At 62.1% G+C, this 56,818-nt stretch carries 53 protein-coding genes, 1 tRNA gene and 1 pseudogene (2 of these 55 only partly in view); 34 read left to right on the forward strand and 21 right to left on the reverse strand.

Annotation, left to right across the window (positions count from 1 at the left end; translation table 11 throughout):
• Positions 1 to 247 carry the end of a serine--tRNA ligase gene (serS, locus tag BVG79_RS06005; RefSeq protein ID WP_085786088.1) on the forward strand. 1,046 nt of this gene lie to the left of the window's left edge, so 247 of the gene's 1,293 nt are visible here — the last part of the coding sequence; its start codon lies beyond the left edge, outside the window; the stop codon is at positions 245 to 247.
• A gap of 51 nt (positions 248 to 298) precedes the next feature.
• Here serS and der read toward each other — a convergent pair whose 3' ends face one another.
• The 5 genes from der to BVG79_RS06030 form a co-directional block, all read right to left on the reverse strand.
• On the reverse strand, positions 299 to 1,753 hold the full coding sequence (der, locus tag BVG79_RS06010; RefSeq protein WP_085786089.1) for a ribosome biogenesis GTPase Der: 1,455 nt from the start codon (positions 1,751 to 1,753) through the stop codon (positions 299 to 301).
• Positions 1,754 to 1,849: 96 nt separating this feature from the next.
• Entirely contained in the window at positions 1,850 to 3,145 is a 1,296-nt protein-coding gene (locus BVG79_RS06015) for an outer membrane protein assembly factor BamB family protein (protein WP_085786090.1), read from the reverse strand.
• 14 nt (positions 3,146 to 3,159) lie between these two features.
• Positions 3,160 to 3,810: a tetratricopeptide repeat protein gene (locus BVG79_RS06020; protein WP_085786091.1), complete on the reverse strand. Its 651-nt coding sequence runs from the start codon at positions 3,808 to 3,810 to the stop codon at positions 3,160 to 3,162.
• A gap of 116 nt (positions 3,811 to 3,926) precedes the next feature.
• Entirely contained in the window at positions 3,927 to 5,747 is a 1,821-nt protein-coding gene (locus BVG79_RS06025) for an ABCB family ABC transporter ATP-binding protein/permease (RefSeq protein ID WP_085786092.1), read from the reverse strand.
• A 76-nt stretch (positions 5,748 to 5,823) separates the two neighbouring features.
• Complete coding sequence (locus BVG79_RS06030; RefSeq protein WP_157115636.1) at positions 5,824 to 6,927, reverse strand: LysM peptidoglycan-binding domain-containing protein; 1,104 nt, start codon at positions 6,925 to 6,927, stop codon at positions 5,824 to 5,826.
• A gap of 143 nt (positions 6,928 to 7,070) precedes the next feature.
• On the opposite strand from BVG79_RS06030, the gene BVG79_RS06035 reads away from it, so the two are divergent.
• The gene (locus BVG79_RS06035) at positions 7,071 to 7,631 is read left to right on the forward strand and encodes an LOG family protein (protein ID WP_085786094.1); all 561 of its coding nucleotides are present in this window, start codon (positions 7,071 to 7,073) and stop codon (positions 7,629 to 7,631) included.
• Here the strand turns inward: BVG79_RS06035 and rarD are convergent.
• The 4 genes from rarD to gmk form a co-directional block, all read right to left on the reverse strand.
• Complete coding sequence (rarD, locus tag BVG79_RS06040) at positions 7,615 to 8,514, reverse strand: EamA family transporter RarD (protein ID WP_236951435.1); 900 nt, start codon at positions 8,512 to 8,514, stop codon at positions 7,615 to 7,617. The genes BVG79_RS06035 and rarD overlap by 17 nt on opposite strands.
• A 54-nt stretch (positions 8,515 to 8,568) precedes the next feature.
• On the reverse strand, positions 8,569 to 9,168 hold the full coding sequence (locus BVG79_RS06045; RefSeq protein WP_085786095.1) for a superoxide dismutase: 600 nt from the start codon (positions 9,166 to 9,168) through the stop codon (positions 8,569 to 8,571).
• Positions 9,169 to 9,283: 115 nt separating this feature from the next.
• On the reverse strand, positions 9,284 to 10,318 hold the full coding sequence (locus tag BVG79_RS06050; protein ID WP_085786096.1) for a sensor histidine kinase: 1,035 nt from the start codon (positions 10,316 to 10,318) through the stop codon (positions 9,284 to 9,286).
• A 47-nt stretch (positions 10,319 to 10,365) separates the two neighbouring features.
• Positions 10,366 to 11,016, reverse strand: a complete 651-nt coding sequence (gmk, locus tag BVG79_RS06055; RefSeq protein ID WP_085787281.1) for a guanylate kinase — start codon at positions 11,014 to 11,016, stop codon at positions 10,366 to 10,368.
• A 229-nt stretch (positions 11,017 to 11,245) separates the two neighbouring features.
• On the opposite strand from gmk, the gene BVG79_RS06060 reads away from it, so the two are divergent.
• Positions 11,246 to 11,920, forward strand: coding sequence for a PAS domain-containing protein (locus tag BVG79_RS06060; RefSeq protein ID WP_085786097.1), 675 nt, complete (start codon positions 11,246 to 11,248; stop codon positions 11,918 to 11,920).
• On the opposite strand, the gene BVG79_RS06065 is transcribed toward BVG79_RS06060, so the two are convergent.
• A complete protein-coding gene (locus BVG79_RS06065) occupies positions 11,921 to 13,291 on the reverse strand; it encodes a class II 3-deoxy-7-phosphoheptulonate synthase (RefSeq protein WP_085787282.1) in 1,371 nt (456 codons plus the stop codon).
• 226 nt (positions 13,292 to 13,517) lie between these two features.
• On the opposite strand from BVG79_RS06065, the gene BVG79_RS06070 reads away from it, so the two are divergent.
• From BVG79_RS06070 to BVG79_RS06090, 5 genes are all read left to right on the forward strand, one after another.
• A complete protein-coding gene (locus BVG79_RS06070) occupies positions 13,518 to 14,702 on the forward strand; it encodes an ABC transporter substrate-binding protein (RefSeq protein ID WP_085786098.1) in 1,185 nt (394 codons plus the stop codon).
• 110 nt (positions 14,703 to 14,812) lie between these two features.
• Positions 14,813 to 15,592: an ABC transporter ATP-binding protein gene (locus tag BVG79_RS06075; protein WP_085786099.1), complete on the forward strand. Its 780-nt coding sequence runs from the start codon at positions 14,813 to 14,815 to the stop codon at positions 15,590 to 15,592.
• Entirely contained in the window at positions 15,589 to 16,296 is a 708-nt protein-coding gene (locus BVG79_RS06080) for an ABC transporter ATP-binding protein (protein ID WP_085786100.1), read from the forward strand. Before BVG79_RS06075 ends, BVG79_RS06080 begins: the two co-directional genes overlap by 4 nt.
• A 1-nt stretch (position 16,297) precedes the next feature.
• Entirely contained in the window at positions 16,298 to 17,311 is a 1,014-nt protein-coding gene (locus BVG79_RS06085) for a branched-chain amino acid ABC transporter permease (protein WP_085786101.1), read from the forward strand.
• Positions 17,308 to 18,633, forward strand: a complete 1,326-nt coding sequence (locus BVG79_RS06090; RefSeq protein ID WP_157115638.1) for a branched-chain amino acid ABC transporter permease — start codon at positions 17,308 to 17,310, stop codon at positions 18,631 to 18,633. Before BVG79_RS06085 ends, BVG79_RS06090 begins: the two co-directional genes overlap by 4 nt.
• A 31-nt stretch (positions 18,634 to 18,664) precedes the next feature.
• Here BVG79_RS06090 and BVG79_RS06095 read toward each other — a convergent pair whose 3' ends face one another.
• Positions 18,665 to 19,534, reverse strand: a complete 870-nt coding sequence (locus BVG79_RS06095; protein WP_085786102.1) for an NAD(P)-dependent oxidoreductase — start codon at positions 19,532 to 19,534, stop codon at positions 18,665 to 18,667.
• Positions 19,535 to 19,628: 94 nt separating this feature from the next.
• On the opposite strand from BVG79_RS06095, the gene BVG79_RS06100 reads away from it, so the two are divergent.
• From BVG79_RS06100 to BVG79_RS06115, 4 genes are all read left to right on the forward strand, one after another.
• Positions 19,629 to 22,121: a penicillin acylase family protein gene (locus tag BVG79_RS06100; protein ID WP_085786103.1), complete on the forward strand. Its 2,493-nt coding sequence runs from the start codon at positions 19,629 to 19,631 to the stop codon at positions 22,119 to 22,121.
• A gap of 23 nt (positions 22,122 to 22,144) precedes the next feature.
• Positions 22,145 to 22,218: transfer RNA gene (locus tag BVG79_RS06105), tRNA-Gly, on the forward strand.
• A gap of 148 nt (positions 22,219 to 22,366) precedes the next feature.
• Positions 22,367 to 23,134 (forward strand): SDR family NAD(P)-dependent oxidoreductase, encoded by a 768-nt coding sequence (locus BVG79_RS06110; protein WP_085786104.1) that lies wholly within the window; start codon positions 22,367 to 22,369, stop codon positions 23,132 to 23,134.
• Between the two features lie 177 nt (positions 23,135 to 23,311).
• The gene (locus tag BVG79_RS06115; RefSeq protein WP_085786105.1) at positions 23,312 to 23,629 is read left to right on the forward strand and encodes a hypothetical protein; all 318 of its coding nucleotides are present in this window, start codon (positions 23,312 to 23,314) and stop codon (positions 23,627 to 23,629) included.
• Between the two features lie 39 nt (positions 23,630 to 23,668).
• Here BVG79_RS06115 and BVG79_RS06120 read toward each other — a convergent pair whose 3' ends face one another.
• Complete coding sequence (locus BVG79_RS06120; protein WP_085786106.1) at positions 23,669 to 25,183, reverse strand: amidohydrolase family protein; 1,515 nt, start codon at positions 25,181 to 25,183, stop codon at positions 23,669 to 23,671.
• A 136-nt stretch (positions 25,184 to 25,319) separates the two neighbouring features.
• Between BVG79_RS06120 and BVG79_RS06125 the strand changes: the two genes are divergently transcribed.
• Positions 25,320 to 25,646, forward strand: a complete 327-nt coding sequence (locus BVG79_RS06125; protein WP_236951436.1) for a winged helix-turn-helix transcriptional regulator — start codon at positions 25,320 to 25,322, stop codon at positions 25,644 to 25,646.
• Between the two features lie 136 nt (positions 25,647 to 25,782).
• Positions 25,783 to 26,241 (forward strand): DUF3597 domain-containing protein, encoded by a 459-nt coding sequence (locus tag BVG79_RS06130; protein WP_085786107.1) that lies wholly within the window; start codon positions 25,783 to 25,785, stop codon positions 26,239 to 26,241.
• A 37-nt stretch (positions 26,242 to 26,278) separates the two neighbouring features.
• Here BVG79_RS06130 and BVG79_RS06135 read toward each other — a convergent pair whose 3' ends face one another.
• On the reverse strand, positions 26,279 to 27,613 hold the full coding sequence (locus BVG79_RS06135; RefSeq protein ID WP_085786108.1) for a GH1 family beta-glucosidase: 1,335 nt from the start codon (positions 27,611 to 27,613) through the stop codon (positions 26,279 to 26,281).
• A complete protein-coding gene (locus BVG79_RS06140) occupies positions 27,610 to 28,644 on the reverse strand; it encodes a substrate-binding domain-containing protein (protein ID WP_085787285.1) in 1,035 nt (344 codons plus the stop codon). Before BVG79_RS06140 ends, BVG79_RS06135 begins: the two co-directional genes overlap by 4 nt.
• Positions 28,645 to 28,897: 253 nt before the next feature.
• Between BVG79_RS06140 and BVG79_RS06145 the strand changes: the two genes are divergently transcribed.
• The 6 genes from BVG79_RS06145 (at position 28,898) to BVG79_RS06170 (ending at position 38,103) form a co-directional block, all read left to right on the forward strand.
• Positions 28,898 to 30,244: an ABC transporter substrate-binding protein gene (locus BVG79_RS06145; protein ID WP_085786109.1), complete on the forward strand. Its 1,347-nt coding sequence runs from the start codon at positions 28,898 to 28,900 to the stop codon at positions 30,242 to 30,244.
• A gap of 63 nt (positions 30,245 to 30,307) precedes the next feature.
• Positions 30,308 to 31,522: a carbohydrate ABC transporter permease gene (locus BVG79_RS06150; protein ID WP_085786110.1), complete on the forward strand. Its 1,215-nt coding sequence runs from the start codon at positions 30,308 to 30,310 to the stop codon at positions 31,520 to 31,522.
• On the forward strand, positions 31,522 to 32,658 hold the full coding sequence (locus tag BVG79_RS06155; protein ID WP_085786111.1) for a carbohydrate ABC transporter permease: 1,137 nt from the start codon (positions 31,522 to 31,524) through the stop codon (positions 32,656 to 32,658). The genes BVG79_RS06150 and BVG79_RS06155 overlap by 1 nt, the downstream gene beginning before the upstream one ends.
• 7 nt (positions 32,659 to 32,665) lie before the next feature.
• The gene (locus tag BVG79_RS06160) at positions 32,666 to 34,285 is read left to right on the forward strand and encodes an alpha-glucosidase (RefSeq protein WP_085786112.1); all 1,620 of its coding nucleotides are present in this window, start codon (positions 32,666 to 32,668) and stop codon (positions 34,283 to 34,285) included.
• A gap of 3 nt (positions 34,286 to 34,288) precedes the next feature.
• The gene (locus tag BVG79_RS06165) at positions 34,289 to 35,377 is read left to right on the forward strand and encodes an ABC transporter ATP-binding protein (RefSeq protein ID WP_085786113.1); all 1,089 of its coding nucleotides are present in this window, start codon (positions 34,289 to 34,291) and stop codon (positions 35,375 to 35,377) included.
• 218 nt (positions 35,378 to 35,595) lie between these two features.
• Positions 35,596 to 38,103 carry a PIG-L family deacetylase gene (locus BVG79_RS06170; protein ID WP_085786114.1) on the forward strand — a complete coding sequence of 836 codons (2,508 nt, stop codon included), beginning with the start codon at positions 35,596 to 35,598 and terminating at the stop codon, positions 38,101 to 38,103.
• Positions 38,104 to 38,142: 39 nt separating this feature from the next.
• Here BVG79_RS06170 and BVG79_RS06175 read toward each other — a convergent pair whose 3' ends face one another.
• The 5 genes from BVG79_RS06175 to BVG79_RS06185 form a co-directional block, all read right to left on the reverse strand.
• Positions 38,143 to 38,649: an alpha-L-fucosidase gene (locus tag BVG79_RS06175; protein WP_198167899.1), complete on the reverse strand. Its 507-nt coding sequence runs from the start codon at positions 38,647 to 38,649 to the stop codon at positions 38,143 to 38,145.
• Between the two features lie 68 nt (positions 38,650 to 38,717).
• Positions 38,718 to 39,062 (reverse strand): ABC transporter permease, encoded by a 345-nt coding sequence (locus tag BVG79_RS13640; RefSeq protein ID WP_198167900.1) that lies wholly within the window; start codon positions 39,060 to 39,062, stop codon positions 38,718 to 38,720.
• Between the two features lie 7 nt (positions 39,063 to 39,069).
• Positions 39,070 to 39,300: an ABC transporter permease subunit gene (locus BVG79_RS13785; RefSeq protein WP_198167901.1), complete on the reverse strand. Its 231-nt coding sequence runs from the start codon at positions 39,298 to 39,300 to the stop codon at positions 39,070 to 39,072.
• 163 nt (positions 39,301 to 39,463) lie between these two features.
• On the reverse strand, positions 39,464 to 39,631 hold the full coding sequence (locus BVG79_RS13495; RefSeq protein ID WP_157115640.1) for a hypothetical protein: 168 nt from the start codon (positions 39,629 to 39,631) through the stop codon (positions 39,464 to 39,466).
• A 339-nt stretch (positions 39,632 to 39,970) separates the two neighbouring features.
• Positions 39,971 to 40,249, reverse strand: a complete 279-nt coding sequence (locus tag BVG79_RS06185) for a hypothetical protein (RefSeq protein ID WP_085786116.1) — start codon at positions 40,247 to 40,249, stop codon at positions 39,971 to 39,973.
• A gap of 28 nt (positions 40,250 to 40,277) precedes the next feature.
• On the opposite strand from BVG79_RS06185, the gene BVG79_RS13505 reads away from it, so the two are divergent.
• The 6 genes and pseudogenes from BVG79_RS13505 to BVG79_RS13905 all read left to right on the forward strand — a co-directional run.
• Entirely contained in the window at positions 40,278 to 40,574 is a 297-nt protein-coding gene (locus tag BVG79_RS13505) for a hypothetical protein (RefSeq protein WP_157115641.1), read from the forward strand.
• A gap of 472 nt (positions 40,575 to 41,046) precedes the next feature.
• Positions 41,047 to 42,198, forward strand: a complete 1,152-nt coding sequence (locus tag BVG79_RS06190) for an ROK family transcriptional regulator (RefSeq protein WP_085786117.1) — start codon at positions 41,047 to 41,049, stop codon at positions 42,196 to 42,198.
• On the forward strand, positions 42,195 to 43,655 hold the full coding sequence (locus BVG79_RS06195; RefSeq protein WP_085786118.1) for a M81 family metallopeptidase: 1,461 nt from the start codon (positions 42,195 to 42,197) through the stop codon (positions 43,653 to 43,655). Before BVG79_RS06190 ends, BVG79_RS06195 begins: the two co-directional genes overlap by 4 nt.
• Complete coding sequence (locus tag BVG79_RS13650) at positions 43,627 to 43,917, forward strand: ATP-binding cassette domain-containing protein (RefSeq protein ID WP_198167902.1); 291 nt, start codon at positions 43,627 to 43,629, stop codon at positions 43,915 to 43,917. The genes BVG79_RS06195 and BVG79_RS13650 overlap by 29 nt, the downstream gene beginning before the upstream one ends.
• A 69-nt stretch (positions 43,918 to 43,986) precedes the next feature.
• Entirely contained in the window at positions 43,987 to 44,343 is a 357-nt protein-coding gene (locus BVG79_RS13655; protein WP_198167903.1) for an ATP-binding cassette domain-containing protein, read from the forward strand.
• 635 nt (positions 44,344 to 44,978) lie between these two features.
• A pseudogene (locus BVG79_RS13905) lies at positions 44,979 to 45,041 on the forward strand (hypothetical protein); the annotation flags it as partial.
• A gap of 207 nt (positions 45,042 to 45,248) precedes the next feature.
• Here the strand turns inward: BVG79_RS13905 and BVG79_RS06205 are convergent.
• Positions 45,249 to 46,304 (reverse strand): FUSC family protein, encoded by a 1,056-nt coding sequence (locus BVG79_RS06205; protein ID WP_085786119.1) that lies wholly within the window; start codon positions 46,302 to 46,304, stop codon positions 45,249 to 45,251.
• 98 nt (positions 46,305 to 46,402) lie between these two features.
• Complete coding sequence (gene map, locus BVG79_RS06210) at positions 46,403 to 47,152, reverse strand: type I methionyl aminopeptidase (RefSeq protein WP_085786120.1); 750 nt, start codon at positions 47,150 to 47,152, stop codon at positions 46,403 to 46,405.
• A gap of 160 nt (positions 47,153 to 47,312) precedes the next feature.
• Here map and BVG79_RS06215 point away from each other — a divergent pair, with 160 nt between their 5' ends.
• The 8 genes from BVG79_RS06215 to BVG79_RS06250 all read left to right on the forward strand — a co-directional run.
• A complete protein-coding gene (locus BVG79_RS06215; protein ID WP_085786121.1) occupies positions 47,313 to 48,308 on the forward strand; it encodes a LacI family DNA-binding transcriptional regulator in 996 nt (331 codons plus the stop codon).
• A gap of 24 nt (positions 48,309 to 48,332) precedes the next feature.
• Complete coding sequence (locus BVG79_RS06220) at positions 48,333 to 49,622, forward strand: ABC transporter substrate-binding protein (RefSeq protein WP_236951437.1); 1,290 nt, start codon at positions 48,333 to 48,335, stop codon at positions 49,620 to 49,622.
• Between the two features lie 74 nt (positions 49,623 to 49,696).
• A complete protein-coding gene (locus BVG79_RS06225; RefSeq protein WP_236951438.1) occupies positions 49,697 to 50,545 on the forward strand; it encodes a carbohydrate ABC transporter permease in 849 nt (282 codons plus the stop codon).
• On the forward strand, positions 50,542 to 51,396 hold the full coding sequence (locus BVG79_RS06230) for a carbohydrate ABC transporter permease (protein ID WP_236951439.1): 855 nt from the start codon (positions 50,542 to 50,544) through the stop codon (positions 51,394 to 51,396). The genes BVG79_RS06225 and BVG79_RS06230 overlap by 4 nt, the downstream gene beginning before the upstream one ends.
• A 27-nt stretch (positions 51,397 to 51,423) precedes the next feature.
• Positions 51,424 to 52,458 (forward strand): ABC transporter ATP-binding protein, encoded by a 1,035-nt coding sequence (locus tag BVG79_RS06235; protein ID WP_085786123.1) that lies wholly within the window; start codon positions 51,424 to 51,426, stop codon positions 52,456 to 52,458.
• Positions 52,459 to 52,466: 8 nt separating this feature from the next.
• The gene (locus BVG79_RS06240; protein ID WP_085786124.1) at positions 52,467 to 53,741 is read left to right on the forward strand and encodes an MGH1-like glycoside hydrolase domain-containing protein; all 1,275 of its coding nucleotides are present in this window, start codon (positions 52,467 to 52,469) and stop codon (positions 53,739 to 53,741) included.
• An 86-nt stretch (positions 53,742 to 53,827) separates the two neighbouring features.
• Positions 53,828 to 55,015, forward strand: coding sequence for a glycerate kinase type-2 family protein (locus BVG79_RS06245; RefSeq protein WP_157115721.1), 1,188 nt, complete (start codon positions 53,828 to 53,830; stop codon positions 55,013 to 55,015).
• Positions 55,016 to 55,315: 300 nt separating this feature from the next.
• Positions 55,316 to 56,818 carry the 5' portion of an OpgD/OpgG family glucan biosynthesis protein gene (locus tag BVG79_RS06250; protein ID WP_236951440.1) on the forward strand. Its footprint extends 3 nt past the window's final position, so the window shows 1,503 of its 1,506 coding nt (coding positions 1-1,503); it begins with the start codon at positions 55,316 to 55,318; the stop codon falls past the right edge of the window.

The following is a 56,818-nucleotide window of genomic DNA, read 5'->3' on the forward strand; positions in this document are numbered from 1 at the left end:
GATTTCGTCGGTCTCGACCTGCGGCGATTATCAGGCCCGCCGGATGAATGCGCGTTTCCGTCCCGCAGGCGGTGGCAAGCCCGAATTCTTGCATACGCTGAACGGGTCGGGCTTGGCAGTCGGGCGGACGTTGATTGCCGTGCTGGAAAACGGCCAGCACGCCGATGGGTCGGTCACCCTGCCCGCGGTTCTTGGCCATTATCTGGGCGGCAAGACTCACATCACGGCTGAAGGCAAGCTGGCATAAGCCAGCCGCATACGAAAGTAAAAGGCCCAGAGGAAACTCTGGGCCTTTTGTTTATTTTTCTTTCTTGTCCATGTGCTTGCGCAAGGCAGACGGCCCGGGTTTTTTCTTGTCTTTGTAGGGGTTCTTGTCCGACTGGTCGCGCAGAGTCAGGCGAATGGGCGCGCCGGGCAAATTGAATGCCTCACGCAAGCCGTTGACCAGATAGCGCTGATAGCTGTCGGGCACGTGCTCGGGATGGCTGGTCATCACGACAAAGGCCGGCGGGCGGGTCTTCACCTGCGTCGCATAGCGCATTTTGATGCGGCGGCCGCCGGGGGCCGGTGGCGGGTGCGCCTCGGTCATGCCCAGCAGCCAGCGGTTCAGCTGGCCCGTGGTCACGCGGCGGTTCCACACGTCATACGCCTTCATGATCGCTTCGTGCAGACGGTCGAGGCCGCGGCCCGTGCGGGCCGAGACGGTCACCAACGGCGCGCCGCGCAATTGCGGCAGCAGGCGCTCGAACGCCTCAAGCAAACCAGCAAGCTTGGCTTGTTTGTCTTCCTCGACGTCCCATTTGTTCACGGCGACGACGACAGCGCGGCCTTCACGTTCAGCCAAATCGGCGATGCGCAAGTCTTGCTGTTCGAACGGGATCGAGGCGTCAAGCAGCAGCACCACCACCTCGGCGAAGCGCACGGCGCGCAGCCCGTCCGAGACCGAAAGCTTTTCCAGTTTGTCCTGAATTTTCGCGCGCTTACGCATACCGGCGGTATCGAAAATCCGCATCGGGACGCCGTCCCATGTCACCGGCAACGAAATGGCGTCGCGCGTGATGCCAGCCTCGGGGCCGGTCAGCAGGCGTTCTTCGCCGATAATGCGGTTGATCAGGGTTGATTTACCGGCGTTCGGGCGGCCGATGACGGCGATTTGCAGCGGGCGCGCCGTGGTCGGCATGCGCGGTGCGTCAGGGTCGTCATCCGAGACGTCAACGTCGATCTCGGGCTCGGATGCGACTTCGCGCTTGTCTTCCAGCTCATCCACGATCGGGTAGAGGATTTGCAGCAGATCCGACATCCCCTCGCCATGTTCGGCGGACAGGCGGATCGGCTCGCCCAGACCCAGCGAATAGGCCTCGAGGTAGCCACCCTCGCCCGCGCGGCCTTCGGATTTGTTGGCCGCCAAGATCACATGCGCGTTTTTGCGGCGCAGGATGTCGGCAAAGACTTGGTCGGTCGGCGTCACGCCCACGCGCGCGTCGATCAGGAACAGGCAGATGTCGGCCATCTCGACCGCGCGTTCGGTCAAGCGGCGCATCCGGCCTTGCAGGCTGTCGTCGGTCGCTTCCTCGAGCCCCGCCGAGTCGATGACGGTAAAGCGCAGATCGCCCAGACGGGCCTGCCCCTCGCGCAGATCGCGCGTCACGCCAGGTTGGTCGTCAACAAGCGCCAGCTTTTTGCCGACAAGACGATTGAACAGCGTCGATTTGCCCACATTGGGCCGCCCGACAATGGCGAGGGTGAAACTCATGGCCGCTTCCTTTGGTCAGATCGCGGGAATACACAGAAAGCGCTGCAAGCGAAACCCCTTGCAGCGCTTGATTTTAAAATAGCGTCGGCGCTGCGCCTAGCGGAACGCCCGCAAAGTGCCGTCGGCCGTCAGCAGGTAAAGCACGCCGCCCACAACAACCGGCCCCGCCGCTGCGGGCGATGCCAATTCGACCTGCGACAGCAGCGCGCCGGTCGCCGCATCGAACTGACGCAGCATCCCGTCGGAGGAGGCGATGATCGCCCGCCCGCCCGCAATAACCGGCCCGAAGTGGACAAAGCGCCCGCGACGGTTGCCGAACCAGTTGGTTGTGAACGTCGGCATCTGTTGCCGCCAGACAGTCGCGCCGCTGCGCGCATCAAGGCGCACCAGCATGTTCTGGTCGTTCACGAAGAACAGCGCGTCGCCCACCAAAGCCAGCGGGCCGGTCGCGCCTTCGCGCATACCCCAAACCTCGGTGCCGGTGCCGGTTTCGTACGCCGCGACGCGGCCCGAAACATTCGCCGCATATACACGGTTGCCCGCAATAACGGGATCACCTGCGAAATCGGTTAGCAGCGCCGCGCCCGCATCGCCGGGGCGGACGCCCGCGACATAACTGCTCCAACGCGTGGCGCCGCCGTTGGGATAGGTGGCCATCAACTCGCCCGAGGGGAACGGGAAGACGACATTCGTGCCGCTGACCGCAGCGCCAGCCCCGCCGACCATGCCGGCTTCGGTGCTGTTGCCCATAATCGCCCAGCGTTGGCGACCGGTTTCAACGTCGAGCGCGCGCGCGCGTCCATCGCGGCCGACGATGAACAAAAGCGACCCCGCCACTGTCGGCGAAGCGCCTGCGGGTGCGTCGAGGTTTTGTTCCCACAAGATGGCGCCAGTGGTCACATCCAATGCCATCAGCAGGCCAAAGCCGCTGGTCACAAACAGGCGGCTACCCGATACGGCCATACCGCCGCCCGATGCAGCCTCGGCCCGCGCTGCGCCGCGCACCATATCGCGCCGCCATAGCACTTGCCCCGACAACGACAACGCCGTCACCGCCGAGCGGGCATCCATTGTGAAAATGCGGCCGTCTGCCACGACGGGTTGGGCCACGATACGCGTGCGCCGGTCGTTTCCCGCCCCGATCGAGGTGCTGAACAGCGGGTGCAAATCAGCACCCAGCGCGACGTGGCCGATCTGGTGCGCCGCGTTGCCGCCCCGATGTGTCCACGCGCTGTTGGACTGCGCGGCGGGCATCGCCGTAGGCGCGGCGGTTGCCCCGCCCGTCGGCTGGTTCACCGCGACACGCAGGCCGGGTAGAATTTCGTCACTTGTACCGCCGCAGGCCGCCAAAGCCGCCATTGCCGATGTAGCCAGAAAAGTTCGACGCAGCATGGTCTATATCCCGCTTATTGGTCGGCCGGAGAACCCAGCGCTTCAAGCAAAGCTTCGATCCGGCTACGTTGAGCCGAGGTGGTCATCGCGTCATCCAGCACGGCTTGCAGGGCGGTGCGCGATGCTTCGATGTTGCCGGTTTCAAGGTCGATGAGGGCCAGTTGTTCGCGTGCCAGCGGGGCAAAGCTGCCGCCTTGGGCTGTCAGCCCCTCCAGCATGGTGCGGCGCATGTTGGGATCGGTCACGCCGACGCCGACAACGGCCGACTTGAATGTCGCCAGATCGCGGTAAAGCGCGGGGATGCTGCTGTCGCCCGACACGGCATCCAGCGCCGCGATGGCTTCGGCAGTGTCGCCCGATTTTACAAGCGCGTCGGCCAGCAGATAGGCTGCAACGGCCTTGGCCCCGCCTTCGGCGGGCGGCAGCGCGCTGAGGGCAGCGAGGCGGTTTTCCTCGGGGCCATCGAGGGCGGCAATCAGGCTGTCACCCAATTCTTGACGCGCGCTTTCGCGCTGGCCGCGCGAAACTTCGTACCAGATCGCGCCTGCGACCAGCACGACGATAATGACAAGCACGACGCCACCGTAGCGACGGAAGAACTTGAAAAGACGTTCACGCCGGACTTCTTCGGTCACTTCGGCAATGAAAGTATCGGATTGGCTCACGCTGGCACCCTTGTTCTATTTTCCTGCTACGACCCGTAAACCTCAGTGGGCGGCCATGGCTTTGAACCCTTGTAGCGGCAGGATTGCCACAAGCCAAGCCCCGCGCAAGCCCCTGATCACACGGGCGCGATTGCTTGCTGATGCGACCAAAGTTGCGCATAGCGCCCGCCGCGCGCCAGCAAATCGGCGTGGCTACCCTGCTCGATCACCTGTCCTTGATCCAGCACGATGATCTGGTCGGCATCGGCGATGGTCGACAGGCGGTGCGCGATCGAAATGGTGGTGCGGTTCGCGCCCGCGTGTTGCAGCACATCCTGAATTCCCAGCTCGGTGCGGGTATCGAGGGCGGATGTCGCCTCGTCCAACAGCAGCAGCGGGGCGTCTTTCAACAACGTGCGCGCAATGCCGACGCGTTGCTTTTCGCCGCCCGACAGCTTCAGCCCGCGCTCGCCCACTTGGGTCTGGTAACCGTCCGGCAGGCTGGCGATGAAGTCATGAATTTGCGCCGCGCGGGCCGCATCCTCGATCTGGGCCTGCGTGGCGTTGGCGCGGCCGTAACCGATGTTGTAGCCGATAGTGTCGTTGAACAGCACGGTATCTTGCGGCACCACCCCGATGGCACGGTGCACCGAGGCCTGCGTCACATCGCGGATGTCGTGGCCGTCAATGGTGATGCGCCCGCCGGTGACATCGTAGAACCGGAACAGCAGCCGGCCGATGGTGGACTTACCCGACCCCGTCGCGCCAACCAGCGCCAGCGTTTGACCGGCCGGCACAGTGAAGCTGACACCTTTGAGGATTTCGCGCTCGGGCGAGTAATGGAAGCGCACATCCTCGAATCGGATTTCGCCGGCGGTGACGATCAGATCGGGGGCGTTCGGCTTATCCTCGACCTCGGCGCTTTCGCCCATCAGGTCGAACAGCTGGCCCATGTCGACCAGCGCTTGCCGGATCTCGCGGTAGATGGTGCCTAGAAAGTTGAGCGGCTGGGTGACCTGAATCATGTAGGCATTGACCATGACGAAGTCGCCAACGGTCATCGTGCCATTTTGCACGCCCATCGCCGCCAGCACCATAACTACCGTCAGCCCCACCGTGATGATCAGCGACTGGCCGAAGTTCAGCGCCGCCAGCGAGACGCCGGTTTTTACTGCGGCGTCTTCGTATTTCTCCATCGCAGCGTCGTAACGGCCGACCTCGCGCCGTTCGGCATCGAAATACTTGACGGTCTCGAAATTGAGCAGGCTGTCGATGGCCTTCTGGTTGGCGTCATTGTCTTGTTCGTTCATGCGGCGGCGGATTTTCACGCGCCATTCGGTCGCCAGTAGGGTGTAGATCGCATAGGCGACGATGGTGGCCAGCACGACCAGCATGAACCAGATATCAAACAGGAACAGCAGTGTGCCGCACACCAGCACCAGCTCCAGCACTAACGGCCCCAGCGAGAAGACAAACATCCGCAGCAGGAAGTCGACACCCTTGATGCCGCGTTCCATGATGCGGCTCAGCCCGCCGGTTTTACGCGTGATGTGATAGCGCAGCGATAGCTGGTGCATATGGGCAAAGGCCTGCCCCGCGATCAGGCGCAGGCTGCGCTGACCAACGCGCGTGAACACCGCGTCACGCAGCTGTTGGAACGCGACGTTCATCAACCGTGCCATGCCATAGGCGACCGTCAGGCCAACGGCCCCAAGCGCCATCATGGCGGCGGGGCCGCTGACAACGCCCGACAGGCTATCGACAGCCCATTTGTAAAACAGCGGCGTTGCGACGGTGATAACCTTGGCCAGAACCAGAAACACCAGCGCCGCAATCACGCGGACCTTCACCCACGTCTGCCCTGCGGGCCAAAGGTAAGGCAGTACACGGGCCAAAATCCGGCGGCCGTTCACGGGTGTGGCCGAAGCATCGGTAATGGTGATCCGCGCCCTGTGCATGTCTGCCCTCGTCCATATTTCAGCGGCTTAGCCTAGACCGCTTTTGCTGCTAACGCCAGTGCGAAGGAAGGCGCGCTTACGGGATCGCAGGCAGATCGAAGACTTGGCCGGGGTAGATCAGGTCGGGGTTGCGAATACGATCGCGGTTCGCCTCGAACACCTGCACGTAGAGAATCCCGCGCCCATAACGTTCGCGCGCGATGGCCCACAGCGTGTTACCGGGCTGGACGGTGCGGCTGGCGATGCCGCTGACGCTGCCGGTCGCCTCGTCAGCAAGGGCGGCGGCCAGATCTTCGGCGCCTTCGCGCAGGAAGGGGGTCTCGACACGACCCATCACCGTGCCATCGGCGCCCAGCCAGTCGACCCGCAGGGTGTGGCGGCCCGCAGCGATGGTATCGTTTTCGAACGACCAGTCGCCGGTGTCGCCAACCGGCGCGTGGCCGACCAGCGTGTTGTCAATGTAGATAGCGACCTGCCCCACACCCGCCGCACGCCCCGACAACAGCACGCTGCCGCTGCTGCTGTACGAGATTGTCTGCAACAGCTGGGCGGGCGCATCGTCGGCGTTTTCGGGCGCGGGTGCGACCACGCGCACCCCGCCTTCGCCTGCGATCAGGACGGTTGCGGTATCGGGGGCCGCGTCGGGCGCAGCGTCGTCTGCGGCGGGTAGATCATCGGCTTGTGCGGGTGTCTGCGTGGGTGACTGCGCGGGGGCCAGAATGGCTTCGTTCTGCGACATGAGGGTGCCGGACTCATCGCTGCTCGACAGTTCGATCACGCGGGGCGCTTCGCTGGCCCCCAACGCAAGAACAGTGGCAAAGGTGCCGTCATCGCCTGCGACCGCTGTGGCGGTGTCGGCCCCGTCGACCAAAACACTCACCGTGCTGCCCGGCGCGGCCTGCCCTGCAACAACCGCAATTCCGTCGCCCGCAAGGCGGACGACATCAAGACGCGGTCCTGTGGAGGCGGCAATATCTTTGGGGGTGTCTTCATCTTTGGGGGTGTCTTCGGCGATTTCCTCGGGCGCGCTGGTGACCGCCTGATGATCGGCGGCAAGCGGTTGTGCGGCGGCAGTTGCGCCATCTGGCGTAGGCGCGACGCGTAAGCCCCAGATCACAAAGCCGGTCAATACGACCGCAGCCACCCCAAGCCCGCCGACGATTTTCGCTGTATTTGCCACGTGCCAACCCGAATCTGTCAAAAATGTGACCGCCATTTGACACAATCTTGTTGCGTTGACGAGTTCTGCGCAGCGTTGAGCTTGTCTTCGGGGCCAACTAAACCCTGAATGAGACTTACGGGAAACAGTTCAGAGGGGAAATCATGGTTGCGACGACAAAAGCGGTCTGCGTCTATTGCGGATCGCGCAATGGCAAGCTGGACCATTATGCCGAGCTGGCCACCGAAACCGGCGCAATGATCGCCCGCAATCATTGGGCGCTCATCTATGGCGCGGGCGATGTGGGGTTGATGGGGCTGGTCGCACGCGGCACGCAAGAGGCTGGCGGCGCGGCCGTGGGCGTCATCCCCACCCATTTGATGAAGCGCGAGGTCGGCCGCCGCGAGTTGGACCGCCTGATCATCACCGAGACGATGCACGAGCGCAAAAAGGTGATGTTCATGAACGCCGACGCGATCATCGTGCTGCCGGGCGGCGCAGGCACGCTGGACGAATATTTCGAGGTGCTGACATGGCGTCAGATCGGCCTGCACCAAAAGCCGATCTTCCTGCTGAATGTCGACGGCTTCTGGGACCCGCTGCTGCAGTTGCTGCGCAACATCGTCGATCAGGGCTTCGCCGAGCCCTCGCTGCTAGACTACACAACCGCGGTTAGCGATGTCGCCGCGATTGAAGCGGCGCTGCAGGTCAGCTTCGCGCCCTGATTGCGCCCCGCAGGCTGGCCCATGTGTAAATGGCAAGGGCCAGCCAGATCAGCGCAAAGGCGATGCCGTGCCAAATGGTCAACGATTCTCTGAAATATAGCGCAGCAACAACTAGTTGTATCGTGGGGTTCATGTAAGAGATAAGGCCCGTTGTCGCCATGCTGACCCGCTGCGCGCCATAGCCGAACAATATCAGCGGGATGGCGGTGATCGGCCCGCTGAGCATCAGCAACCCCTGCTGTTGCCACCATTCTGGCGATAGCGGCACGTCCCAAAGGGTATGGCCGAAAACGACCAGATAAATCAGGGCCAGCGGCACCAGCGGCACCACCTCGGCAAAGGCGGAAACGAGGGGCGATACATCACGCAGCGCGCGTTTGGCCACGTTATAAAGAACGAATGTCGTTGCCATCCCCAGGCTGACCCACGGCGCGCGCGCCAGCCCCACCGTCAGAACCACGACACCCACAGCAGCAATACCGACAGCCAGAATTTGCCACGGGCTTAAACGCTCGCCAAAAAAGAAATAACCTGCGACAACGGCCATCAGCGGCAAGATATAATAGCCGATCGACGCCTCGGTCGCGTGGCCGTTGCTGACGGCATAGATAAACAGCAGCCAGTTGCCAGCAATCATCACGCCCGCAAAGCCGATGAGCCGTAGGCGGCGGGGGTTGCCTAGCACCATGCCCACCGTGCCAAGGCGGCCCTGCACATCAAGGACTAAGCCGTAAAACACGGCGGCCCAGAAAATCCGGTAACACAGGATTTCCAGTGGCGGGGTGCCGCTGACCAATCCGAAGTAGATCGAGATGAACCCCCAGATCAGGTAGGTGCCCACAAGGGCCGCCACGCCCGAAGATTGGTTCAGTTCACGCATCATCCACCCATGAAAAAACCCGGCGCGCAGACGCCGGGTTTGCCGTAAAACCTTGGCTTAGAGGGCCGAGGCGACCTTTTCCCAGTCGACAAGGTTGTCGAGGAAGTTGGTCAGGTAGGCGGGACGCTTGTTGCGGTAGTCGATGTAGTACGAGTGTTCCCACACGTCGACGCCCAGCAGCGCGGTTTGGCCGAAGCACAGCGGGTTCACGCCGTTTTCGGTCTTGGTGACCTTCAGGCTGCCGTCTTTGTCCTTGACCAGCCAAGCCCAGCCCGAACCGAACTGGCCGGCGCCTGCGGCCGAGAAGTCTTCCTTGAACTTGTCGACCGAGCCGAACGACTCGACCAGCGCTTTTTCAAGCTCGGTCGGGATGGCGACGGTGGCGGGGGTCATCCATTCCCAGAACTTGTTGTGGTTCCAAAGCTGGCTGATGTTGTTGAAGATGCCGCTTTGGGCAACAGCACTGGCGTTGTAGGTGCCGGTGATGATGTCTTCCAGCGACTTGCCTTCCCATTCGGTACCGGCGATCAGCTTGTTGCCGTTATCGACATAGGCCTTGTGGTGAATGTCGTGGTGGAATTCCAACGTCTCGCGCGACATGCCTTTGGCGGCAAGCGCATCGTGGGCGTAGGGAAGTTCCGGAAGGGTGAAAGCCATGGGACTAATCCTTTCAATGCCTTGGTTGGTACGGTATGCGGCCCTTCCCCCCTAAAGGTCAAGGGACCGCGATTGTTCATGGGCGCACAAACCTATGGACGCGCCTGAACAATAATCATTCCTGCGGCAGAAGAACACTAAAAGTGCTGCCCTTTTGTGGTGCGCTGGAAATCGCCAGTCGGCCGCGATGGCGATTGATGATGTGCTTGACGATCGCCAGCCCCAGCCCGCTGCCCCCCACCGCGCGCGAGCGGTGGGCGTCGACGCGGTAGAACCGTTCGGTCAGGCGCGGGATATGGTGGGATTCGATCCCCAGGCCTTGGTCCTGCACATCCAGCCGGACGGCGCAGCCGCGCAGCGCAGCGTCGAACCGCGCGGGGTGCAGCGCGATCGTCACCGGCTTGTCGGGGCCGCCGTACTTCAGCGCGTTCTGCACCAGATTGCGCAGCACCTGCAGCAACTGGCCGCTATCGCCGGGGACAACCCAGTTCCCTTCGGGCACGTCCAGCACTAGGTGGTTGTTTCCTTGGGCGGCCAGCGGCTCTAGCGCGGCGATGGTTTCTTCGGCCAGCGCCTTCAGATCGACGGGCGCGGTCGGACGGACGCGCTCGTCCACCTCGACACGGCTGAGCGAGAGGAGACCGTCGACCAGTTGTACCATGCGACTGGCCTCACGTTCCATTATATCCAGAAAGCGGGTGCGGACGGCAAGGTCGTCACGGGCGGGGCCGCGCAGGGTTTCGATGAATCCCATGATGGCGGTCAGCGGAGTGCGCAATTCGTGGCTGACGTTCGCCACGAAATCGCGCCGCACCTGATTGGCCTCTTCGACCGCAGTCAGGTCAGTGAAGGTGACCAGAATAGCCCGTGTCGCGCCGCCGATGGGGGCCGCGCGCATCTGCCAGACGGAATCGCGGCTGCTGCCGCGCTGGGTGTGGCGGGCCTTGGCCTCGCGCGCGCCGCCCACGACACGTTCGATCGCCGCGCTGACGGCGGGTTGGCGCAACACCGCCGCGTGCTGCAGCCCCACCATATCCAAGCCAATTAGATCGCGCGCCGCGATATTTTGGGCCGCAACGACCCCTTCCGCCCCGATCACCAAAGCGGGGAAATCCATCGCTTCGATCAAGGCCGCGCCATAGTCCGACATAAGCACCTCCGTGGTGCCCCGAGGCCTACGCATTGAATGCGAAAAATTTATGACAGCGCGCCACGCAATGTAAACTCCTGTTGAAGGGCGCGGACGTGGCCGGTCAGCCATGGTTGGCGGCTGCGGCGCAGACGTTCGGCCTGAATGATAGCGATCAGGCGGGATTCGGTGGCATCCAGATCATCATTGACCAGCACGTAATCGTATTCGGCCCAGTGGCTGATCTCGTCGGCGCTTTCGGCCATGCGGCGGGCGATAATCTCGTCGCTGTCTTGGGCGCGGGTGCGCAGGCGCTTTTCGAGCTCGGCGATCGAAGGCGGCAGGATGAAGATCGAGATGACGGCTGCGCCCAGCGGCGAATTGCGGATCTGTTGGCCGCCTTGCCAATCGATGTCGAACAAGGTGTCGCGCCCCTCGGCCATCGCCTGTTCGACCGGGCCGCGCGGGCTGCCGTAGTAGTTTCCGAACACCTCGGCATGTTCCAGCATCTGGTTTTCGGCGATCTGCTGGCCAAAGGTGTCATGCGTCATGAAGTGGTAGTGCTGGCCGTCAACCTCGCCTGCGCGGGGGGCGCGGGTGGTCGCCGACACCGAAAAGCGCAGTGTTTCATCCCACGCCATCAGGCGGCGCGACAGGGTCGATTTCCCCGCGCCTGATGGCGACGACAGGATGATCAGAAGGCCTTGGCGTTGAGGCATGGCGGCGGGCGATATCATGGCGGATTTCCGGACTAAGCAGTTTTCGTCTGACTGCCGAGGATTACCACAGCCTGCAAGAAGAAATGCACCTGCGGTCGGCGGCAATCCACCGCAATCGGGCGATTAACCACTACTTTACTTTACCCGCACCTGTTTTGTGCAACCATGATAGGTAGATTTAAACGATTTAGTAACCAGTTCATTTCCTGTTCATCAGCAGAGTCCCCCCATGCACAACGGCAGCCACGCCAGCCTGTACCGGTGCCAACACAGCGCCGAAATCCGTCATTCGTTTTCCGCGCTCGAGGCATATTGGCAGCGGTTGCGCGGGGATGCGGCCAGCGCGCCGGCGCTGTTCGATTTCGACCCGACGCAGGTCGACGCGGTTCTGCCCTACTCGCTGGTGATCGAGGGGATCGCCCCCGGGATGACGCGGGTGCGCGTGGCGGGCACCGAAATCGACAAGCTGTTTGATGGCGACGTGCGCGGGATGCCGTTTTCGGCGCTGTTCGCTGGCCCTGCCCGCGCCCATTTGCAAGCGTTGACCGAACAAGTCTTTAGCGGCCCTGCCGTTATCGAGGCGGCCGTGCGGATGGGCACTGCCCAGGGTCAGATGATCATGCTGCCGCTGACAAGCCACGAAGGGCGCATCACCCGCGCGATTTGTGCGATCATTTTCGAAGACATCGACCTGCGCAGCGCCCATCGCTGTAGTTTTGCCGAGGGCGAAGGCCGCATTCAACCGCTGCGCGCAGCCTTCAGCACCCCGCCAGTCACCACGGGTATGGCAGTTCAGAAAAAAGCCAGCCTGCGTCTGGTGGCGCAGGCTGGCGATGGTGAAAGTTTGGCCGGCGCGCTGCCCCGCTGCAAGGGTCACCTGCGGCTGGTCAGCGATAACGCCTGATCAAACGGCCGTTTTGCGCTGTTGAACCGCACGGCGGTTCGACAGTTCTTCCGCGACAAGGAACGCCAATTCCAGCGACTGGCTGGCGTTCAGGCGCGGATCGCAAGCGGTGTGGTAGCGGTCGGACAGATCTTCATCTGTCACAGCGCGCACGCCGCCGGTGCATTCGGTCACATCGGACCCCGTCATTTCAAAATGCACACCGCCCGGGATGGTGCCCTCGGCATTGTGAATCGCAAAGAACTCGCGCACTTCGCGCATGACCGATTCAACGGGGCGGGTTTTGTAGCCCGTCGTCGACTTGATCGTGTTGCCGTGCATGGGGTCGCACGTCCAGACCACATTCGCGCCTTCCTCTTGCACGGTGCGGATCAGGCGCGGCAGGTTGTCACCCACTTTACCCGCGCCAAAGCGCGCGATCAGCGTCAGGCGGCCAGCCTCGTTCTGCGGATTCAGGCGCGCCATCAAGCGTTTGAGGTCGTCCGACGTCATCGAGGGGCCGCATTTCAGGCCGATCGGGTTCTGCACGCCTGCGCAGTATTCAACGTGCGCGCCATCAGGCTGTCGTGTGCGGTCGCCAATCCAGACCATGTGCCCCGAACCTGCCAGCCACTTGCCAGTGGTCGAATCCACGCGGGTCAGCGCCTCTTCGTACTCCAGCAGCAAAGCCTCGTGGCTGGTGAAAAACTCGACCGTTTGCAGCGCGTGGGCGGCTTCGTCGCGCACACCGGCGGCTTCGATAAAATCGAGCGCGTCGGAAATGCGGTTCGCCATCTCGCTATATTTACCCGCCTCGGGGGCGCCGGTGAAGCCCAGCGTCCAAGCGTGAACCTTGCGCACGTCGGCATAGCCGCCGGTCGAAAACGCACGCAGCAGGTTGAGCGTGGCAGCCGATTGCAGATAGGCTTGGGCCATCCGCTCGGGGTCGGGTACGCGCGCACCGGGGTTGAAGTCAAACCCGTTGATGATGTCGCCGCGGTAGCTGGGCAGCTCTTGCCCGCCGATCGCCTCAGTCGCGGCGGAACGGGGTTTTGCGAACTGGCCCGCCATGCGGCCAACTTTGACCACCGGCACTTTGGCGCCATAGGTCAGCACCACAGCCATCTGCAACATCACCTTGAATGTGTCGCGGATATTGTCGGCCGAGAACGCCGCAAAGCTTTCGGCGCAATCGCCGCCCTGCAGCAAAAACGCCTCGCCGCGCGAGACCTGCCCCAGCAACGACTTCAGGCGGCGCGCCTCGCCCGCAAAAACCAAGGGGGGATAAGAGGCAAGGCGGCTTTCGACATCTGCCAGCTTTGCGCTGTCAGTATAGTCGGGCATCTGCACGCGGGGTTTGCTGCGCCAGCCGGATTTTTGCCACTCGGTCATCTTGGTCTCCGTCATGAAAGCCGCGCCGGATCACCTGACCCGACGGGACTGCAAGGCCTTATAATACCCCTGAGCCCGTCCGCAATGTCTTTTAAACCTGCCCGCCAATGCGGCATTCCGCTGCGAATTGCTGCATTGGCGCTCATTCCAGGCAGCCGATGCTTTTAATTTGTTGACCCTATGCTAGCTTGACCATCAGGACAAAAGTCCAACAAGGGAGATAATAATGAAAAAGCTGCTATTAGCTTCGAGCGCCGTGGCATTACTTGCCGGCGCTGCCGCCGCCGAAGACGTCAAGCTGGGCGTGTCGATCGGTTATACCGGCCCGTTGGAAAGTATAGCGCCTGCCATGACCGCCGCTGTCGAGCTGGCCAGCGGCGAGGCAAACGCATCGGGGCTGCTGTTGGACGGGTCGACCATCACCGTTGTGACCGGAGATTCCACCTGTATCGACGCCGCAGCCGCGACCGCTACCGCTGAACGCCTGATTACTGTCGAGGGGGTCAAAGGCATCGTCGGCGGGATGTGTTCGGGCGAAACTATCGCGCAACTACAAAACGTCGCGGTGCCCAATGGCGTGGTGATGATCTCGCCATCGGCCACCTCGCCCGCGCTGACGACGGTTGAGGACAACGGCCTGTTCTTCCGCACCTCCCCCTCGGACGCGCGGCAAGGCCAAGTTATGGCCGACATCTTGCAAGATCGTGGCTATGGCACCGTCGCCGTCACCTATACCAACAACGACTACGGCAAGGGTCTGGCGGATTCATTCGAGGCGGCCTTTAATGCTGCGGGCGGCACGGTCACCATCAACGCGCCCCATGACGACGGCAAGGCCGACTATTCCGCCGAAGTTGCGGCGCTTGCATCGGCTGGTGGCGAGGTTCTGGTAATCGTCGGTTATATTGACCAAGGCGGCGGCGGCATATTGCGCAACGCCATCGACACGGCAGCCTTCGACATTTTCGAATTCCCCGACGGCATGGTCTCGGTCGCGCTTGAGGAGCGTTTCGCCAACGAGATCACCGGATCGTTCGGCCAGAACCCCTCGGCGGCGGGCGACGGCCGCGACATGTTCGTCGCCATGGCCGCAGGTGCCGGCTTTGACGGGACCGAGTCTTACGCAGCGGAAAGTTATGACGCTGCGGCGCTGATCATTCTGGCGATGCAGGCGGCGGGATCGTCAGACCCTGCGGTTTACAAAGACTTCATCATGGGTGTCGCCAACGCCCCCGGCGAGCCGATCCTGCCCGGCGAAATCGCCAAAGCGCTAGAGATCATCAAGGCTGGCGGCGATGTCGACTATGTTGGCGCCTCGGCGGTTGAACTGATCGGCCCCGGCGAAAGCGCGGGCACCTATCGCGAGGTCGAGTTCAAAGACGGCAAGATGGACGTCGTGAACTGGCGCTAAGGCGCGACGGCAGCGGGGCGGGCCACTGGCTCGCCCCTTTTTTATACCACGCGGCAGACGGGAAAATCCCGCGCATCCCCAGATGGATGGGCCGCTAAAGGGAGAGATGCATGATCGTCGTCCACGACTTGCACAAGCACTTCGGCGGCTTTCGCGCCGTCAATGGCGCCAGCCTGACTATTGAAACGGGGTCGATCACCGGCCTTATCGGCCCGAATGGCGCGGGCAAAACCACGTTGTTCAACGTCATCGCGGGTCGGTTGCCGCCGACCTCGGGGCGGGTCGAGATGGATGGCGAGGATATCACGGGATTGTCGCCACATGCCTTGTTTCACAAAGGGTTGCTGCGCACCTTTCAGATAGCACATGAATTTGGATCTATGACGGTGCGCGAAAACCTGATGATGGTGCCCGCGCAGCAAACCGGCGAGACGCTGTGGAACACATGGTTCCAGCGCAGCCGCATCCGCGCGGAAGAACGCGCCCTGCGCGCCCGCGCCGACGAAGTGCTGGATTTTTTGACCATCAGCCACCTTGCGGATGAGAAGGCAGCGAATATTTCGGGTGGGCAGAAAAAGCTGCTCGAGCTAGGCCGGACGATGATGGTCGACGCCAAGATCGTCTTTCTGGACGAAGTTGGCGCGGGTGTGAACCGCACCCTTTTGAACACCATCGGCGATGCCATCGTACGCCTGAACCGCGAGCGCGGCTATACGTTCTGCGTAATCGAGCATGACATGGATTTCATCGCCCGCCTGTGCAACCCCGTGATCGTCATGGCCGAGGGGCAAGTGCTGGCCCAAGGCAGCGCAGCAGAAATCCGCGCGAACGACGCCGTGATCGAGGCCTATCTTGGCACTGGACTGAAAAACAAGGCGCTGCCCGCATGAACTTTCTAAACGCAAGCAATATGCGCGGCGGGTATGGCCGCGGCGCGGATATTCTGAATGGCGCGACGATTACCGTCGAAAAAGGCCAGATCGGCGTGATCGTCGGGCCGAACGGCGCGGGAAAATCGACCGCCATGAAGGCAATCTTCGGCATGCTGGCCCTGCGCGAGGGCAGCGTTTTGCTGGATGGCGCGGACATCACCGCCCTGTCCCCCCAAGACCGCGTGGCGCAGGGCATGGGATTTGTGCCGCAAACGAACAACATCTTCACTTCGATGACGGTCGAGGAAAATCTGGAGATGGGGGCGTTTTTGCGCAAGGACGACATCCGCCCCACCATCGCGCAGGTCTACGACCTGTTCCCCATTCTGGCTGACAAACGCCGCCAACCCGCAGGCGAGCTGTCGGGCGGGCAGCGCCAGCAGGTCGCCGTCGGGCGCGCACTGATGACGCGGCCCAGCCTGCTGATGCTGGACGAGCCCACCGCAGGCGTCAGCCCCATCGTCATGGACGAATTGTTCGACCGCATCATCGAGATTGCCCGCACGGGCATCACTATTTTAATGGTGGAACAAAACGCCCGCCAAGCCTTGGAGATCGCCGATATCGGCTATGTTCTGGTGCAAGGCGCCAATGCCTACACCGGCACGGGTGCAGAACTGATGGCCGACCCCGAGGTTCGCCGCACATTCTTGGGGGGCTGAGATGACCGACATTCTGAACGCGCTGGTGGCGCTGCTGAACTTTATTATCATCCCCGCGACGGCTTATGGCGCGCAACTGGCGCTGGGTGCGCTGGGCGCGACGCTGATTTACGGGATTTTGCGCTTTTCGCACTTCGGGCACGGCGACAATATGGCCTTCGGCACCATGGTGACCATAGGCTTCACCAACCTACTGATCGGGCTGGGGGTGACCTTTGGCCCGCTGCCGACGGCGCTGCTGGCCCTGCCCTTTGGCATTATCGCCACCGCCCTGCTGATGCTGGCAATGGACCGTGCGGTGTTTCGGTTCTATCGCCGCAAACGCGCTGCGCCTGTGGTGCTGACGATGGTGTCGCTGGGGGTGATGTTCATTATGAACTTCATCGTCCGCTTTGGCATCGGCGTTGATGACGTGCTGTTTGCCGATGGCCAGCGGTTCATCATCGCCGCGCGCGAGTTCAAGGCGTGGTCCGGCCTTGACGAAGCCCTGTCGCTGCGCACCACACAGGTGATTACCGTGGTAACGGCCGCCATCGCCGTGGCGCTGTTGTTCTGGTTTTTGAACCGCACCCGCACGGGTAAATCCCTGCGGGCGTTTTCGGATAACGAGGATCTGGCGCTGCTGTCAGGCATCAACCCCGAACGTGTGGTGATGGTGACATGGATTATCGTCGCGGCTCTAACGACAACCGCCGGGGTGCTGTACGGGCTGGATAAAAGCTTCAAGGCCTACACCTATTTCCAACTGCTGCTGCCGATGTTCGCGGCGGCGGTGGTGGGCGGCTTGGGCAACCCTTTGGGTGCAATCGTCGGCGGCTTTGTCATCGCCTTTTCCGAGGTCGTCGTGACCAATGCTTGGAAGAAGATCCTGACCTATCTGCTGCCAGACCAGATGGCGCCATCCGGCCTCGTGCAATTGCTGGGGACGGATTACAAATTCGCCGTCAGCTTTGCCATTTTGATTATCGTTCTGCTGTTCCGTCCGACCGGCATCTTCAAGGGGAAGTCAGTATGAGCACCCGCATTGAAACAACGAATAACCAAACCCTGCGCACTGCTGTACTGTTCGTTCTGATGGCCGTGCTGATGGTTTGGACGGCATGGGCCTATACGCCCAATCTGGCCCTGACGATTTTGAACATGGGGCTGATTTCGGCGGTGATGGCGCTGGGCGTCAATATGCAGTGGGGCTACGCGGGGCTGTTCAACATCGGCGTGATGGGTTTTGTCGCGCTGGGGGGCCTTGGGGCGGTGCTGACCGCTATGCCCCCCACATCGGACGCGTGGCAGGCCGGCGGCGTGCGGATTGTGGCGGGTCTGGTGATCGGCGCTGGCACCGTGGTGTTGGCGGTGCAGGTGTACAAACGCATGGCTGCGGGCATGCGGCGGGGCCTTGTGACCGCTGCCATCGTCATCGCGGGTTACGCCCTGTTCCGCTTTGTCTTCGTGCCCGGCACGCAGGCGATCGAGGCGGTGAATTCGTCTTCAACCGGATATTTGGGCGGTTTGGGGCTACCGATTGTGCTGTCATGGCCCGTCGGCGCGCTGATGGCGGCGGGCGTCGCCTGGCTGATTGGAAAGGTCACGCTGGGGCTGCGTTCGGACTACCTTGCCATTGCCACGCTGGGCATTGCCGAGATCATTCTGGCCGTCATGAAGAACGAAGACTGGTTGTCGCGCGGCGTGAAAAACGTGAACGGCCTGCCCCGCCCCGTCCCGTACGAGCTGGACCTACAGCAAAATGCGGACTTCGTCGCGCAGGCGGCCAGCATGGGGTTTGATGCGGTCACCGCCTCGACCCTGTTCGTCAAGCTGAACTACACGCTGATGTTCGCGGCGGTGGTGATTATGCTGCTGTTGCTGGCGCAGATGGCGCTGAAATCGCCATGGGGCCGCATGATGCGCGCGATCCGCGATAACGAGAACGCTGCCGAAGCGATGGGCAAAGACGTCAAGCGCCGCCACCTGCAGATCTTTGTCATCGGCTCGGCGCTGTGTGGCTTGGCAGGCGCGATGATGACCACGCTGGATGGTCAGTTGGTGATGACCACCTATCAGCCGTTGCGGTTCACGTTCCTTATCTGGGTGATGGTCATCGTCGGCGGGTCTGGCAATAACTTCGGCGCAGTACTGGGCGGGCTGCTGGTGTGGTGGCTGTGGGTCATGGTCGAGCCGCTGAGCCAGCAGATGGTCGGCCAGATTACCGCGATCATGCCCGATGGCTGGCTGCGCGGGCGCCTGATCGATGCCGCGCCACATACGCGTCTGTTGTTGATGGGGGTGCTGCTGCTGCTGGTGCTGCGGTTCAGCCCGCGTGGGCTGATCCCCGAAAAATAGGCAAAGGCCGGGGAGACCCCGGCCTTTCTCATTAGAACTGGTTCAGGCGAGCCAGCAGGGCCGACGTATCCCAGCGCCCGCCGCCCATCTTTTGCACGTCTTTGTAGAACTGGTCGACCAGCGCGGTCAGCGGCAGGCTCGCGCCGGTTTCGTCGGCCGCTTGCAGCACGATGCCCAAATCTTTGCGCATCCAGTCGACCGCGAAGCCGAAGTCGTAAGCCCCTTCGGCCATGGTTGCCGAACGGTTGGTCATCTGCCAGCTACCGGCAGCGCCTTGCGAGATAACCTCGACCAGCGCGGCGGTATCCAGCCCAGCTTTTTGGGCGAAGTGCAGCGATTCCGCTAGCCCTTGCACGACCCCCGCAATGGCGATCTGGTTGCACATTTTAGCCAGTTGCCCCGCGCCCGATGGGCCCAGCAGGCGGCAGATGCGGCCGTACGCGGCCATGATGGGGGCTGCAGCATCGAACACGGCGGGGGTGCCGCCACACATGATGGACAGGACGCCGTTTTCCGCGCCCGCCTGCCCGCCCGATACGGGCGCGTCCAGATAGCCAAGGCCCGCGGCATCCGCCATTGCCGCCAGTTCGCGGCTGACGCTGGCCGATACCGTCGTGTGGTCGACAAAGATCGCGCCAGCGGCCATTCCCGCGAACGCGCCATCTGGCCCCGTGCAAACCTGCCGCAGGTCGTCATCATTGCCGACGCAGGCCATGACGAAGTCTTGCCCGCGCGCGGCCTCGGCCGGGGTGGCGGCAAAGTGATGGCCGTTTTCCGCCACCCACGCCTTGGCTTTTGCCGTCGTGCGGTTATAGACCGTCACCACATGGCCTGCCGTTGCAAGGTGGCGCGCCATCGGCCCGCCCATTACGCCCAATCCCAAAAATGCGACCTTCGCCATTTCTTGTCCCTCTCGCCTAGACTTGTAAAAGACGATAGCGATAGCCAACGGGGCTGCAAGGCACCGTGCCACCCAATCTTCGACAGGTTTGCCTATGACGTTCGTTTTCCGCTGGCTGTTGCGCGTTGCAACCGGGCTTATTGTGTTGGGGGCACTGGTGGTGGGCCTGATGTGGTTCTTCTTGGCGCGATCACTGCCCGATTATGATGCAACTGCCCGCGTCAGCGGCATCACCGCACCGGTCGAGGTGGTGCGCGATATGGCCGATGTGCCGCATATTTTTGCGCAAAACGACCCCGACGCCTATTTCGCGTTGGGTTACGCCCATGCGCAAGACAGGCTGTGGCAAATGATCGTCGCGCGGCGCACGGTGCAAGGCACCTTGTCCGAGCTGTTCGGCGCGCGCACTTATGAAAGCGACGCCCTGCTGCGGCGGTTAGATCTGTATGGTGCGGCGCATGACTCGCTGGCTGCGCAGGACCCCTATGCTATGGCCGCGCTGGAGGCCTATGCCGATGGCGTGAATGCGTGGCTGGCGCAGGTAAACCGCGGCGCGTTGGGCCGTGGCGCCCCCGAAATGTGGCTATTCAACCACGCCATCGCGCCGTGGCAGCCCGCCGACAGCTTGGCGATATTGAAGCTGATGGCCCTGCAAATGGAAGCACAGATCCCGGCCGAGGTTTTGCGGGCCCAAACCTCGCTGCTGTTGCCGCCCGACCGTGTCGCCGACATTCTGCCAGACGACCCCGGCCCCGCGCTGGCGACGCTGCCGCGCTATGCCGAAATCGTGCGCGATGTGCCGACATCGTTCGCGCTGAACGACACCCCGCGTGACCCGCTGGCCGCCGTGCCGCTGCCGGGTTTTCAGGGCGCATCGAACGCGTTTGCCGCCGGCCCCGCACGGGTCGCCAGCGGCGGCACACTGCTGGCGAACGACCCGCACACCCAATTGACCGCCCCGTCGCTGTGGTATCTGGCGCGGCTGAAACTGGCGTCGGGCGATGTAATCGGGGCGACCATTCCGGGCATGCCGATCATCCTATCGGGGCGCAGCAACGCGCTGGGTTGGGGGATCACCGCCAGCTATCTGGACGATCTGGATGTTTATATCGAGGAAGTGAATCCCGCGAATGTCGCCCAATACCGCACGCCCGATGGCTGGAAGGCCTTCGAGACGCGGGATTCCATCATCCAAATCAAGAACGCCCCCGCAGTCACGCTGCGCCTGCAATGGACGGACAACGGCCCCGTCCTGCCGCCCGACCAGTTTGATCTGGGCACGATCCGCCCGCAGGGGCATGTGACGACGATTGCATGGTCGGCGCTGTCGCGCACCGATGCCTCGATGAGTGCCGCGTTGCGAGTGATGCGCGCCAAGACCGTCACCAGCGCGATTGATGCCGCCGAAGGCTTTGTCGCCCCCGCCATTAACCTGACGCTGGCGGACCGCGTTGATATCGGGATGAAATCGCTGGGCGCATTCCCCATCCGCGACCCGCAGCACGACAGCCAAGGTCGCATGCCGAGCTATGGCTATTTGCCGCAAAACCGCTGGCAAGGGTTCAAACCCTACGCCGAAAACCCGCAGTTCATCGACCCCGCGTTCGGCATTATCGGCACCACCAACAACAAGATTGTCGACGCACCCTTCCCCGACCACATGAGCTTTGTCTGGGGTGACACCCAGCGCATTGGTCGGTGGGAACACCTGATGCAGCAGCGGCAGGTGCACACACGGCAAAGCTTCATCGAAACTCAATTGGACACCGTCAGCCCCACGGCGCGCAGCCTGCTGCCGCTGGTTGCCGCCGACCTATGGTTTACCGGCGAGGCTGCCGCCGATGGCACGCCCGAACGCCTGCGCCAGCGCGCGCTGGCCCTGCTGTCGGCCTGGAATGGCGAGATGAACGAACACTTGCCCGAGCCGCTGATCTACGCCGCTTGGATGCGCGCCCTGCAAGACCGGCTGATCCGCGACGATCTTGGCCCGCTGGCCGACCGCTTCACCCATGTCGACCCGGTTTTCATCGAGCGCGTGTTCCGCAACACCGACGGCGCGGGCGCGTGGTGCGACATCATCCAATCGGCCCCGATTGAGGATTGTGACACCATTGCCCGCCTGTCGCTGGATGACGCGCTGGTGTGGATCACCGACCATTACGGCAATGCGATCGAAACGCTGCGCTGGGGCGACGCACATACCGCCACCAGCGACCATCCGGTGCTGGGCGATGTGCCCCTGCTGGGGTGGATTGTGAATATCCGCCAATCCAGCAGCGGCGGTGACAATACGCTGATGCGCGGGTTGACCTTGGGCACGGGGAATGACCCGTTCCTGAACGTCCACGCCGCAGCCTATCGTGGGGTGTACGATTTTTCCGACCCTGACAATTCGGTTTATGTGATCTCTACTGGTCAATCGGGCCACCCACTGTCGCCGCATTACGATGACTTGGGCGAGCGTTGGCGGCGCGGCGAGTACATTCCGATGTCGCTTGACCCGCAAATCGCCCGCGCCAGTGCCGTAGGGGTAACGCATTTGTTCCCCCTTGACCTGCCGCCTTCTGCAGATATAGCTAGGCCCTAGCTTCGGGGCTTTTGCCCCGACACGCGGGTATGGTGAAATGGTATCACACGAGCTTCCCAAGCTCTTGGCGCGGGTTCGATTCCCGCTACCCGCTCCAATCACTCTCATTTAGCTTTTGTTTTTGCGGCTGTGTTCGTATCTGCACGCGTGTGGCGGCAGTTGTGCACAATAGTACACCTTTGAAATTGGCGCGGGTTGGCCTAACCTAAGCGCAATGTCCATATTTGCCATGAAAGGCCAAAGCCATGCAATTCAAGGATAAAGTCGTTCTGATCACCGGTGCCGCCGGTGGGATCGGCGCAGCCGCCGCGCGTAAATTCGCGGCCGAAGGTGCAAAGTTGGCGTTGGTTGACCTGTCGCTGGCCGCACTTGAAAAGACCACTGGCGACATCACTGGCGACGTTTTGCGCCTCTCGGCCGATGTCAGCAAAGAGGATGATGTTGCCGCCTATGTGAAGGCTACCGTCGACCACTTCGGCACGATTGACGTGTTCGTCAACAACGCTGGCATCAACGGCGATTTCAAACCGATCCCCGAACAGACTGTGGCAAACTATGAAAAGGTGCTGGGCATCAACGTGATTGGGGCGTTTCTGGGCCTGAAATACGTGCTGCCTGTCATGTATGCGCATAAATCTGGCGCGGTGGTGAACACAGCATCGAACGGCGGCCTGCTGGGCGCGCCGGGGATGAGCGCTTACGTCGCATCGAAGCACGCCGTGATGGGGCTGAACAAATCAGCTGCCCTCGAGGCCGCGCCCTATGGCGTGCGCGTGAACGCGGTTGCGCCATCGGGCGTTGATACGCAGATGATGCGGTCGATCGAGACGAACGCCGCCAAGGGCCACGAGGCCGAGGCGCGCAAGGCATTTGAAGATGCCGTGCCGCTGAAGCGCTATGCCACCGCAGATGAAATTGCCGACCTGATGCTGTTTCTGGCATCGGACAAAGCCAGCTTCGTCACGGGTGCTTACTACCGTATTGACGGCGGCGGCGCAGCCACTTCTGCCTGAGCGGGCGGCGACAAGTTCTGGGGGCGCGCGAAATTCTGCGCGCCCTTATTTGTGCGCGTCACCAAGATATTACAAGGTTGGACAAGTCCCACAGCGATTGTGTAGCATTGCGCTGACGATCTGGCCCAGCCACTCGGCCCAAGCCCACGGAATACGTCCCAAAGCAGGAGTTTTGTCATGATCCGCTCTTTCCTTGTCGCAGCCGCCATTACCGCCGCCGTGCCCGTCGCCGCGCAGGCCGCCCTGTCGGGGTTCCATGACCGCGCCGAGCAGATTACCACTATTTTGCAAAGCACCGATGTGGCCAATACCGCGCGTCAAGCCCCGATTGAATCGCTGGAATTCGATGGTCAGCGCAACGACAGGCTGCTGAAATGGGAAGCCGATTTCGGCGAATGTGATCTGGATATCTATCTGCAGGCGCACGCCCCGCAGGGCGTCGGCAAGACCACCTACACGGTCGCGCGGATTCAAGCGGACGATGATTGCCGCTAAACAAGGTTGGCCGCCCCGCACAAGGGGCGGCCACTTTATCTAGTCGAACAGCGGGATTTCGACGCCCGCAGCTTCGAACAGGTAGTCGCGCGACGCGGTGATTTGGTCGCGCAGGGTCGCGATGTCCTGCCCCACCAAAGCCCCTTGCCATTTCTTGATCTGACCGGCGACCAGGACGGTTTCGACGTTGGTGCGATCCATCAGCGTCACGACGGCACCCGGCGCGTTGTTCAGCGGGGCCACGTTCAGCGCTGTCGCATCCAGCAAGATGATGTCGGCCTCTTTTCCAGGGGTGAGCGAGCCGGTCTTGTGATCCAGCTTCAGGCCCTTGGCACCGTTGATGGTCGCAAATTCGATCACATCGCGCGCGGAAAGCAGCGCCGGTGCGTTTTCGGGGCCGTTTTCCAGCGCGGCTTCGTTCGCCAGCGCGCGCTGCCACGTGATCGCGCCGCGCATCTGCGTAAAGAAATCGGCAGTCATCGTGCATTCGACGTCCACCGACAGCGACGGGGCAAGACCCATGTCGATCGCCTTCTGGATCGGCGGCTGGCCGTGGCGCATCTGCATCTCGATCGGCACCGAGAGCGAGATATGCGCGCCGACTTCTTTCGCGCGGTTCCACGCCTCGTCCGACATGCCGGTCATGTGGATGAACAGGTGCTTGTCGGTGTAATGCGGGATCAGCCGGTCCATCGTCTCGCGCATGCCAAGGCTGCCGACCACGTGCAGACCGACCATCAGGTCGAGCTCTTTACCGAGGTTCCACAGATCCAGCGGGTCGATGCCCGGCAGATAGGCCTCGCCGCCCATCAGCATGGTTAGCAGCTGATCGTCCGAGGCGAAGTATTCGCTGCGGATGCGGCGGGCGTCTTGCGGGTATTGAAGGTAGGGGCCGTAGCCTTCGAAGTAGCCGAACACACCGCGACGGCCAACAGCTTGCATCCCCTCGATGACCGCGTTCGAGTGTTCGGGCGAGTGGTGAATTTGCGAGACGTCAAGAACGGTCGTCACGCCCGCGTCCAGTTGGCTGAGGCCGCCGAAGACCTGCGCGATGTAGACATCCTCGGGGCGGTAGACCTTCGAGAATTTACCAAGGATGTCGTCGAGGTAGTTCGGCTCGCCCTCGCGCGTGGGGTCGGCGAACATGATGCCGTTGGGCAGGTAAGACCGCAGCGCGGTTTCGAACTGGTGGTGGTGGGTATCGACGAAGCCGGGCATGACCACGCGGCCAGCCGCGTCGATGACTTCGGCGTCGGCTGCGTCGATGCTGGGGGCGACTTGCAGGATCTTGCTGCCCTCGATCAGAACGTCACCGATGAAATCGCCGACGGTTGCGTCTTGGCTGAGGATGTAGCCGCCCTTGATCAGGGTGCGGCGGCCGGCCTCGCCCACGCCGGCGGGCATCGCTTGCGCCATTGCGGGGCGCGTCATAAAGGTCGGCAGAAATGCCGCGCCCGCTGCCGATGCCACGGCTCCGCGCAGAAACTGGCGGCGCGACGGGCCCTTGGCCGTGTGGCGGCGCGGCGCGAGGCCGGCCTTGCAAAGTTCGCACATTGCGTTATCTCCTTAACATACTTTTTGTGCCTTGATTACATAAAGGATGCGAAAATATGCTCAAGGAGGCACTTTTTTGAAGCTAGGGAACATGGTTGTGCCCGGGGATTGCGAAGAAATTTCCCCGATTTTGTCGATGGTTGGCAACAAATGGACCGTTTTGGCCATTTTGATCCTGTCGGAAGGGCCTAAACGCTACAATCAGATGCGCCGCGAAATTGAAACGATTTCCCAGCGCATGCTGACCGTGACGCTGAGGGGGTTGGAACGCGACGGGTTTATTGTGCGCCGCGTCATCACCGACCGCGCGCCGCCGCAGGTGGAATACAGCCTGAGCCCGATGGGCGAAGCGGTGGTGCCGCTGCTGTTTTCGCTGTGCGACTGGTCGGCCCGCCATGTCGCAAAGATTGCCGAAAACCGCCGTGTTTTTGACAGTCAGCGCGCCAGCGACCCGTGCGTTTAGTGGGGCCTGCGGCCAAGGCGGAAGGCTGCCGAATTCGCGGCTCCTCGTCGTCGGGCTAGGCAGGGCGCGGCCTGCACTTTAACGTAGGTGCCAGCGAGCACCCCCAGATTCGGGGGTTTGCATGAGGAGAGAAATCATGGGAATTTTCGACGGTATTCGCGACGCCATTTTTGGCAAAGCCCAAGCCGCAACCGTCGCGCCGACGCCCGAGGTTGTGCCGCCCACCGCCCCTGACGTCGTCCCGCCGACCGCCCCGGTCGAAGCCCCCGCACCGACCCCGACACCCGCTGCGCCCCCCGCGCAGCCGACAACTGTGCCGCCAGCAGCACCGACGCCTGCTGCAACTACAGTGGACATTGCAAAGGTGCTGGACGAATCCGTCGCCGCAAGCGGCCAACAGCTGGACTGGCGCAAGTCGATTGTCGACCTGATGAAGACCCTTGGCTTTGACAGCAGCCTTGCGCACCGCAAGGCGCTGGCGACCGAGCTGGGCTACGCCGGCGATATGGCCGATTCTGCCACGATGAACACATGGCTGCACAAGCAAGTCATGGACAAGCTGGTCGCCAGCGGCGGTCGCCTCAGCGGCCTTTAAGCCTGCGTCGGGGCCGCGTTTGGTGGCCCCGCACCCTCTAGCCGCGCGGGCTTTGGGCCAAAGCCGCAAGCGCGTGGAACGAATCTTTCGGTGTGCGTTTTTGGGTCGCGTAATCGACATGCACCATGCCGAAGCGTTTGGCATAGCCCTGCGCCCATTCATAATTATCCAGCAGTGACCAATAGAAATAGCCTTTGACATTGGCCCCCGCCGCAATGGCATCGCGAGTCGCGTTCAGGTGGGCTGTCAGATAGGCCGTGCGGGCGTCATCGTGGACCGCGCCATCGACAACGCTATCGTCATGCGCCATGCCGTTTTCCGTCACGAAGATCGGCAAATCGCCGACATAGTCGCGCGCCATGCGCGTCAGGAACCCGCTGAGGCCTTGGGGGAAGATCTCCCATCCCATATCGGTTTTGGGCAGCGGGCCGGCCACGGTTTCGGTCGCAGGCCATGGCGCGCCCTCCAGCCCTTTTTGCAAGGTGCGGGTGTAGTAGTTGACGCCCAACCAATCCAGCTTTTGCCCGATCAGGGGCATGTCGTCCTGCCAGTTGGCGGGCAGATGGGGCGCCATCCCCTCCAGCGCCAGATCGGGGTAGCTCTGGCGGGTGATCGCCTCGATGAACCAGCGGTTGTAGATGGCATCTTGGCGGGCTGCGGCGGCGATGTCGGCGGGGCTGTTACTGGCCGGATCGGCGTGTTCGAAGTTCAGAACGATGCCGAGCGGTGCTTTGGTATTCATCTGTCGCAACCGTTCCACCGCCATGCCGTGGGCGACCAGCGTATGGTGCATCGCGCGCGAGGCGGCACGAATATCGCGCAGGCCTGGGGCGTGGATGCCCAAGAAATGCGACAGCCACGCCACACACCACGGCTCGTTCAGGGTGGCGATGCTGGCCACGCGGTCGCCGATGACGCGGGTGATCGCCTCGGCATAATCGGCGAAATGCTGTGCCGTGTCGCGGTTCGCCCAGCCGCCTTTATCGGCCAGCGCCGACGGCAGATCCCAGTGGTAGAGGGTCTGGAACGGTTGCAGGCCGCGCGCCAGCATGCCATCGACCAGCTTGTCGTAGAAGGCCAGCCCCGCGGGGTTCACCGTTTTGCCGTCTGGCATCACGCGCACCCATGAGGTGGAAAACCGATACGCGTCCAGCCCTGCCCCTGCCATCAGGTCAAGGTCGGCGGGCCAGCGGTGGTAGTGGTCGCACGCAACCGCGCCATCTTGCGCGCCGACCACATTGCCCGGTGTCGCGGCAAAGCTGTCCCAATGGCTGGGGCCGCATCCGCCGGCGGCCATGCCCTCGATCTGGTAAGCAGCGGTTGCGGCGCCAAAGATGAAGTCAGCCGGAAAGTCTTTACGTGTCAGTGTCATGCAGGTCTGCCAAGCAAGGGGCCGGTCGACTGGCCGATGATCAATTCGGCCTCGAGCAGCCGGTTCGGAAGTGGGTCGGCGGGGCTGGCGATCTGCTGCAGCAGCAGCTCGGCTGCGGCGCGACCTGCCGCGCGGACGGATGACCGCGTCGCCGTAAAGATCGGCACATCATCGCCGTTGGTCAGGTAAGACAGGTCGTCATCGTGGACGATTACCGATACGTCGCGGCCCATTTTCAGCCCGCAATCATCCAGCGCGCGACGGATGCCGAAGCCGAGGATGATGGACGAGGCCAAAAACGCGGTGGGCGGCAGCGGCAACGCCAGCATTTGCATGGCGGCGCGATAGCCTGCAGCCTCGGTCATCTCGTGCGATGACATCAGGCTAGGATCGGGCACTATGCCGCGCGCGGCCAGCGCCTCGGTATAACCACGACGGCGGCGCATGGCGAAATCCATGAATTCGAGACCGTTCAGCAGCGCGATGCGCCGGTGCCCCAGATCCAGCAAAAAGCCCGTCGCCCGCTGGAAAGCCCGCCGGTTGTTCACATCCACCCATGCGTAAGGCTGCGCGATATCCGACGCGCGCCCATGCACCACAAACGGCATCGCCAGTTCCCGCAGCAGCGGGATGCGTCGGTCGTCGACGCTGGGCCCATGGACGATGACGCCGTCGACACTGCCGCGCGATTTCAGGGCGCGGTAGCTGATTTCCTCGTCCGCATCCGAGACGACGGAAAGGATCATTTCATAGTCCTGCGCGCTATAAATTTCGCCCGCGCCTGCGATGAAATCGGCAAAGACGGGGTTCATGATCTCGTGCCGTGGCGCGATGGGAATGACGTGCCCCACCGCCATCGCACGCCCCGTCGCCAGCCGCAGCGCGCGCGCATTCGCGCGGTAGTTCAGGCGCTTAGCCTCGGCGGCGATGCGACTACGGGTCGCTTCGTTCACCTCGGGATAGCCGTTAAGGGCGCGTGAAACCGTGGTCGGAGACAGACCAAGTATCGCAGAAAATTCCTTTAGCGTCATGAAGTTTCCCAAAGCGCTTTCAATCGCCATCGACATTAAACCGGATCGTCTCGTTGTCAAAGAGAAAGGCAATTATCTTAATTATAGCTGTCGTTTTTCAAATCTTCCCTAACGGTCCGGTTTAGGTTTGACAGATGGGGTAGGATGCGAGAACGTAAAGTCATCCAAAGCGGTTTGGTCGATTCTGCGCAATGCGGACCGGCGACATGTACAGGATTCGCCCCGGGAGAGGGTGATTGGGAGGAGAACCAATATGAGAACGAATCTGACGATTTGCGTCGGGGTTTTATCCCTGATCGCTGGAGGCGCATTGGCGCAGGATTTGAAATTTCCGGTCGGCGAAGGCGCCTTCAACTGGGACAGCTATACCGCGTTCGAGGAAGCGCAGGATCTGCAAGGGCAATCGTTGACGATTTTCGGGCCCTGGCGCGGCGAGGATCAGGTTCTGTTTGAATCGATCTTGGCCTATTTCAGCGCGGCGACCGGCGCGACAGTGAATTATTCGTCCTCGGAAAACTACGAACAGCAGATAGTCATCGACACGCAGGCTGGTAGTCCGCCCGACATCGCCATCCTGCCGCAACCCGGATTGATTGCCGAACTGGTTCGCCAAGGCCATGTCACCGCATTGGGCGACGAGACGCAAAACTGGCTGGCCGAAAACTACGCCGCGGGCGACAGCTGGGTCAGCCTCGGTTCCTTCGAGGGGCAGGACGGTAGCACCGGCCTTTACGCCCTGCCCTATAAAATCGACGTGAAATCGCTGGTGTGGTATGTTCCCGAAAACTTCGAGGACGCCGGCTACGAAATTCCCGAGACCATGGAAGACCTGAAGGCGTTGACCGAACAGATTGTCGCTGACGGCGGCACGCCGTGGTGTATCGGCCTAGCATCGGGTGGCGCCACGGGTTGGCCCGCGACCGACTGGGTCGAAGATTTGATGCTGCGCCTGAATCCGCCCGAAGTTTACGACCAGTGGGTCACCCACGAAGTGCCCTTCAGCGACTCGCGCGTTTTGGCCGCGATTGACGAATTCGGCTGGTTCGCCAAGAACGACGCGTTCGTTGCAGGCGGGTCGGCGGCTGTCGCGTCGACCGACTTCCGCGACAGCCCCAAGGGCCTCTTTACCTCGCCGCCGCAGTGCTACCTGCACCACCAAGCGAACTTCATCCCGTCGTTCTTCCCCGAAGGGGTTGAACTGGGCACTGACGCCGACTTCTTCTACATGCCCGCCCCGGCGGAGCTTGACCTTGGCACCCCCGTTCTGGGCGCTGGCACGCTGGTCATGATGATGAAAGACACCGACGCCAGCCGCGCGTTCATCGAGTTTTTGAAAACCCCTATCGCACACGAGCTGTGGATGGCACAGTCGAGCTTCTTGACGCCGCTGCGTTCGGTGAACCCCGAAACCTACGCCAATGCGGCGATGCAAAAGCAAGGCGAAATCCTGCTGAATGCCACGACCTTCCGCTTTGACGCGTCCGACCTGATGCCGGGCGCCGTTGGCGCTGGCAGTTTCTGGACGGGGATGATCGATTTCGTCGGCGGCAAGTCGGCAGCCGATATCGCCGCCGCGATTGACGCCAGCTGGCCGCAATAAACCGCACAACCGGTCTTCGGTCTTACAAGGCCGAAGACCACAGACGGCTACGCGGAGGACCGCATGAATCCCGCTTTGTACGCTCTGATCGTGATCCTGCTGGGGATCGGGGGCTGTATCGGCTATTTTTGGACGGCGAATTTCCTACTCGACAAAGTGCTTTTTCCGGCGCGCGGGGCGAATATCGGCCGAAACATCAACCGCGCCAATATGGTCAGGCCGTGGGTATTTCTGTTCCCGGCCTTGTTCTTTCTGGGCATTTATCTGGCTTACCCCGTTTTTGCGACGCTATCGCTGTCGCTGAACGACCGTAACGGCGCATTTATCGGCTTGGGCAATTACAGCCGCATGATAGCCGAGCCGAAGTTCGGTGAATCCCTGCGTAACAATATGTTGTGGCTGGTGGTCGTGCCTGCGGCATCAACCGTCTTCGGGCTGCTTGCCGCGCAACTGACCGACCGTATCCGCTGGGGCAATTTGGCCAAGTCGCTGATTTTTATGCCGATGGCGATTTCTTTTGTGGGCGCGTCAGTCATCTGGAAACTGGTTTATGACGCGCGCGACGCCAGCCTGCCGCAGGTGGGTCTGCTGAACGCCGTCTGGATGCAGTTTGGGGGCGGCTTCTGGTCGTTATTATTGCTGCGCATTTTGCCTGCCGCCATTTTGGTGGCGCTGATTGTCGCCGGGGCGCTTGCGGCATGGGCGATGGTACGTGCGACGCCGGGCGGCAAGCTGAGCGCCAATGTGCTCCGCGGCATCGGCGTCGTGATCATCGCCGCTTTGGCGTATGTGCTGGGCGGCTGGGGCCTCGGGTTACTGACGGCAGCCCTGCCCTACGGCCGCCCGCAACTTTGGCTGCAAACCCCGTTCTGGAACAACTTTTTCCTCATGATGGTGCTGGTCTGGATTCAAACCGGCTTTGCGATGGTGATCTTGTCTGCCGCGCTGCGCGGTGTGCCCGAAGACACTATCGAAGCCGCGGTGCTGGACGGCGCAAACCCCTTTCAGATCTTTTTCCGCATCAAAGTTCCGCAGATCCGCGGCACAATCGTGGTCGTCTGGACCACAATTACAATTGTGGTGCTCAAGGTCTTTGACATCGTTTTGGCGATGACCAACGGACAATGGGAAACGCAGGTCTTGGCCAACTACATGTATGACAAATTCTTCCGTTCCTTTGACACCGGCATGGGGTCGGCGGCAGCCATGGTCATCATGGCGCTGGTCACGCCTATTCTGATTTGGAACGTGTGGAACGCCCGCAAGGAAATGCGCTGATGGACAATATTGCCGGACAAAAATCGGCGCTGGCTTGGGCAGTGAACCTTTCGGTGGCGGTTCTGGTCATCCTTTGGATCATCCCGACGGCAGGCCTCCTCGTCTCCAGCTTCCGCTCGGGCGATCAGATCGATTCATCAGGGTGGTGGCAGGCCTTCGCGACGCAAGAAGCACAGCAAGCCCCCATCCGTATCACCGGCGCGGAAACGACCGAGGGCGAAACCCATGTGATCGCAGGACATCTGTTTACCACAGGCGCCACCGTCAGCGCATGGGGCATCTCCTCGCGCGAGCCGGCGGCCTTTGCCCCTGATGAGACTGCCGATCTGGGGGGCGGCAGCAGCCTAACCGTCGCCCAAGACGGCAGCTTCACCCTATCCTCGCCCACAAGTTTCGAGGGGGCGCGCCTGCCACGCGTCTTTACCACCGCCGCAACTCCGCCCGAATTCACCATCGACAACTATCGCAACGTGATCTTTTCGCCCATGGCGGGGCAGTCGATTGGGCAGGCGTTTTTGAACACGCTGACGGTCTCTATCCCCGCGACGGTGATCCCCATTCTGGTCGCCGCCTTTGCCGCTTACGCATTGGCGTGGATGGATTTTCCGGGACGCGCGCTGTTGATTGCCACCATTGTCGGCCTGCTGGTCGTGCCGCTGCAACTGGCCCTGATCCCGCTGCTGCAACTGCATAATACCATAGGAATCGGCAAAGGCTATTTGGGCATTTGGCTAGCGCATACGGGGTTTGGCCTGCCCATGGCGATCTACCTGCTGCGCAATTACATGGTCGGCCTGCCCAAAGACATCATCGAAAACGCGCGCGTCGATGGCGCGACCGAGTTTCAAATTTTCGTCAAAATCATCCTGCCCTTGTCGTTCCCCGCGCTGGCTAGCTTTGCCATCTTTCAGTTCCTGTGGACATGGAACGATCTGCTGGTCGCGCTGGTGTTCCTTGGCACGGGGAATGACCAACAGGTGCTGACCGGCAACCTCGTGAACCTGATGGGGTCGCGCGGGGGTGACTGGGAAATCCTTTCTGCTTCGGCCTTCGTCTCGATCGCTGTGCCTCTGCTCGTGTTCTTCTCGATGCAGCGGTTCTTGGTGCGCGGGCTGCTGGCCGGTTCCGTTAAATGAGAGCAACATGACACTTTCGAAAAACCCCGATTGGTGGCGCGGCGCCGTCATCTACCAGATCTACCCCCGCAGCTATCAGGACACGAACGGCGACGGGATCGGCGATTTGCCGGGCATCACGCAGCGGCTGGATCACATCGCTGCGTTGGGGGCCGATGCCATCTGGATCAGTCCGTTCTTCACCTCGCCCATGAAGGATTTCGGCTACGACGTGTCGGATTATTGCGATGTCGACCCGATGTTCGGCGCTCTGGCCGATTTTGACGCGCTGGTGGCCCGCGCGCACAAGCTGGGCCTGCGGGTGATGATTGATCTGGTGCTGTCGCATACGTCAGATAAACACCCATGGTTCCGCGAAAGCCGCCAGAACCGCACCAACCCGCGGTCAGACTGGTACGTCTGGGCCGACCCCAAACCCGACGGCACCCCGCCCACGAACTGGCTGTCGATCTTTGGCGGCAGCGGCTGGCAGTGGGATAGCCGGCGCGAGCAGTATTACCTGCACAACTTCCTGACCAGCCAACCCGACCTGAACTTCCATAACCACGCCGTGCAAGAGGCGCTGCTGGACGTCACCCGTTTCTGGCTGGAACGCGGCGTCGACGGCTTCCGGCTGGATACGATCAATTTCTATTTCCACGACCAGCACCTGCGCGACAACCCCGCCTTGCCAATCGAGGAACGCAACGACCGCACCGCCCCCAAGGTGAACCCCTATAACCACCAGATGCACCTGTTCGACAAAAGCCGCCCCGAAAATCTGGGGTTCCTGCGCCGATTTCGGGCTCTGCTGGATATTCACGGCGGCGTCGCCGTGGGCGAGGTCGGCGATTCCGAGCGCGGCCTGCAAATCATGGCGCAATACACATCGGGCGGCGACAAGGTACAGATGTGCTATCCCTTTGAACTGCTGCAGCCTGCCCGTGTCACGGCAACCGCGCTGCAGGCGACGTTCGACCAACTGGCAGAAGACGCGCCCGATGCATGGCCCTGCTGGTCATATTCGAACCATGATGTCGTGCGCCACATCACCCGCTGGAACCTGAATGAAACGGCCGTCCGCAGCTACCTGATGCTGCTTCTTAGCCTGCGCGGGTCGGTCTGCCTTTATCAGGGCGAGGAACTGGGCCTGCCCGAGGCCGAGCTGGAATTCAACGACATCCAAGATCCGTATGGCATTGAATTCTGGCCGGAATTCAAGGGACGCGACGGTGCGCGCACCCCGATGGTGTGGGAAAGTGACAATCGCCAAGGCGGCTTTACCGAGGCGACGAAGGGCTGGCTGCCCGTCACCGCGCCGCACCTGCCGCTGGCCGTTTCGGCGCAAAACGCCAATCCCGACAGCCTGCTGGCATACTATCGCGCGGCCCTTGCCTTCCGGCGCAGCCATCCCGAGCTGATCTCGGGCGCGATGTCGGCCGTCACGGCCAAAGGCGATCTGGCGTTCTTTACGCGTAGCGGTAAGGCCACATATTTCTGCGCCTTTAATCTGGGCCGCGACGATGCAACTGTTGCTCTACCCGCAGGCAACTGGGTCAACGCGGCCGCAGATTTGGGCGGGGTATCGGCTGATGGCGAATGGCTCAGCCTGCCCGCTTGGGGCTTTGCCCTGCTGCAAAAGGAATAGCCCATGTCCGAGGTGAAGCTGACGGCTGTCGAAAAAACCTACGGCCCCGTCAAAGTGCTGCAAGACATCAACCTGCATATTCAACCCGGCGAACTGGTGGTGTTCGTCGGCCCGTCGGGGTGCGGAAAATCAACCCTACTGCGGATGATCGCGGGGCTGGAAAAAATCACGGGCGGCACGCTGGAAATCGACGGGCAGCGCATGAACGATGTGCCGCCCGCGCAGCGCGGCATCGCGATGGTATTCCAATCCTACGCCCTCTACCCCCATCTGACCGTGCGCGAGAACATGGCCTTCGCCCTTAAGATCGCGCACAAACCCAAGGCCGAGATTGAGGCAGCCATCACAAAAGCCGCCAATATTCTACAACTAGAACCCTATCTGGATCGGCTTCCCAAGGCGCTGTCGGGTGGCCAGCGCCAACGTGTCGCCATCGGCCGCGCCATCGTGCGCGACCCCAAGGTTTACCTGTTTGACGAGCCGCTCTCGAACCTCGATGCCGCGCTGCGCGTGGCGACGCGGATCGAGATTGCCCAGTTGAAAGAACAGATGCCGGATTCGACCATGATCTATGTCACGCATGATCAGGTCGAGGCGATGACGCTAGCCTCGCGTATCGTGGTGCTGGCCAAAGGGGGGATCGCGCAGGTTGGCACCCCGCTGGATCTGTACCAACGCCCGCAAAATGAATTTGTCGCGCAGTTCATCGGATCGCCCGCCATGAACCTGACCCCCGGTCGCATCAGCCAAACCGGCGCGCAAACCTTAGTTGACCTAGACAATGGCGGCACTGCCATCGCCGACATCCCGACGACGGCAGCCGATATGGGCATGGCCGTCAACGTCGGCATCCGCCCCGAGGATCTGACTGAAATCGCCGATGGCCCCGCTATCTTTGATGGCCGCGTCGATTTCACCGAAGCCTTGGGCGAAGTAACCCTGATCTACCTAGAGCGCACGCACGAAGGTCCGAAAGTCGTGGCAAAACTGCCTGGCATGCGCGCCAACCTGCGCGGCCAAGCGGTGCTTTTGGGGGCCCAGCCCGACAAAGTGCATCTGTTTTCCGGGGGGCATTCGCTGCTCTACCGATAGATGAAAATCGCCCCGCGCATGCAAAACCAGCAGGCCTAAATCGTTCCAAATCGTCAAAATTATCAGCGGGTCGGCTATATGTCGGCCCGCTGTCTTTTGCGCGTCAAATAAGCTGCCCTAGTTTTTGCTTCCGTTTAATTAATTAAAGTTAGTTATTTTAAAAGAAGCCATTAAGCTTCCCCTTGTCCGTCGATTCGCCGGACCAAGAGGAGGTATAGATGTCGATAAAAATGACACGTCGCCTATTCATGGCGACCGTGCCGGCAGCCCTTGCCAGCACAGCAATCCCCGCCTTTGCAGTGCCGCTAAGCGACCTGCAGCTGATTGCACAGCAAAAATCGGAACCCTCGATCGTCCAGCTGGCCCGCGCGCTGGAACGGCTGACATCGACGGTCACCTTTATGACCACAGGCGCTCACCCCGATGACGAACCGTCGGGCATGCTGGCCGCGCTGCGGTTCAACTACGGCATCCACCCCGTCATGTACTGCATGACGCGCGGCGAAGGCGGCCAGAACTCGATCGGGCCGGAACGCGGTATTGCGCTGGGTGTCTTGCGCACGCGTGAAATGCAGGCCGCCTCGCGCGCACTGGACGCGGCGCTGGCGTTCGGCGGCATGGGCACGACCGACCCCGTACATGACTTTGGCTTCAGCAAAGACCCTGACGATACCATTGAACGCTGGGGCGAGGATCGTGTGCTGGAACGCATGGTCTGGGCCTTCCGCGCGTATCGTCCGGATGCGATTTTCAACTGCTTCCTTGATGTGCCCGGCCAACATGGCCAGCACCGCGCCGCGACGGTCGCAACCAAAAAGGCGATCGAACTTTCGGGCCGTGATGACGTCTACACCCACCACTTTACCGAACTGGGCCTGACGCCGTGGGAAGTGCCGAAAATGTACGACCCCGCATGGGGCGGCGGCGGCGGCGTCTATGACGACGAAACCCCTCCACCCCCGCAAACACTGCTGCTGACCGCCCCCGAGCGTGACAAGATTTCGGGCGCAACATGGCCGCAGATGGGCGAATGGTCACGGTCGTGCCACTTGACCCAAGGCATGGGCCGCTGGCGTCCCGAACCACAGACCGAATGGCCCCTTCACTTGGCCCGCGTCACCGGCGGCGCGGCTGGTGGCGAAGAATCCGACATCCGCGACGGCCTGATCGCCACCGTGGGGCAAATTGCCGATCTGCAAGGCATGAGCGATGATTGCGCCGCCGCCCTGCGCCAAGCGCAAGCGCTGATTGATGCCGCGCATTCCGACTACGCCGATCCTGCATCCGTGCTGGAAAAGGCTTTGGAGCTATCGGCCACCCTGAATACTGCCGTAGCCGCCCTGCCCGCAGACCTTGCGCCGATCGCAGCCCACCGCTTGAGCCGCAAACAACGCGAAGTGGCCGAAGTCATCCGCATCGCGTCTGGCGTGACGATCCGTTCGTTCGTGGATGGCAACGACGTGCCTGCAGGCCAATCGGTAGACATCCGCACTCTGGTCGATGCCCCCGCCGCGGTCGAGGTGAACGCCGTCGAGGTTCTGACCCGCGCTGGCCTGACCACCGGCCCCGGCCCCGATGGCAAGGTCACCGTCGACGTCCCCGCCGACGCGGCCCTGACCAACCCGATGGAGCCGCAGTTCGACCCGCTTGGCGGCAACGGCGATGCGTGGACGAAGGTGACCTTCACCGTGGACGGGCAGACCGTGTCGGTCATCGTCGATCTGGAAGATGCCCTGCGCATCGTGCCGGAAAACGCACTGACCCTGCGCCCCGAGGCCCTTGTCTTCAACATCGAAAACGGTGCGGTTCCCGCGAATATCGAGGCCGTCGTCACGAACGCGACGATTGGAGATCTGGATATTCCGGTTCCCGAGACTTGGGTTCTATCGGGCGATGTCGACCCCGTCGGCACGGCCGCCACCTTCCAACTGGCGCCGCCTGCCGACCTGAAAGTCGAGCGGATCGTGCTGAACCCGACACTGAAAGGCAAAACGGCTTACAAGGTCGAAACCTTCCAGTATCCGCACACCGGCAAAGCCGTTGTGCCCAGCGAGGTCGCCTTCCAAGTCCAAGTCGTGGATGCGAAAATCCCCGATGCGCGCGTGGCTTACATCGGGTCGAACAACGACAACGTGGCCATCTGGATGCGCCGCTTGGGTGTCGACGTGACCGAATTGACCCCCGCCGACATGGCATCGGGCGCGTACAAAGACTTCGATACGATCGTGGTCGGCGTTTTCGCCTTGGGCCGCCGCACGGACATGACATCGCGCATGGCCGAGGTGCATGAATGGGTCAACGCAGGGGGCCATCTTGTCACCCTGTACCACCGCCCATCGGACGGCTGGAACCCCGACACGGTGCCGCCCGCCTACCTGAAGATCGGCAGCCCCTCGATCCGCTATCGCGTGACCGACCCGAATGCGGCAGTGACGGTGCTTGCGCCCGATCACCCGCTGCTGACCCAGCCGAACGTCATCAGCGCCGACGATTGGGCAGGCTGGGACAAGGAACGCGGCCTATACTTCGCGTCGGAATGGGCCGAAGTCTACACGCCCTTGCTGGCGATGAACGACCGCGGTGAAGACCCGCTGGAGGGCTCGCTCCTCAGCGCGCAAATCGGCGCGGGGCGTCACACGCACACCGCATTGGTGCTGCACCACCAACTGGACAAGCTAACGCCGGGCGCGTTCCGCATTCTGGCGAACCTGTTGCAGAAAGCCTGATACAAGAAGGGGCGCCGATCACATCGGCGCCCCTTCCTTTTAGATCAGCGCCAGCACGATGACCGGTATTGCAACAGGCGGTTTTTCCACCGGCAGCCCAAATGTCAGGTCATTGGGATCAACCGGCACCAGCATAGTATCGTTGGGATTTGGCGGTTGCGGCTGCAAAATCTTGATCTCGCTACCATAATTCATCAGCCGCGCACGCCACACCTTCGTGCCGAGGCTGGGCAAATGCAAATGGCGGAACGGCCATACCAAAACATGGACATATACCGCGCTGCCTTTACGGGTAAGACGGCAGTCCTGCAAGGGCGGCAAGTCGGCCGCCCTTGCCCCATATATGGCCGCGCGGTGATAACGCATCCAGTCGGCGTAAACCTGCAGGGCCGCAGTCGATTTGGCATCCAACCTCCCGCGCGCGGTCGGGCTGACATGCATCAACAAATTGCCCCCCTTCGATACAGTGTCGATCAGCAGCCCCAGCAGATTTGCCCTGAAGCTCGTCACGGGTAGTAGCCCCATGAGCCTGCCAGCGTCTGTCATGCCTCCCACGTGGCGCGTTGGCCTACCACCTCGGGCCAGGCGCGGGGTTGAATCAGGCTTTTTTGGGGTTACCAACGGCTGAAGGTCGTCCATTTCCTCGCCATTTTCGGGCACGCGCGCTGGTCGAGCAAGTCACGCAGCTCGTCACCCAGCAGATTGAAAGCCAACACCATCACCGACACCGCCAAGCCCGGAAACAGCGGTAGGTGGAAATTGACGCCTATGAAATTTCGGCCCCCGCTCATCATCGCGCCCCATTCGGGCATGGGCGACTGCCCGCCTAGCCCTAGGAACGATAGCGATGCGACAGACAAGACGGTCGTGCCTGCGGTCAGCGTCGATTGCACAATTAAAGTCGACAGCGCATTTCGAAACATGTGGTCGAACATGACGCGCACGCGCGGCCTCGGCATAGTCCATTTAGCGTAGCCCCAGCGTGACGTTGCGCGTCGGGCGCGCATAGCTGGCAATTGAGAAAACTGCATTAGCAATCAGAAGGTTGGTCAGGTTGAGGCCCGGAATAGACGTGATCAGCATTGCCAGAACAACTGCAGGAAACGCAAAAATGATGTCCACCACCCACATCAGCGCGCTGTCGATGCGCCCGCCAAATCTACCCGCAACCAGCCCAATGGGAATACCGACAAGCAATGCCAGACCGACCCCGACCAGAACCTCGAGGAAGGATATTCTTGCGCTGTAAGCCGCATGGGCGAAAATATCCCCTCGTATTGATCTGTACCAAAGAAATGCTGCCCCGATAGCGGCAGCAACGCAGCCATCAGGTTCTGCGCATAGGGATCAGCGCGGGCGATCAGCGGGGCGAAAAAACGATAACTGCCATCAAAAGCGCGCCAATCCCCAGAACGACAGCCAGCGCATGGCTAACCAACGCCAGTTTCAGAGTGTTCGGAAAGCGGGTCGACAGTTCTTTAACCACCGGCGGCTTGGAATACAGCGACGTGCCCAGATCACCCTGCAAACGCCTTTGCCAGAAATATGCCGTATAGCGCTATAATCGGCATATCCAATCCAAGGCGCGCTCGCATATCCAGCAGCAGGGCTTCGGGTGCATCTGGCCCGCCATCAGCCGCGCGGGGTCGCCCGGAAGCGCGCGCAATGCGATAAAAACTAGAAAGGATGTTCCTAGTAGGACAAGCGGCAGCGCCGCCGCCTTTCTGATCGGATAAGACTTCACAGGCGGCCCTTTGTGCAAAAGGGGGCTTTTGGGGTTGGACATAAAGTTGGGCAGCCGCGCCGTCGGGGAATCCCGCTACGGCAAGCAAAGCCTTGGCTTTCTCGACGTCGAAGGGATGGGGATTCAAGGGGTCGTTGTAGCCAAACACAGCCTCCCCCAGCGGCGAGTTTGCGGTACTGTCGTAGCCAATAGCAGCGTCTGCACAAATGCATCACGGTTAGTCGCATAGTTAATCACCTGCCGCACAAGGCGGTTGTCAAGCGGGGGTTGCACATGGCCAGCGCTGCCCAGAAAGCGCGGCTTGGCTTCGTGCAGGGTCAGGTCGGGGTTCGCGGCAATTTGGTGGGCGAAAATCGCCGAGGGTGCGTTAATCACATCGGCATCGCCCGCCTTCAGCGTCATCGCAGCAACCGAGAGTCAGGCCGACCAAATGAACGATCTTCGCGAGGTCGCTCCAGTCATCGTCAACGCGCGACAGCAGGACATATTCGCCGGTATTCCATTCGGCCACACTAAAGGGGCCCGTGCCGCCGCCGAGGGTTTCCATTATTCCAGCCTTAGTCGCGGCGAGACTAACGATGCCCGCTTACATTACTGCGACCAACGCGGGAAATGCCGGATGGACGGCGTTCAACTTGAACGCCACGGTGCGGTCATCAATGGCGTTCACCGCACCAATGATCGGACGCCCGAGGGAAGGCCTATGCCTCGTCCAGCAACCGCGTGAAGGTAAAGACGACGGCATCCGCATTAAGCGGGCGGCCATCGTGAAATGTTACCCGTCGCGCAACTTTAAAGTCCAAGTCAAGCCGTCGTCGCTGACCGTCTATTCGATCGCTAGAGCAGGATTTTGGTTCAAATCCTGTTCCAGCGCGACAAGGTTTTCATAGATCGCCGTCAGGACAGACGTGTTGTAAGAACCAACCATGGTTCGTGGCCCCATCAAGGCGGGGGATCGCCCTGAAGAATCGTAACCGTTTGTGCGAAGGCGCCCCGCTGAGGGCCGTACCGGCCAGCAAAGACGCCGCAAATAGCGTACGACGACGTTGCTTGAGCATGGATTTCCCTGTTGGCGATTCTAAGGCCGAAGCCGGTTTTTGCGATAACTTATGTCATTCTGTATTAAAACATACTTGAGTAATTTTATTTACTGAATTAATTGTCAAGCAAGACGACCACTGCCCCGAACCGGAAGACGCATGGCTACGTTAACATATGCCCATCGCCAGCTTTTGCGCGCCGTCAGCGCCTCAGCGGGGCTGACACGTACGGAAATTGCGGAAAAAACGGGCTATTCGCGCCCTGCGATCACGGCCCTTTCGCGCGACCTGATTGATTGCGGCCTGCTGGCCGAGGGCGACAGCATTCGAGGCCAAGGGCGGCCATCGATCATCCTCGATATCGCGGCGCAAGGCGGCTTCGTGGTCGGCGTGGCCGCTGTCGCGGGGCGCGCGCGGATTTTGCTGGCAGACTTGGCCGGTCATGTTCATGGCAGCGACGAGGCTGACTGGCCCTTGGACGCCCCCGATCTGGCTCGCATGTTAGCCGAGCGTTTGCCGCAGCTGGCGCGCAAGGCTGCAATCGGTTTCGACCGCGTTGTCGGTATTGGTGTCGCTGTGCCGGGCTTGGTCGACGACACCCAGCAAGTCTGCCTGCAGTCGAACAACCTTGGTTGGCGCGACGCCCCTGTTGCTGCGCTGATCCGCGCGGCGACCGGCATTCCCACCTATGTCGAAAACGATGCGAACGCCGTCGCCGTCGGCGAGAAGCTGTTCGGCCGCGCGCGCGAATGCGGCGATTTCGTCGTTATCACGTTGGGGCGCGGCATCGGGGGGGCGATCTTTGTCGGGGGGCAGCTGTACCGTGGCCATTCCGGCGCGGCTGGCGAGATATCGCATGCGGCGATTCAGCTCGACGGCCCGCCCTGTCGCTGTGGCAAGCGCGGGTGCCTGACAACCATCGCATCCGGACGGGCCATTTTGCACGCTGCCGTAGCCGACGGCCTGCCCTGCGCCGTGATGGAGGACGTCGAGCCGCTGGCCGAGAGTGGCGATGCCGCAGCCATCGCCATTTTGCACCGCGCAGGCGGGGCGCTGGGTTTGGCGATCGCCCAGGCGATCCAAATGCTCAATCCCGCGCTGGTTGTCATCGCGATGGAATTCGGCAGCGAGGACGGCCTGATGCAGCGCGTTATCCGGCAAAGCATCGACGCCGCCATCATGCCGCGTTTAAGGGCAGCCACGCAAATCACCTTCGACTTTGTCACCCCCGCTTTCACCGCCAGCGGCGCCGCAGCCGTCGCGGCCGAACGGTTCCTACTCAACCCCCTAATAACTGCCGAGGGCGCATGACCTACAAAATCGCCGTTGCTGGCCTGCATATCGAAAGCTCCAGCTTTAACCCGGGTCTGACGCGCACGGCAGACTTCCGTATTTTGCGCGGGGCCGACCTGTTCAATGCCCCCGATTTTGCAATGCTGGCCGATTACGATGCCGACTGGCAGCCCGTCTTTTGGGCTCGCGCGGTGCCCGGCGCGCCGATCTGCCCCGAGACCTATGCCGCCTTCAAAGCCGAGATTTTGGCCGGCATCCGCGCGGCTATGCCCTTGGACGGCGTTTATATGGCGCTGCATGGCGCAGCAGTCGTTGCGGGGATGCATGACTGTGAGGGCGATCTGCTAGCCGCGGTTCGCGATATCGTCGGGCCCGATGTGTTGATTACGACCAGCTACGACCTGCACGGCAACGTGTCAGACCGTGTGGTGGATTCCATCGACATGTTCAGCGCCTATCGCACAGCGCCCCATATTGATGTCCCCCAAACCATGCGGCGCGCCATCGCTTTGCTGATGCGCGCGTTGGACAGCGGCCAGCGCCCTTCCGTCTGCTGGGTGAAGGTTCCGGTCTTGCTTCCGGGCGAGCGGACATCGACCGAGGACGAACCCGCCGCCAGCCTCTATGCCGTCATTCCCGCCCTCGAAGATGTGGACGGCATATGGGACGTCTCTTTGATGGTCGGCTATGTCTGGGTGGACGAGCCGCGGGCGACAGCCGCCGTGTTGGTCACCGGCACCGACCATGCTACGATGCAGCGGGCTGCCATCGAATTGGCCAGCGCGTACTGGGACGCCCGCGAGTCCTTTGTTTTTGGCACGGTTACCGGCAGCCTGTCTGATTGCTTGTCCATGGCGCGCGATGCGACTGCCCTGCCCGTCGTCTTGGCCGATTCCGGTGACAATCCGACAGGCGGCGGCGCGGGTGACCGCGCCGATACGCTGGCTGCCCTGTTGGAAAACGCCGAAGCAGACGTCATTTTGGCCGGGATTGCCGATCTGCCGCTGGTCGATGCAGCCTATGGCGCCGGCGTGGGCGCAAGCGTGCACGGCACGATTGGCGCGACGCACGACCCGATCAATAGCGCACCGCTGCCGATCACCGCGCAGGTCATCGCACTGTCCGATGCGCCGCGCGCAGCCGAACGTCAGGCGGTTTTGCGCTGCGATGGGGTGACTTTTGTCGTTACAGCGCGCCGACGCCCGTTCCACAACTTGGTAGATTTCACTTCATTGGGGTTGGACCCCGCCAAGGCGCGCATGGTGGTGGTCAAATCCGGCTACCTCTCGCCCGATATGAAGGCGCTAGCGGCAACTTCACTGATGGCACTGACCCCCGGCATCGTAGACCAAGACGTGACCCGCCGCCCGCGCCAGCATATCGCCCGCCCGACTTTTCCGTTCGACACAGGGTTCGACTGGGCCCCGCACGTTCTGTGGTCAGCACGTGACCCAGCCGGTTCTGTTCATCCGTGATCTGCGCGCGTATTTCACGACCGAACGCGGCATAGTGGAATCGATCGATGGCGTGACGTTCGACATCCATCGCGGCGAAACCTTGGCCATCGTGGGCGACTCCGGATCGGGCAAAAGCGTCACCAGCCTCTCGATTATGGAGTTGCTGCCACGGCGGCTAGGGCGCGTTGCGGGCTGCGAGATCACCTTCACCGGACGCGACACCTTGTTCGGGCGTAACCCGCCCATCTGCGGTCGCTGCGCGGCAACCAGATGGCTATGATCTTCCAAGAGCCGATGAACTCGCTGAACCCGTTTTTTTAGCGTCGGACGCCAGATTGCAGAAGTGATCATGCTGCACGAAAGCAACACACGGCCCGAGGTCAAGGAAGCCGCAGTTGCGATGTTGCAAATGTTGGGCATATCGGCCTCTCAGGCGCGGACAAAGAACTACTCTCATCAGATGTCCGGCGGGATGCGCCAGCGTATCATGATCGCCATGGCGCTGTCTTGCTGCGGCGCCCTGTTAATTGCAGACGAACCGACCACGGCTTTGGTCGTCGCGGTGCAAGCCCAGATCTTGCGCCTGATCTGGGACTTGAAGACCCAGACCCATACCGCCGTCATCTTCATAACCCACAATCGTGCTGTCGTGGCCATGATCGCCAACCGCGTCGCCATTATGTATGGCGGCCACGTGGTCGAGTAAGGCCGCGTTCACCAGGTTTTTGAGGATACCCAGCACCCTCACACGCGCAGGCTGCTGGCATCGACGACCAGTCGCGGGCCTGACGGCAAAAGGCAACCGCTGCGCGCCATCGGCGGCACTTTGCCCAGCCCGCCAAACCTGCCGCCGGGTTGAGTCTTTGGGCCGCACCGCGGCACTGCCATCAGCATGGCAGTGCCTGCGCAAACGCCCGTGGGTGCGCAGCAGGCGGTGCGCTGCATCCGCCCCCAGCGCACCCGTATGCGCGGTCCAGAGCCCATCTTGGACGTGCGCGATGACCGTGCCCTTTCCAATCCAAGGCGGCTCGCTTGGCCGCTTGCAGGGGCATGTCCATCCTGCCGAAAATGTCATCCTTTTCTACGCAGGGGAGAAGCTTTCGGAGTGGTCGGCGAATTCGGGTCGCGCAAGACCGCTGTGGGGCGTGCGATCATACGCCTGCACCAGCCGGCAATTGGCAAAATCCGCTTTCGTAGTCAAAATATATTTAATCTGACTGCGGCACTATTTGTACCGTTTCGCCGGTATATACAGCTCGTATTTCAATACCCATTCGCCACTTTAAACCCGCGCAAAACCGTCGCAGCGATCATCGGCAAGGCACAGGCCGTGCCGCACGTATCGCTGAGTTACTTGATTGGGTCGGCCTTCCCCTTGATGCCGGCCGCCCGCTACCACACGAGTTTTCCAGCGGCCAACGCCAACGCATCGGCATCGCCCGCGCGCTGGCCGTCAACATACAGTTATCGCGGCGAAATCCCCAGTGCAATCAACCTGCCGTCAGGTTGTGTCTTCCGAACCCGCCGCTCGCAAGCGGTGGCAAAATGCGTCGCTACGCTGCCCACGCTGCTGCCCAAAGCACCCGCACATTACGCAGCGTGCCCGTACAACTAGGCTGCCGCCGCATCACGCTGAACGGCTTGACGCAGACCAACCAACCGCTGCAGGCGGGATTCCATTTGGCACAGGTGCTCGTCAGCCTCGGCCCATGGGCCGGTAACCTGCGGGGCCTCGGGCAAAGGGCCAGCGGCGCCGGCCTGTTGCAGCAGGGTGCGACAGTGCTGCGCCGCCGCGCGGATTCGGGCGGGTAGATCCTCGGGCGCGGGCTGCCCGCTGCGCAGTGCCATCGACAATGCTTCGGTCATCATTAGGGCGTTTGCGAACAGATGAACGGCGTGGCGGTTTTGCCGCGCGATTGTCTTTAGAAGCGGGTTCGCCACCATACGTCCGCGCACCGACCAGCGCGCCGACAGGCGAGCGTTGTCCAGCGTATCCAGCAGAATTCGCAGGCTTCCCCAACTATCGGCAACCTTGCGTTCAGCGTGCGATGCGTTGGTCAGATCACCTTTTTCTACAGCATCGGCCGCTTGATCTAGCCCCGCAGCAAGCTGAGTCAGAAAGTTCTGCATCGCGGTATTCAGGCTTCGGATCGGGTCGGGCGTCAGCAGAAACTGGCTGCACAGCAGGCCCACCACGACGCCGATGCCGCCATCTACCAACCGGTGCAGGCCCGCGCTCTGCGGCCCCATCGCCAGCACCAGCGTCACAGATACCCCGGCCTGAATACCCAACACGGCCGATCGTCCAAGCGCAGCAGCGATGCTCATTGCCATCAAAATCGCAACGATCAGCTCGACCAGCAATACAAGCCCTGAGACCCCGCCAGGGTTGATCGCCCAGACCAGCTCGCCCACAACGATGCCTAGCGTCATGCCGATGATCAGATCAACCGCCTGACGCCCGTGGTTCGGCAACCCGGGCGCAAGCGACACGATAGCACAGATCGCCGCAAAAACCGGTGCCTGATGGCCCAGCAGCTCGACGGCGATCAGCCACGACGCGCCAGCCGCGAACGCCGCGATCAGCAAATCGCGCCGCGCGGCCCGCAGGCGGTTTGGCATAGGCGTAAAGGTTTTCGTGATCCATTGCTGGGGCGTCTGGGGCATGATGATAATCCGGCATTTTTGTCTATATTTGCCGGAATTTAAGGCCAGCGCAAAGCCTTCCTGCACGATAACGCCGTCTTGCCAGCCGTGGCAGCAGCTTAGGCGGGCAGCGTCACGATGATCGGCGCGCCATCGGTCGCGATCACAGTATGCTCAAACTGCACCACGGGCGCGTTCGGGTGGCTATAAAGGGTCCAGTCATCATCTCCGCGGTCGGCCCAGAACGCGCCCGTCGACAAGAAGGGCTCGACCGTCAGCACAAGGCCCTTTCCGATGCGGCGCTTCTCGCCGCGTTCGGGCCATGTCGGGATCTCTTCGGGGTATTCATGCAGGCTGCGACCGACGCCGTGGCTGGCCAAGTTGCGCACCAGCGTATAGCCGCGATCGGCGGCAAAGCGCCCGATCGCCCGCCCGATCCCGCCCAAAGGCCGGTCAGTGCCAACTTGCGCCACGCCGATATCGGTGGCGCGCTGGCCGTCTTGGCACAGCTTTACAAGGCGCGGATGTGCGGTGCCAAAGCAGAAGCTGGCGCCTGTATCGGCGAAAAACCCGTTTTTTTCGGCAGATACGTCGATGTTAACCAGATCGCCACGCTTGAAGCGGCGATTACCGGGGATGCCGTGGGCAATCGCTTCGTTGACGCTGATGCAGGTTGCACCCGGGAAATCATAGGTCATTCGCGGGGCGGATTGGGCCCCCTCGCGTTGCAGCAGCGCATCGCCAATAATGTCCAACTCGGCCGTGGTCATGCCTGGCTCGATGGCGTCTTTCATGGCGCGGACGGTGTTTGCAACGATCCGGCCGATCTCCATCATGCCGTCCAGTTCATCTTGATGCGTGATCGTCATTGGTCCCTCGCCTGCGCTAATTTGCATCATATTACCACCTTCTTTGCCCCATGTCCCGCTCGTCTCTGGCGCTTCTGGCGCTGAAATTCGCCGATCTCGCGCGCCCCCTTGCGAATCCAAAACGTTTTTGATTACCCTTGCGTCCGGAGGAGTGAGGACGATGGCGGGTTTGAAAGAACTGGCCGAAAGCCTCGGGTTATCGATTACGACGGTGTCCCGTGCGCTTGACGGCTATTCGGACGTTTCAGAAAAAACACGTTTGCGCGTAGTCGCAGCAGCGAACGCGGCGGGTTACCGCCCGAATGCGGCTGCACGCCGTTTGCGCCGCCAGCGTACCGATATTGTCATGATGCCGCTTCCCTCGACCGATGGTGAAATAGCAACGTCCCACCTAACGCGCGTGGTGGCTAGCTGTGCGCGCGACCTGCTGGCGCATCGCATCAACCTGATGATCGCGCCCGTCCCGTCCGAAGAAACCGAGCTGGAGCTGTGCCGCAATCTGGTCGACGGCCAGCGGATCGATGCCATGCTGCTGGTGCGGACACGGCGTAACGATCCGCGCGTCGACTTTCTGCTGGACCGCGGCATTCCCTTTGTCACCGACGGGCGCACCGAAAGCGCGCGCCCCCACCCGTGGCTGGACGGCGATGGCTTTTCCGCCTTCAAAACCGCGACGCAGCGATTCATTGCCGATGGCCATCTGCACATCGGCATGATTGGCGCGGACGAGAGCTTTTATTTCGCCCATGACCGCGCCGAAGGGTATCGCGCCGCGATGCGCGCGGCGGGCCGGCCCGAACTGATGGTGCAAGGTACGCTGAACGAGGCTGGCGGTTATGCCGCCGCCCGCCAGATCATGACCGGCCACGTGCCCCCCACCGCCATTTTGTGCGCGACGGATTCGATGGCTTTGGGGGCACTGGCCGCGTTGCACGAAATGGACAGCAACGTCGCCATCGTCGGCCACGACGATCTGGCCATGGGCGCCTTCAGTCAGCCCCGCCTGTCGTCGATGCGCATCGATACCGAGGATCAGGGCGCACGGCTGGCCGGGCTGCTGCTGCGTACCCTTGCGGGCGAGCCTGTGGCGGATCTGAACGAATTGCTTCCCGTCACCGCAGTTGACCGCGACAGTCATCTGCGACGGGCCATTTAATTTCACTTGAGGGAGGAAATCACTGTGAAAATCACCAAAACCACGAGCCGCCTTCTGGGCGGCGCTGCACTGGCCGGGCTGATGCTGGCGGGCGCTGCCGCCAGCGCCGAAACCATCTTCCTGTCGACGCAGCTGCGCCCGCTGGAAGAAGCGCAGGCCATGCGCGGCGACATTCTGAAGGGCGTGCCCGATGTGAACTACGTGGTGGAGGAGCCGCCGCAGTTCCCCATCCGCATGACCGCCGAAAGCCAAACCGGTCGCCACACGATCAGCCTTGTCGGCGCGCTGCACGGCGAGCTGGCCCCGCTGGCCGAACGCGATATATTCATGCCTTTGAACGATCTGGCCGCCGAACTGGCCGCCGCTGGGATGCCCCAATCGGTGCTGGATCTGGGCAAACTGGGCACCGATGATCAGGAATATATCCCGTGGATGCAGGCGACCTATGTGATGGCCGCCAAGAAAGAAGCGCTGGAATACCTGCCCGAAGGCGCCGACATCAATGCGCTGACTTACGAGCAGCTGATCGCTTGGGGTCAGGCCATGAAGGACGCAACCGGCGCCGAACGCATCGGCTTCCCCGCTGGCCCGAACGGCCTGATGGCCCGCTTCTTCGAGGGGTATTTCTACCCGTCCTACACCGGCGGCGTCGTGCGCAGCTTCCGATCAGCCGATGCTGTCGCCGGCTGGGAGGAATTCAAGGAGTTGTGGTCGGTCGTCACGCCGAACTCGACCAACTATGCCTTCATGCAAGAGCCGTTGCTGGCGGACGAGGTCTGGGTCGCGTGGGATCACGTTGCCCGCCTGAAAGAAGCGCTGAACGTCTTCCCCGAAGACTTCGTAACCTTCCCCGCCCCCGCAGGCCCCCACGGTCGCGGCTATATGCCGGTGATCGCGGGCCTTGCGATCCCCCAAGGCGCGCCCGATGTGGATGGCGCAACCGCCATCATCCGCCACCTGACCCAGACCGATACGCAACTGCTGACGGCTGAACTGGTGGCCTTCTTCCCGACCATGGAAGTCGACCTGCCCGAGGGCGGTGAAGATGGCGTTTCGCTGCTGGCCAGCGCCGTCAGCGCCACCCAAAGCGCGCCCGACGCACTGATTTCGCTGCTGCCCATCGGGCTTGGTGACAAGGGTGGGGAGTTCAACAAGGTTTACATGGACACCTTCCAACGCATCGTGCTGAACGGCGAAGACATCGCCGCCACACTGGCCGCCGAGGGTGACGTGCTGAACGCGCTGATGCAAGACACCGGCGCGCCCTGCTGGGCCCCCGACGCATCCAGCGAAGGCGCCTGCCCGGTCGAATAACACCTGAAAACCAAATGGCCCGGCCGCGTAAGGCCGGGCCGCTTCTTCCTTCCTCAACAGGGATAACCCCTCACGTGCAAACCAAACGGCTGACACCTTACCTGCTGATCTTGCCAGCCACGGCTTTTCTGGCCGTGCTGTTCTTGGTCCCGCTGGTTCAGACGATCTGGCTGGCTTTTTCGCAAGGGAACGCGCCGTCGATGGCGAATTTCCAGCGCATGGTCAGTGACCTGAACTTCAACACCGCCCTGCGCAACACGTTCTTGCTGACGTTGTTCGTTGTCCCCGTGCAAATCGCGCTATCGCTGGCGATGGGTTCGCTGGCGATGCATATCGGCAAGGGCCGCGAAACCATTTTGTGGATCTGGACCATCCCGCTGGGGATCTCGGATCTGGCGGCAGGCTTGGTTTGGCTGTCGATTTTGCAAAACTCGGGCTATCTGAACAGCTTCCTCTATGGCCTCGGCCTGATCGAGCGGCAGCAGGCGTGGTTGACCTACCAAACGCCGATCGCGCTGTTCTTCGGCATCGCTATGGCCGAGATCTGGCGCTCGACCGCGATTGTGATGATCGTCATCGTTGCCGGCATGAATCAGGTGCCCAAAGATTTCAACGAAGCCGCGCAGGTCTTCGGGGCCAGCCGCTGGACGCGCTTCACCAAGATCACGCTGCCGCTAATCCGCCCCGCGCTGCAGTCGGCGCTGATCTTGCGCACTGTCTTGGCATTCGAGGTTTTTGCCGTGGTCTACACCTTGGGCGGGCGTAACTTCCCCGTGCTGATGGGTGAGGCATACACTTGGCAAAACACAAACCAGAACTACGGGGTCGCGGCGGCCTATGCCGTGCTGATCATGGTGATCTCGCTGGTTGCAACCTTCGTTTACCTCAAGGCCATCAAGGTCGATCCGGAGCGTCTGCCGTGAGTGATATCCACCCCCTCAAACGCGCCCCGAAGTCACCGGCGTCGTTCCAAGGCGCGCGCAAATTCCTGTTCTGGGCCGCCATCGCCGCGCTATCGGCGTGGGTGCTGGTGCCGATCTGGTTTGTGGCACTGGGCGCTTTCGGCGGCCGCCGCGGCGTCTATACATGGCCCAAATCGGTCTTCCCGGGCGATCTGTCGTTCGAGCCCTTCCTGACCTTCCTGCAAACCGACGGGCTGATTGCCGCGTTCGGCAACTCGCTGCAGGCCGCTGGTATCACGGTCGTGCTGTCGGTTCTGCTGGGCGCGCCCGCTGGCTACGCGCTGGCCCGCTTTGCCTTTACCGGCAAGAACGCCTTCCGCCTGCTGGTATTGCTGACCCGCGCTTTCCCGCTGGCCATTCTCGCCTTGCCGCTGACGGTGTCGTTCATCAACATGGGCCTTTACGACACCGTTTTCGGCGTCGCACTGGTGCACACCGTTCTGGCCATGCCCTTTGCCGTGCTGGTGACCCAAGGCATCTTCATGGGCGTTCCGCGCGAGTTGGAAGAAGCCGCATGGGTCTTCGGTTGCTCAAAGTTTCAGGCGTTCTTGCGCATTGTCGTGCCGCTGGCCTTGCCCGGTTTGGCCGCGACAGCCGTTTTCGCCTTCGTCATTAGCTGGAACGAGGTCTTCGCCGCCTCGGTTCTGACGGTCTCGCACCGCACGCTGACGGCCTATCTGCTGACCGTTCTGGGTGAAAGCCCGCTGCACTTCCGCTTTGCGGGCGGGCTGCTGCTGATCTTGCCTTCGGTCATCTTCATCTTTGCGGTGCGCCGCTATCTGTTTGCGATTTGGGGGATTTCCTCGAAATGATGCCCCAACCCCATAAGGAATCCCGCCATGGCTGAGATCGTCATCGACAGCATTGCCAAATCCTTCGGCACCGCCGTTGCGCTGCGCGAAGTCTCGCTGACCATCAACGACGGCGAATTCGTCTCGCTGCTGGGGCCTTCGGGCTGCGGCAAGACCACGCTGCTGCGGATTATCGCGGGGCTGGAAACCGCCAGTTCGGGCGACATCCGTGTGGATGGCAAGTCGATCTTGGGGCTGCCGCCCAAAGATCGCGGCCTTGCCATGGTGTTCCAGAACTACGCCATTTTCCCGCATATGACGGTGGCCGAGAACATCGCATTTGGTCTGCGCATGCAAAAGGCCGACGAGGCCCGCGTGAAGGCGCAGGTCGGCAAAGCGGCCGAACTGCTGCACATCAGCCAATACCTCGACCGCTACCCGAACAAACTTTCGGGCGGGCAGCGCCAGCGTGTGGCTGTCGCACGCGCCTTGGCTGTCGAGCCCTCCGTACTGCTGATGGACGAGCCGCTGTCGAACCTTGATGCGCTGTTGCGGCTGGAAATGCGCACCGAGCTGAAGTCGGTTCTGCAAGAGGCAGGCACCACCACGGTCTACGTCACCCACGACCAGACCGAGGCTATGGGCCTGTCCGACCGTATCGCCATTGTTTACCAGGGTCGGATCGAGCAAGTCGGCACCCCTGTCGATGTCTATGACAACCCCGCGACGCGCTTTGTCGGCGGCTTTATCGGCAGCCCGCCTATGAACTTCATCACCATTCCGGTCGCGGACGGTGTGGCAGGCGGCCAACCCGTGCCTGCGGGCGTCAGCGGCGAAGTGGTGATGGGTCTGCGGGGCGAAGCCGTCACCCGCACCGAGGACACGAGCGGCCTGCCCCTGCAGATCAACGTCGTCGAACCGATGGGCGCCACGCTGCTGGTCACCGGCACGATTTACGGGCAAATGGTGCGGGTCAGCCTGCCTCCGCGCGACACCGTGGCCGCCGGCCAAACCATCTACCTTGCCCCCGACCCCACACGCCTCAGCTGGCTTTCCCCCGAAACCGGCATCGCTTATCAGTGAGTTCATAAATGTCTGATTTTCGTGCTATCGCGCGCGGCATTCTGCAAGACAACGACCGCGGCGGCTACACCGTGCCGACCGCGGGCCTTTACCCCTTTCAATGGAACTGGGACTCGGCTTTCGTCGCAATGGCCTTTGCCGAATTCGACGTGCCACGTGGCTGCCTGGAACTGGAACGCCTGATCGAGGGGCAATGGGATGACGGGATGATCCCGCATATCGTGTTCCACCAGCCCTCGGACAGCTATTTTCCGGGGGCTGATGTGTGGCGCACCAGCCACCGCATCCCGACGTCGGGCATAACGCAGCCGCCGGTTTTTGGCATGGCGGTCAAGGCGCTGCATGATTCAGGCGCGCCCGCCGAGCGGATCCGCCCGCTATTCCATGCCGCGCTGCGTTATCACCGCTGGTGGTACAGCGCGCGCGACCCCGAAGGCACCGGCCTTGTCGCGCTGTTGCACCCGTGGGAAAGCGGGTCCGACAACTCGCCCGCGTGGGACGTCGCCTTGGCGCGTGTGCCCACCACCACCACCACACCCGTGAAGCGCAAGGACACCGGCCACGTCGACCCCGCCATGCGCCCGCGTGACCAGGATTATCAGCGGTTCATCCATCTGGTCGACACCTATGCCGCCTGCGGCTGGGACGCAGCGGAACAATGGGATGCCGCGCCCTTCAAAGTCGCCTGCGTGCAAACGACAGGCATCCTGCTGGCGGCTGGCGAAGGGCTGCAGCAACTGGCCCGGGCCCTTGGCGAAGAAGCCGCCGCCGCTGAACTGGATGCGATGAACGCCCGCTCGCGCGCGGGGCTCGATCAGGCATGGTCGGACGCGGATAGCCGCTTTCGCTCGCTCGACCTGGTCTCGGGGCAGCGGGTCGCGGCGCCGACACAGGCCTGCTTCATCCCCTTGCTGGCGCTGGATTTGCCCGCCGCCCGCATGGCCGCAGCCGAACAGGAAATGCGCCGTTGGTGCGAGGGGATGCTGGTATCTTTCCCCACCACCCCGCGCGACTATCCGGGGTTCGAGCCTCGGCGTTACTGGCGCGGATCGGTCTGGCCCATCATCGACTGGCTGCTGGTGCAGGGTCTGCTGCGTAACAACGCCACAGCTCTGGCCGAGGACATCCGCCATTCAATCGTCACGGCGCTCGAGACGGCGGGCTTCTGCGAATACTTCGACCCGACAACAGGCGAGCCTTGCGGCGGCGGGCATTTTTCGTGGACAGCAGCGGCCTATCTGCACCTGTCTCAGCTGAAAATCACCCTGTCCACCGCCGCCTAAGGACGCGCCACGTGACCGATACGCCCCTCGCACCCACTGCGCTTCTGCGCGGCTTGTTCGATACTGCCGTCGCCGCCGCCGACCCGATGCGGTCGCTGGCGGCCTTCCTGCCCGAAAAACCACAGGGCGGCCGCGTCGTCGTGATCGGCGCGGGCAAGGCCAGCGCGCGGATGGCCGAGGCGGTCGAGGCGGCTTGGGGCCCTTGCGAGGGGTTGGTCATCACCCGTTACGGCTATGGGCGGCCCACAAAAGGCATCGAAATTATCGAGGCCGCCCACCCCGTCCCCGACGCCGCGGGGGCAGCCGCAACGGCGCGCATGCTTGACCTGCTGGGCACATTGCGCGAGGGCGACTTTGTCCTCGCGCTGATTTCGGGCGGGGCGTCGGCACTGCTGGCCGCGCCCGCGGCGGGTGTCAAGCTGGCCGAAAAACAGGCCGTCAACGCGGCGCTGTTGGCATCGGGCGCGCCTATCGGGCAAATGAACATCCTGCGCAAACACATCAGCCGCGTGAAGGGCGGGCAACTGGCCGCCGCGGCATGGCCCGCGCAAATGCTGGCGCTGATGATATCGGACGTGCCGGGCGATGCGCCGTCAATGATCGGGTCTGGGCCGACTGTTGCAGAAAGCTCGACCAGTGCCGACGCTTTGTCCGTCGCCGCGCGGTGGAACATCCCGTTGCCTGCATCCGTGCGCAGCGTGCTGACAGCGGGCAGCACCATCATTGCGCCGGGCGATCCGCGCCTTGGGCGTGTGACAAACACCATCTATGCCGCACCGTCGCAGTCGCTTGCCGCGGCGGCGTCTGCCGCGCAAGCACAGGGGTATCGCACCATCATCCTCGGCGACGCGATCGAGGGGGAAGCCCGCACCGTCGCCGCCGAACACGCAGCCGCAGCGCTGGAACACCAACGCGGCAACGGCGCAGGGCCGCTGCTTCTCCTCTCGGGAGGAGAATTGACGGTCACGCGCACGGGCAGCGGCACGGGCGGGCCGAACGCCGAATACTGCCTTGCGCTGGCGCTGGCATTGCAGGGCGCGCAGGGAATTTTCGCGCTGGCCTGCGACACCGATGGCGTCGATGGCGCAGCCGAGGTTGCGGGCGCGGTCATCACCCCGACCACATTGCAGCGCGCGGCGGCAGCGGGGATCGACGCAGCAGCAGCGCTGGAAAACAACGATGCGCACAGCTTTTTCGCGGCATTGAACGATCAGGTCATCACCGGTCCGACGCTGACGAATGTCAACGACTTCCGCGCAATTCTGGTTTTATAGGCGCGCCGGCAACCGGCTGATTTTGGTAGAAATTGCAAGCAGGCTTCCGAAATGGTGGCCGCCCGCGCCGCAAAAGTGCCGATCAGCCCATAATCCCCTGCGACTTCACGCCAATCCTTGTGCGGCTGGTGAGGTAGACCGCGAATTTGCTTGCCTTTTAATGCAATGCCCCTACCAATCCGGCACAAGCTATCAGCCTTATTCGAGATCTGTTTCATGCAGCCGATTCACCGCCGCGCGCTTCTTCAAACTGCCCTTGCCGGGGGCGCATTTTGCCTGTTGCCCATGGCCGCCAGTGCCTTGACAACCCCCACGCCAGACGCAGCCGAACCGTTTTCCTTCGACATTCTGAAGGAAATGGCCCGCACTTTGGCAGCCAGCCCGTATGTCCCGCAAGATATCCCCGACGCCGACGTGCTCGAGGAAGTTGACTACGACGAGCACAACCAGATCAGCTTCCGCCCCGAGGACACCCTGTTCCAAGATCAGGGCAACGCCTCGCCGGTGCAGATGTTCTTCCCTGGCAAGTTTTTCAAAAGCCCGGTGCGGATTTTTACCTTGCAAGACGGCCTCGCGCATGAGGTGAACTTCGCGCTGGATATGTTTGATATTCCATCCGGAAATCCTGCCGAGGGCTTGACGAATACCCACGGTTTTGCAGGCTTTCGGGTAATGGACGCCGAAACCAAACTGGACTGGATGGCCTTCCTTGGCGCGTCTTACTGGCGCACCTCGGGCTATTCAGGGCAGTTCGGGCTGTCGGTGCGTGGCCTTGCGCTGGACACCGCAATCAATGGCCCCGAAGAATTCCCCCTGTTCACCCGCTTTTGGCTGGAGCCTGCCGAAAACGGCGATCTGACCGCCTATGCACTGATGGAAAGCCCGCGCGCGACCGGTGCCTATCGCATCCAATCGCACCGCGACAATGGCGTTATCCAGCAGGTTTCGGCCAGTGTGTATCTGCGCGGCGATGTTGAACGCCTGGGAATTGCGCCCCTGACATCGATGTTCTGGTATGGCAAGAACAGCCGTTTTCTGGCCGCTGACTGGCGCCCCGAAATCCACGATTCCGATGGCCTGCAAATTCTGACCGGCAGCGGCGAGCAGATCTGGCGTCCGCTGAACAACCCGCCCCACACGATGGTCAACACGTTCCAAGCCCCCAACGTCCAAGGCTTTGGCCTGATGCAGCGCGAGCGGGATTTTGTGCAGTACCAAGACGATGGCGTGTTCTATGAAAAGCGCGCCAGCGTCTGGGTCGCCCCCGAGGGCGACTGGGGCGACGGCAACGTCAGCTTGGTCGAACTGCGCACGGACGACGAGATCCACGACAATATCGTGGCGTTCTGGCAGCCGAACGGCCCTGCCGCGGCGGGCAACAGCTACGACTTCGCCTACAAGCTGACATGGTTGGAGGACTCGCCCGCCACCACCGACGCCGCGCGCTTTATCGCGACGCGCGTAGGTGTCGGCGGCAACCCAGGCCAAGTCCGCCCCGAAGATACAGTCAAGGTCGTGTGTGATTTTGATGGTCACACGCTGACGGGCTTTGGGCGTGGCGACGGGGTGACTGTCATCGCCTCGGCATCGGGGGCGGTTGTTGGCAACGAAAGCGTCTATCCTGTGGTCGGGCAAGACTACTGGCGCGCGATGTTCGACATCGACTTTTCGGCGGTGGCTGAGGGCGATGACACGCCGATCGACGTCCGCATGTATGTCGCGCGCGAAGGCAGTGCCGAGACCGAGACCCTGCTTCTGCAGTTTTTCCCCTCGCAATTGCGAAAGCTGCTGGCCGCTGCCGCC

It is taken from the genome of Ketogulonicigenium robustum, assembly GCF_002117445.1.
GTDB lineage: Bacteria > Pseudomonadota > Alphaproteobacteria > Rhodobacterales > Rhodobacteraceae > Ketogulonicigenium > Ketogulonicigenium robustum.

Bases quoted from the DNA above. Each gene is read 5' to 3' on its own strand.
- der (WP_085786089.1), bottom strand. From the start codon at position 1,753: ATGAGTTTCACCCTCGCCATTGTCGGGCGGCCCAATGTGGGCAAATCG.
- BVG79_RS06015 (WP_085786090.1), bottom strand. From the start codon at position 3,145: ATGCTGCGTCGAACTTTTCTGGCTACATCGGCAATGGCGGCTTTGGCG.
- BVG79_RS06025 (WP_085786092.1), bottom strand. From the start codon at position 5,747: ATGCACAGGGCGCGGATCACCATTACCGATGCTTCGGCCACACCCGTG.
- BVG79_RS06035 (WP_085786094.1), top strand. From the start codon at position 7,071: ATGGTTGCGACGACAAAAGCGGTCTGCGTCTATTGCGGATCGCGCAAT.
- rarD (WP_236951435.1), bottom strand. From the start codon at position 8,514: ATGATGCGTGAACTGAACCAATCTTCGGGCGTGGCGGCCCTTGTGGGC.
- BVG79_RS06045 (WP_085786095.1), bottom strand. From the start codon at position 9,168: ATGGCTTTCACCCTTCCGGAACTTCCCTACGCCCACGATGCGCTTGCC.
- BVG79_RS06050 (WP_085786096.1), bottom strand. From the start codon at position 10,318: ATGTCGGACTATGGCGCGGCCTTGATCGAAGCGATGGATTTCCCCGCT.
- gmk (WP_085787281.1), bottom strand. From the start codon at position 11,016: ATGCCTCAACGCCAAGGCCTTCTGATCATCCTGTCGTCGCCATCAGGC.
- BVG79_RS06060 (WP_085786097.1), top strand. From the start codon at position 11,246: ATGCACAACGGCAGCCACGCCAGCCTGTACCGGTGCCAACACAGCGCC.
- BVG79_RS06065 (WP_085787282.1), bottom strand. From the start codon at position 13,291: ATGACCGAGTGGCAAAAATCCGGCTGGCGCAGCAAACCCCGCGTGCAG.
- BVG79_RS06070 (WP_085786098.1), top strand. From the start codon at position 13,518: ATGAAAAAGCTGCTATTAGCTTCGAGCGCCGTGGCATTACTTGCCGGC.
- BVG79_RS06075 (WP_085786099.1), top strand. From the start codon at position 14,813: ATGATCGTCGTCCACGACTTGCACAAGCACTTCGGCGGCTTTCGCGCC.
- BVG79_RS06080 (WP_085786100.1), top strand. From the start codon at position 15,589: ATGAACTTTCTAAACGCAAGCAATATGCGCGGCGGGTATGGCCGCGGC.
- BVG79_RS06085 (WP_085786101.1), top strand. From the start codon at position 16,298: ATGACCGACATTCTGAACGCGCTGGTGGCGCTGCTGAACTTTATTATC.
- BVG79_RS06090 (WP_157115638.1), top strand. From the start codon at position 17,308: ATGAGCACCCGCATTGAAACAACGAATAACCAAACCCTGCGCACTGCT.
- BVG79_RS06095 (WP_085786102.1), bottom strand. From the start codon at position 19,534: ATGGCGAAGGTCGCATTTTTGGGATTGGGCGTAATGGGCGGGCCGATG.
- BVG79_RS06100 (WP_085786103.1), top strand. From the start codon at position 19,629: ATGACGTTCGTTTTCCGCTGGCTGTTGCGCGTTGCAACCGGGCTTATT.
- BVG79_RS06110 (WP_085786104.1), top strand. From the start codon at position 22,367: ATGCAATTCAAGGATAAAGTCGTTCTGATCACCGGTGCCGCCGGTGGG.
- BVG79_RS06115 (WP_085786105.1), top strand. From the start codon at position 23,312: ATGATCCGCTCTTTCCTTGTCGCAGCCGCCATTACCGCCGCCGTGCCC.
- BVG79_RS06120 (WP_085786106.1), bottom strand. From the start codon at position 25,183: ATGTGCGAACTTTGCAAGGCCGGCCTCGCGCCGCGCCGCCACACGGCC.
- BVG79_RS06125 (WP_236951436.1), top strand. From the start codon at position 25,320: ATGGTTGGCAACAAATGGACCGTTTTGGCCATTTTGATCCTGTCGGAA.
- BVG79_RS06130 (WP_085786107.1), top strand. From the start codon at position 25,783: ATGGGAATTTTCGACGGTATTCGCGACGCCATTTTTGGCAAAGCCCAA.
- BVG79_RS06135 (WP_085786108.1), bottom strand. From the start codon at position 27,613: ATGACACTGACACGTAAAGACTTTCCGGCTGACTTCATCTTTGGCGCC.
- BVG79_RS06140 (WP_085787285.1), bottom strand. From the start codon at position 28,644: ATGACGCTAAAGGAATTTTCTGCGATACTTGGTCTGTCTCCGACCACG.
- BVG79_RS06145 (WP_085786109.1), top strand. From the start codon at position 28,898: ATGAGAACGAATCTGACGATTTGCGTCGGGGTTTTATCCCTGATCGCT.
- BVG79_RS06150 (WP_085786110.1), top strand. From the start codon at position 30,308: ATGAATCCCGCTTTGTACGCTCTGATCGTGATCCTGCTGGGGATCGGG.
- BVG79_RS06155 (WP_085786111.1), top strand. From the start codon at position 31,522: ATGGACAATATTGCCGGACAAAAATCGGCGCTGGCTTGGGCAGTGAAC.
- BVG79_RS06160 (WP_085786112.1), top strand. From the start codon at position 32,666: ATGACACTTTCGAAAAACCCCGATTGGTGGCGCGGCGCCGTCATCTAC.
- BVG79_RS06165 (WP_085786113.1), top strand. From the start codon at position 34,289: ATGTCCGAGGTGAAGCTGACGGCTGTCGAAAAAACCTACGGCCCCGTC.
- BVG79_RS06170 (WP_085786114.1), top strand. From the start codon at position 35,596: ATGTCGATAAAAATGACACGTCGCCTATTCATGGCGACCGTGCCGGCA.
- BVG79_RS06175 (WP_198167899.1), bottom strand. From the start codon at position 38,649: ATGACAGACGCTGGCAGGCTCATGGGGCTACTACCCGTGACGAGCTTC.
- BVG79_RS13640 (WP_198167900.1), bottom strand. From the start codon at position 39,062: ATGCCGAGGCCGCGCGTGCGCGTCATGTTCGACCACATGTTTCGAAAT.
- BVG79_RS06185 (WP_085786116.1), bottom strand. From the start codon at position 40,249: ATGACGCTGAAGGCGGGCGATGCCGATGTGATTAACGCACCCTCGGCG.
- BVG79_RS13505 (WP_157115641.1), top strand. From the start codon at position 40,278: ATGAACGATCTTCGCGAGGTCGCTCCAGTCATCGTCAACGCGCGACAG.
- BVG79_RS06190 (WP_085786117.1), top strand. From the start codon at position 41,047: ATGGCTACGTTAACATATGCCCATCGCCAGCTTTTGCGCGCCGTCAGC.
- BVG79_RS06195 (WP_085786118.1), top strand. From the start codon at position 42,195: ATGACCTACAAAATCGCCGTTGCTGGCCTGCATATCGAAAGCTCCAGC.
- BVG79_RS13655 (WP_198167903.1), top strand. From the start codon at position 43,987: ATGCTGCACGAAAGCAACACACGGCCCGAGGTCAAGGAAGCCGCAGTT.
- BVG79_RS06205 (WP_085786119.1), bottom strand. From the start codon at position 46,304: ATGCCCCAGACGCCCCAGCAATGGATCACGAAAACCTTTACGCCTATG.
- map (WP_085786120.1), bottom strand. From the start codon at position 47,152: ATGACGATCACGCATCAAGATGAACTGGACGGCATGATGGAGATCGGC.
- BVG79_RS06215 (WP_085786121.1), top strand. From the start codon at position 47,313: ATGGCGGGTTTGAAAGAACTGGCCGAAAGCCTCGGGTTATCGATTACG.
- BVG79_RS06235 (WP_085786123.1), top strand. From the start codon at position 51,424: ATGGCTGAGATCGTCATCGACAGCATTGCCAAATCCTTCGGCACCGCC.
- BVG79_RS06240 (WP_085786124.1), top strand. From the start codon at position 52,467: ATGTCTGATTTTCGTGCTATCGCGCGCGGCATTCTGCAAGACAACGAC.
- BVG79_RS06245 (WP_157115721.1), top strand. From the start codon at position 53,828: ATGCGGTCGCTGGCGGCCTTCCTGCCCGAAAAACCACAGGGCGGCCGC.